The organism is Microcystis sp. 0824 (assembly GCF_003112475.1).
Classification (GTDB): domain Bacteria; phylum Cyanobacteriota; class Cyanobacteriia; order Cyanobacteriales; family Microcystaceae; genus Microcystis; species Microcystis aeruginosa_C.
The window spans coordinates 57,672-115,342 of the sequence record NZ_BDSM01000023.1 but is presented as its reverse complement, the minus strand read 5'-3'; the positions used below and the strand labels follow the sequence as shown (position 1 = coordinate 115,342).

Annotated in this window: 48 protein-coding genes, 1 tRNA gene and 2 pseudogenes (1 of these 51 only partly in view); 25 read left to right on the top strand and 26 right to left on the bottom strand. The window is 43.4% G+C overall.

What is annotated here, in order from left to right:
* The first annotated feature begins 229 nt into the window (after window positions 1–229).
* The gene (gene chrA, locus N0824_RS09160; protein ID WP_108936530.1) at window positions 230–1,378 is read left to right on the top strand and encodes a chromate efflux transporter; all 1,149 of its coding nucleotides are present in this window, start codon (window positions 230–232) and stop codon (window positions 1,376–1,378) included.
* A 44-nt stretch (window positions 1,379–1,422) separates the two neighbouring features.
* Here the strand turns inward: chrA and hisG are convergent, their stop codons facing one another.
* From hisG to deoC, 3 genes are all read right to left on the bottom strand, one after another.
* Window positions 1,423–2,073 (bottom strand): ATP phosphoribosyltransferase, encoded by a 651-nt coding sequence (hisG, locus tag N0824_RS09155; protein ID WP_108936529.1) that lies wholly within the window; start codon window positions 2,071–2,073, stop codon window positions 1,423–1,425.
* A 207-nt stretch (window positions 2,074–2,280) separates the two neighbouring features.
* Window positions 2,281–3,069: an HAD family hydrolase gene (locus tag N0824_RS09150; protein WP_108936528.1), complete on the bottom strand. Its 789-nt coding sequence runs from the start codon at window positions 3,067–3,069 to the stop codon at window positions 2,281–2,283.
* Window positions 3,070–3,297: 228 nt separating this feature from the next.
* The gene (gene deoC, locus N0824_RS09140; RefSeq protein WP_108936527.1) at window positions 3,298–3,975 is read right to left on the bottom strand and encodes a deoxyribose-phosphate aldolase; all 678 of its coding nucleotides are present in this window, start codon (window positions 3,973–3,975) and stop codon (window positions 3,298–3,300) included.
* Between the two features lie 159 nt (window positions 3,976–4,134).
* Between deoC and acnB the strand changes: the two genes are divergently transcribed.
* The 5 genes from acnB (at window position 4,135) to ureC (ending at window position 10,550) form a co-directional block, all read left to right on the top strand.
* Window positions 4,135–6,744, top strand: coding sequence for a bifunctional aconitate hydratase 2/2-methylisocitrate dehydratase (acnB, locus tag N0824_RS09135; RefSeq protein ID WP_108936526.1), 2,610 nt, complete (start codon window positions 4,135–4,137; stop codon window positions 6,742–6,744).
* Window positions 6,745–6,883: 139 nt separating this feature from the next.
* Window positions 6,884–7,177 (top strand): BrnT family toxin, encoded by a 294-nt coding sequence (locus N0824_RS09130; RefSeq protein ID WP_108936525.1) that lies wholly within the window; start codon window positions 6,884–6,886, stop codon window positions 7,175–7,177.
* Window positions 7,125–7,391: a BrnA antitoxin family protein gene (locus tag N0824_RS09125; RefSeq protein ID WP_002746336.1), complete on the top strand. Its 267-nt coding sequence runs from the start codon at window positions 7,125–7,127 to the stop codon at window positions 7,389–7,391. Before N0824_RS09130 ends, N0824_RS09125 begins: the two co-directional genes overlap by 53 nt.
* A gap of 471 nt (window positions 7,392–7,862) precedes the next feature.
* The gene (locus N0824_RS09120; RefSeq protein WP_108936524.1) at window positions 7,863–8,759 is read left to right on the top strand and encodes a polyphosphate kinase 2 family protein; all 897 of its coding nucleotides are present in this window, start codon (window positions 7,863–7,865) and stop codon (window positions 8,757–8,759) included.
* A gap of 81 nt (window positions 8,760–8,840) precedes the next feature.
* Window positions 8,841–10,550: an urease subunit alpha gene (ureC, locus tag N0824_RS09115; RefSeq protein WP_002735350.1), complete on the top strand. Its 1,710-nt coding sequence runs from the start codon at window positions 8,841–8,843 to the stop codon at window positions 10,548–10,550.
* Window positions 10,551–10,702: 152 nt separating this feature from the next.
* On the opposite strand, the gene N0824_RS09110 is transcribed toward ureC, so the two are convergent.
* Window positions 10,703–10,776: transfer RNA gene (locus tag N0824_RS09110), tRNA-Arg, on the bottom strand.
* A 43-nt stretch (window positions 10,777–10,819) separates the two neighbouring features.
* Between N0824_RS09110 and moaC the strand changes: the two genes are divergently transcribed.
* Complete coding sequence (gene moaC, locus N0824_RS09105) at window positions 10,820–11,320, top strand: cyclic pyranopterin monophosphate synthase MoaC (RefSeq protein ID WP_108936523.1); 501 nt, start codon at window positions 10,820–10,822, stop codon at window positions 11,318–11,320.
* 223 nt (window positions 11,321–11,543) lie between these two features.
* Here moaC and bchH read toward each other — a convergent pair whose 3' ends face one another.
* The gene (gene bchH, locus N0824_RS09100) at window positions 11,544–15,209 is read right to left on the bottom strand and encodes a magnesium chelatase subunit H (RefSeq protein WP_108936522.1); all 3,666 of its coding nucleotides are present in this window, start codon (window positions 15,207–15,209) and stop codon (window positions 11,544–11,546) included.
* A gap of 376 nt (window positions 15,210–15,585) precedes the next feature.
* Entirely contained in the window at window positions 15,586–17,316 is a 1,731-nt protein-coding gene (locus tag N0824_RS09095) for a diflavin flavoprotein (RefSeq protein ID WP_108936521.1), read from the bottom strand.
* Window positions 17,317–17,681: 365 nt separating this feature from the next.
* Here N0824_RS09095 and N0824_RS09090 point away from each other — a divergent pair, with 365 nt between their 5' ends.
* The gene (locus tag N0824_RS09090) at window positions 17,682–17,972 is read left to right on the top strand and encodes a hypothetical protein (protein WP_108936520.1); all 291 of its coding nucleotides are present in this window, start codon (window positions 17,682–17,684) and stop codon (window positions 17,970–17,972) included.
* A 120-nt stretch (window positions 17,973–18,092) separates the two neighbouring features.
* Here N0824_RS09090 and hypF read toward each other — a convergent pair whose 3' ends face one another.
* The 3 genes from hypF to N0824_RS09070 form a co-directional block, all read right to left on the bottom strand.
* A complete protein-coding gene (gene hypF, locus N0824_RS09085) occupies window positions 18,093–20,357 on the bottom strand; it encodes a carbamoyltransferase HypF (protein ID WP_108936519.1) in 2,265 nt (754 codons plus the stop codon).
* Window positions 20,358–20,406: 49 nt separating this feature from the next.
* Window positions 20,407–21,081, bottom strand: coding sequence for an ATP-dependent Zn protease (locus N0824_RS09080; RefSeq protein WP_108936518.1), 675 nt, complete (start codon window positions 21,079–21,081; stop codon window positions 20,407–20,409).
* A 448-nt stretch (window positions 21,082–21,529) separates the two neighbouring features.
* Complete coding sequence (locus N0824_RS09070; protein ID WP_108936517.1) at window positions 21,530–21,982, bottom strand: hypothetical protein; 453 nt, start codon at window positions 21,980–21,982, stop codon at window positions 21,530–21,532.
* 366 nt (window positions 21,983–22,348) lie between these two features.
* On the opposite strand from N0824_RS09070, the gene hisN reads away from it, so the two are divergent.
* The gene (hisN, locus tag N0824_RS09065; protein WP_108936516.1) at window positions 22,349–23,155 is read left to right on the top strand and encodes a histidinol-phosphatase; all 807 of its coding nucleotides are present in this window, start codon (window positions 22,349–22,351) and stop codon (window positions 23,153–23,155) included.
* 48 nt (window positions 23,156–23,203) lie between these two features.
* Here the strand turns inward: hisN and rpe are convergent, their stop codons facing one another.
* Entirely contained in the window at window positions 23,204–23,911 is a 708-nt protein-coding gene (rpe, locus tag N0824_RS09060) for a ribulose-phosphate 3-epimerase (protein ID WP_104397903.1), read from the bottom strand.
* 526 nt (window positions 23,912–24,437) lie between these two features.
* Between rpe and N0824_RS09055 the strand changes: the two genes are divergently transcribed.
* On the top strand, window positions 24,438–24,803 hold the full coding sequence (locus tag N0824_RS09055) for a DUF1815 family protein (protein ID WP_046661499.1): 366 nt from the start codon (window positions 24,438–24,440) through the stop codon (window positions 24,801–24,803).
* Between the two features lie 44 nt (window positions 24,804–24,847).
* On the opposite strand, the gene N0824_RS09050 is transcribed toward N0824_RS09055, so the two are convergent.
* Window positions 24,848–25,813 (bottom strand): glycosyltransferase family 2 protein, encoded by a 966-nt coding sequence (locus N0824_RS09050; RefSeq protein ID WP_108936515.1) that lies wholly within the window; start codon window positions 25,811–25,813, stop codon window positions 24,848–24,850.
* Complete coding sequence (locus N0824_RS09045) at window positions 25,810–27,468, bottom strand: glycosyltransferase family 39 protein (protein WP_108936514.1); 1,659 nt, start codon at window positions 27,466–27,468, stop codon at window positions 25,810–25,812. Before N0824_RS09045 ends, N0824_RS09050 begins: the two co-directional genes overlap by 4 nt.
* Window positions 27,469–27,708: 240 nt before the next feature.
* On the opposite strand from N0824_RS09045, the gene N0824_RS09040 reads away from it, so the two are divergent.
* Window positions 27,709–29,313, top strand: a complete 1,605-nt coding sequence (locus N0824_RS09040) for a glycosyltransferase 87 family protein (RefSeq protein ID WP_108936513.1) — start codon at window positions 27,709–27,711, stop codon at window positions 29,311–29,313.
* Between the two features lie 64 nt (window positions 29,314–29,377).
* Window positions 29,378–30,235 (top strand): glycosyltransferase, encoded by an 858-nt coding sequence (locus N0824_RS09035; protein WP_108936512.1) that lies wholly within the window; start codon window positions 29,378–29,380, stop codon window positions 30,233–30,235.
* A gap of 84 nt (window positions 30,236–30,319) precedes the next feature.
* Here the strand turns inward: N0824_RS09035 and N0824_RS09030 are convergent, their stop codons facing one another.
* From N0824_RS09030 to N0824_RS09015, 4 genes are all read right to left on the bottom strand, one after another.
* Window positions 30,320–31,129, bottom strand: coding sequence for a DNA adenine methylase (locus tag N0824_RS09030; RefSeq protein WP_108936511.1), 810 nt, complete (start codon window positions 31,127–31,129; stop codon window positions 30,320–30,322).
* Window positions 31,130–31,201: 72 nt separating this feature from the next.
* A complete protein-coding gene (locus N0824_RS09025) occupies window positions 31,202–31,777 on the bottom strand; it encodes a Uma2 family endonuclease (protein ID WP_108936535.1) in 576 nt (191 codons plus the stop codon).
* 177 nt (window positions 31,778–31,954) lie between these two features.
* Window positions 31,955–33,886 (bottom strand): transglycosylase domain-containing protein, encoded by a 1,932-nt coding sequence (locus tag N0824_RS09020; protein WP_108936510.1) that lies wholly within the window; start codon window positions 33,884–33,886, stop codon window positions 31,955–31,957.
* Between the two features lie 174 nt (window positions 33,887–34,060).
* Window positions 34,061–34,546 (bottom strand): pentapeptide repeat-containing protein, encoded by a 486-nt coding sequence (locus tag N0824_RS09015; protein ID WP_108936509.1) that lies wholly within the window; start codon window positions 34,544–34,546, stop codon window positions 34,061–34,063.
* 404 nt (window positions 34,547–34,950) lie between these two features.
* Here N0824_RS09015 and N0824_RS09010 point away from each other — a divergent pair, with 404 nt between their 5' ends.
* The gene (locus N0824_RS09010) at window positions 34,951–35,715 is read left to right on the top strand and encodes a YebC/PmpR family DNA-binding transcriptional regulator (RefSeq protein ID WP_108936508.1); all 765 of its coding nucleotides are present in this window, start codon (window positions 34,951–34,953) and stop codon (window positions 35,713–35,715) included.
* A gap of 120 nt (window positions 35,716–35,835) precedes the next feature.
* Here the strand turns inward: N0824_RS09010 and N0824_RS09005 are convergent, their stop codons facing one another.
* Together N0824_RS09005 and N0824_RS09000 are read right to left on the bottom strand one after the other, a co-directional pair.
* On the bottom strand, window positions 35,836–36,447 hold the full coding sequence (locus N0824_RS09005; protein ID WP_108936507.1) for a 4Fe-4S single cluster domain-containing protein: 612 nt from the start codon (window positions 36,445–36,447) through the stop codon (window positions 35,836–35,838).
* Window positions 36,448–36,527: 80 nt separating this feature from the next.
* Window positions 36,528–37,709 carry an RtcB family protein gene (locus N0824_RS09000; RefSeq protein ID WP_108936506.1) on the bottom strand — a complete coding sequence of 394 codons (1,182 nt, stop codon included), beginning with the start codon at window positions 37,707–37,709 and terminating at the stop codon, window positions 36,528–36,530.
* Window positions 37,710–38,282: 573 nt separating this feature from the next.
* Between N0824_RS09000 and dnaK the strand changes: the two genes are divergently transcribed.
* Entirely contained in the window at window positions 38,283–40,187 is a 1,905-nt protein-coding gene (dnaK, locus tag N0824_RS08995; RefSeq protein WP_108936505.1) for a molecular chaperone DnaK, read from the top strand.
* 69 nt (window positions 40,188–40,256) lie between these two features.
* Here the strand turns inward: dnaK and N0824_RS08990 are convergent, their stop codons facing one another.
* The 3 genes and pseudogenes from N0824_RS08990 to N0824_RS08980 all read right to left on the bottom strand — a co-directional run bounded on the left by N0824_RS08990 (window position 40,257) and on the right by N0824_RS08980 (window position 43,656).
* Window positions 40,257–41,219 carry a protochlorophyllide reductase gene (locus N0824_RS08990; RefSeq protein WP_108936504.1) on the bottom strand — a complete coding sequence of 321 codons (963 nt, stop codon included), beginning with the start codon at window positions 41,217–41,219 and terminating at the stop codon, window positions 40,257–40,259.
* 377 nt (window positions 41,220–41,596) lie between these two features.
* Window positions 41,597–42,599 (bottom strand): annotated as a pseudogene (locus tag N0824_RS08985) (CsgG/HfaB family protein).
* Window positions 42,600–42,672: 73 nt separating this feature from the next.
* Window positions 42,673–43,656 carry a succinate dehydrogenase/fumarate reductase iron-sulfur subunit gene (locus N0824_RS08980; RefSeq protein WP_108936503.1) on the bottom strand — a complete coding sequence of 328 codons (984 nt, stop codon included), beginning with the start codon at window positions 43,654–43,656 and terminating at the stop codon, window positions 42,673–42,675.
* 532 nt (window positions 43,657–44,188) lie between these two features.
* Between N0824_RS08980 and N0824_RS08975 the strand changes: the two genes are divergently transcribed.
* The gene (locus N0824_RS08975; RefSeq protein WP_002765913.1) at window positions 44,189–44,575 is read left to right on the top strand and encodes an AbrB family transcriptional regulator; all 387 of its coding nucleotides are present in this window, start codon (window positions 44,189–44,191) and stop codon (window positions 44,573–44,575) included.
* 471 nt (window positions 44,576–45,046) lie between these two features.
* Window positions 45,047–45,841, top strand: a complete 795-nt coding sequence (locus N0824_RS08970; protein ID WP_108936502.1) for a CPBP family intramembrane glutamic endopeptidase — start codon at window positions 45,047–45,049, stop codon at window positions 45,839–45,841.
* On the opposite strand, the gene N0824_RS08965 is transcribed toward N0824_RS08970, so the two are convergent.
* Complete coding sequence (locus N0824_RS08965) at window positions 45,824–46,621, bottom strand: Tab2/Atab2 family RNA-binding protein (RefSeq protein WP_108936501.1); 798 nt, start codon at window positions 46,619–46,621, stop codon at window positions 45,824–45,826. The two genes, N0824_RS08970 and N0824_RS08965, sit on opposite strands and share 18 nt — an antisense overlap.
* A gap of 467 nt (window positions 46,622–47,088) precedes the next feature.
* On the opposite strand from N0824_RS08965, the gene rimM reads away from it, so the two are divergent.
* The 4 genes from rimM to N0824_RS08945 all read left to right on the top strand — a co-directional run bounded on the left by rimM (window position 47,089) and on the right by N0824_RS08945 (window position 49,785).
* Window positions 47,089–47,667 carry a ribosome maturation factor RimM gene (gene rimM, locus N0824_RS08960; RefSeq protein ID WP_108936500.1) on the top strand — a complete coding sequence of 193 codons (579 nt, stop codon included), beginning with the start codon at window positions 47,089–47,091 and terminating at the stop codon, window positions 47,665–47,667.
* A gap of 261 nt (window positions 47,668–47,928) precedes the next feature.
* The gene (locus N0824_RS08955) at window positions 47,929–48,708 is read left to right on the top strand and encodes an ABC transporter permease (protein WP_108936499.1); all 780 of its coding nucleotides are present in this window, start codon (window positions 47,929–47,931) and stop codon (window positions 48,706–48,708) included.
* 52 nt (window positions 48,709–48,760) lie between these two features.
* A complete protein-coding gene (locus N0824_RS08950) occupies window positions 48,761–49,225 on the top strand; it encodes a hypothetical protein (RefSeq protein WP_108936498.1) in 465 nt (154 codons plus the stop codon).
* Between the two features lie 65 nt (window positions 49,226–49,290).
* Window positions 49,291–49,785 (top strand): hypothetical protein, encoded by a 495-nt coding sequence (locus tag N0824_RS08945; RefSeq protein WP_108936497.1) that lies wholly within the window; start codon window positions 49,291–49,293, stop codon window positions 49,783–49,785.
* A gap of 119 nt (window positions 49,786–49,904) precedes the next feature.
* Here N0824_RS08945 and cimA read toward each other — a convergent pair whose 3' ends face one another.
* Window positions 49,905–51,545 (bottom strand): citramalate synthase, encoded by a 1,641-nt coding sequence (cimA, locus tag N0824_RS08940; RefSeq protein WP_108936496.1) that lies wholly within the window; start codon window positions 51,543–51,545, stop codon window positions 49,905–49,907.
* A gap of 62 nt (window positions 51,546–51,607) precedes the next feature.
* On the opposite strand from cimA, the gene N0824_RS08935 reads away from it, so the two are divergent.
* Complete coding sequence (locus tag N0824_RS08935; RefSeq protein ID WP_108936495.1) at window positions 51,608–51,946, top strand: 2Fe-2S iron-sulfur cluster-binding protein; 339 nt, start codon at window positions 51,608–51,610, stop codon at window positions 51,944–51,946.
* Between the two features lie 144 nt (window positions 51,947–52,090).
* Complete coding sequence (locus tag N0824_RS08930; RefSeq protein ID WP_108936494.1) at window positions 52,091–52,636, top strand: hypothetical protein; 546 nt, start codon at window positions 52,091–52,093, stop codon at window positions 52,634–52,636.
* On the opposite strand, the gene sds is transcribed toward N0824_RS08930, so the two are convergent.
* Window positions 52,633–53,604, bottom strand: coding sequence for a solanesyl diphosphate synthase (gene sds, locus N0824_RS08925; RefSeq protein WP_108936493.1), 972 nt, complete (start codon window positions 53,602–53,604; stop codon window positions 52,633–52,635). The genes N0824_RS08930 and sds overlap by 4 nt on opposite strands.
* Before the next feature lie 322 nt (window positions 53,605–53,926).
* Between sds and N0824_RS08920 the strand changes: the two genes are divergently transcribed.
* Window positions 53,927–54,622, top strand: coding sequence for an HAD family hydrolase (locus N0824_RS08920; protein WP_108936492.1), 696 nt, complete (start codon window positions 53,927–53,929; stop codon window positions 54,620–54,622).
* Here the strand turns inward: N0824_RS08920 and N0824_RS08915 are convergent.
* Complete coding sequence (locus N0824_RS08915; RefSeq protein ID WP_108936491.1) at window positions 54,619–55,239, bottom strand: CPP1-like family protein; 621 nt, start codon at window positions 55,237–55,239, stop codon at window positions 54,619–54,621. The two genes, N0824_RS08920 and N0824_RS08915, sit on opposite strands and share 4 nt — an antisense overlap.
* A gap of 86 nt (window positions 55,240–55,325) precedes the next feature.
* A complete protein-coding gene (locus N0824_RS08910) occupies window positions 55,326–56,387 on the bottom strand; it encodes a CIA30 family protein (RefSeq protein WP_108936490.1) in 1,062 nt (353 codons plus the stop codon).
* A gap of 435 nt (window positions 56,388–56,822) precedes the next feature.
* On the opposite strand from N0824_RS08910, the pseudogene N0824_RS08905 reads away from it, so the two are divergent.
* Window positions 56,823–56,942: pseudogene (locus N0824_RS08905) on the top strand (IS30 family transposase); the annotation flags it as partial.
* A gap of 26 nt (window positions 56,943–56,968) precedes the next feature.
* A protein-coding gene (locus N0824_RS08900) for a tetratricopeptide repeat protein (protein ID WP_108936534.1) crosses the window boundary here: on the top strand, window positions 56,969–57,671 show its 5' portion. 1,625 nt of this gene lie beyond the right edge of the window; 703 of the gene's 2,328 nt are visible here — the first part of the coding sequence; its start codon is at window positions 56,969–56,971; the stop codon falls past the right edge of the window.

The window sequence follows — 57,671 nt, the reverse complement described above, 5'->3', positions numbered from 1 at the left end:
TTGGCATTAATGGGGTTCATTATAGACAAATTAATCAATATTATTTATAAACTTTTCTTAACTTTTTTTGTATCAAATTTACTTGAACGGGAGCATTAAATACTTATGATTGAGTTTGTATAAAACACTTTTGCAATTATGGAATTGACAAAATTTAGCTAAGAATTTAGCTTAAGCCTATTCTTTTGGATATAAACTTAATTCTAGAAAAACTATTGGTAATCAGAAAATGCTGACTTCATCGCCTCCCAATCTCTCGCAACTTGCCCTTTTATTTCTCAAAATCGGCATTATCGGTTTTGGTGGTCCGGCTGCCCATATCGCTTTAATGGAGGAAGAAGTGGTTAAGCGTCGCGGTTGGATGACTAAGGAGCGATTTCTCGATTTGGTGGGGGCCACTAATCTGATTCCCGGTCCTAATTCCACGGAAATGGCCATTCATATCGGTTATATTTTTGGTGGTTTAGCGGGTTTAATAATCACGGGGGTTTGTTTTATTACTCCTGCGGTGTTAATTACGGGTTTTCTAGCTTGGATTTATACTACCTACGGGACTTTACCGGATGTGGCTCCGATTTTTGCGGGGATTAAACCGGTGGTAATTGCGGTGATTTTTCAGGCACTCTGGCGCTTAGGTAAAAAGGCACTGAAAACCCGTCAATTATTCTTCATCGGATTGGGAGTTATCGGATTATTAATCTTAGGTTTAAATGAAGTTATCGCTTTACTGTTAGGGGGAATTATCGGGATGTTTATCCTAAAAAAATTCGCTACTTTTCCCCTGATTGTGGCAGGAATAGGCGGTGCGACGGCGGTTGCTACTCCTAGCAATATCCCACCAACATTAACAGGATTAGGGCTATTTTTCCTCAAGGTGGGTAGTGTTTTATTTGGTAGTGGTTATGTGTTAGTTGCCTTTTTAGAAGCGGATTTAGTGCAGGGGAGAGGATGGTTAACCCAGCAACAATTATTAGATGCTATTGCTGTGGGTCAATTTACCCCCGGTCCAGTGTTATCCACAGCCACTTTTATCGGTTATCAAATATTAGGAGTATCGGGGGCAATTGTGGCGACTCTAGCGATTTTTTTTCCTTCTTTTATCTTTGTTTTATTACTTAATCCTCTTATTCCTAAGCTGAGAAAATCGGCTTGGGCGGGTGCTTTTTTAGATGCAATTAATGCTAGTGCTGTGGCTTTAATGGTAGCAGTTATTTTTAATTTAGCTCTAGCTACTTGGTTACAACCCTACGGGAATTTACCTTTTAATTTATTGGCTATCATTTTATCTCTTGTCTCCGCTATTCTTTTACTACGTTTTCAGGTTAATTCTACTTGGTTAATTCTTGCTGGTGCGCTTATTGGTTTGCTCTTAAAATAATTAGGTTAGCGGGAAATACTGCCCCAAACTAACCTATATTTTACTTAAACTTTTGCCATTGATGTAGTTGGTTCTCTGAGCTTTTCTACCCAGTTATAAATCTGATCACGATTTAGTCGATAGCTGAGGGGATGGGCGATTAATCGAGCGCTACTAGCAAATAATTCGGCAATTTCTACTAAACCATTTTCGCGTAAAGTTCGACCGGTGGAAACTAGGTCAACTATCGCTTCTGACATCCCCGTAATCGGGCCTAATTCTACGGAACCATAGAGAGGTATAATCTCGACGGGAATATCTAAACGACGAAAATAATCCTTAGCACAATTGACAAATTTTGAGGCGACTTTACCGTGATGGGGAATGTCTAGAGGACTTTGATAGGGACTATCAGCAGGGACAGCTACCGACATCCGACAGTAACCAAATTTTAGGTCAATTAAATTAGCCACATCGGGAGATTTTTCTAATAAAACATCATAACCGGCGATGCCTAATTGTGCCTGACCGTATTCTACATAAACTGGTACATCTGTGGCTCTGACTAATAACGCTTTCGCTTGGTTAGTGGGGTCGGTAATCTGTAGTTGGCGATTTTTTGAGTCAAGAAAGGCACTAAAATCTAAGCCAATCTTTTGAAATATTTGGATACTTTCGTTTAGTAAAGCACCCTTCGGTAAGGCAATTGTTAGCATAGAGGGAATTAGGAATTGGGGAGAGAGTAGTGGGGTAGTGGGGGGAAGTGGAAATTATGAATTATAAATTATGAATTATGAAGTGGGGAGTGGGGAGTGGGGAGAAGGGAGCAGGGAAAACAAATAAAAATAGTCTCCTGACTCCTATCTCCTATCTCCTGAATCCTGAATCCTGAATCCTGATTCCTGAATCCTGACTCCTGTTTCCTAACAGCTAAAATCATAACTGATAACCGAGATGGCAGTAAGTTCTCTAATGACCACATCAGCTAATTGTAAATCTTGATGGTTTTCTGGTTGCCAACTAATTGCGATCGCAGCTGCTGATTTTGCCTGTTTAGCCATTTCCCAATCGGCCCTAGTGTCCCCCACCATCAGGGTTTTGTCCACTGCGGTCCCCAAAGCTTGACAGGTTTCTTGCAATAATAGGGGATCGGGTTTACTTAAACCTCGATCGCAGCCCTGGGCAATTTTAATATAATTTAATAGGCCATTTTCCTTGACAAATTGCTCCACTCGTGCTGTGGTATCGGAGGAAAGAATCGCCAATTGTAAACCGGCCGCGTGCAGATAACGAATTACTTCTAAACATTGGGGATAGAGGGGATTTAAGCGGGGGGGAACCTTTTCATCGGCCGCTTGAAAGGATGCTTTTGCGATCGCAATAGCCGTTAACCAATCCCGGCCGGTGGAAGCAATACAACCGGCAGCGGCGATATGATTATCTCTGCGGCTGCCCACTGCCATTAAACCGGCAGGATTGAGACTATTTGCCCCAATACCGAAAGTTTTAGTTAATAAAGACTCTAAACCAGGGATTTGCGATTCAATGGCTTGTATCCGGGCTATAGCTCGATCGTACCAGAAAGCCCGCGAATCCTCTAGCGTACCGTCCTTATCAAAAACAATCCCTTGAATATCTCTAAATTCTCGATTACCACAGCGAATTATCGGCAAATAAACCTCCTTATTTTTATCTATATTGTCAGTCATCATTTTAGCTGTCAGGAGACAGGATTCAGGATTAAGGAGTCAGGATTCAGGATTAAGGAGTCAGGATTCAGGAGATTATTTTTTATTTATTCTCCCCACTTCCCCACACCCCACACCCCAATTCATAATTCATAATTCATAATTTATAATTTCCACCTCCCCCCACACCCCACACCTCACACCTCACACCCCACACCCCACTTTCCTATACCTTTTAAACAGGATTTAGTATTACTCCTCAAAAGCAGCTTTTTGCTGACGGACTAAATCGACACCGCGAGAAGTCCCCAGACGAGTGGCCCCGGCCCGGATAAGAGCGATCGCTTGTTCTAGGGTGCGAATTCCGCCGGATGCTTTAATTCCTACCCGGCCTTTGCTAATTTCCTTGAGAAACTTGACATCGCTAACCGTTGCACCTCCAAACCAGCCGGTACTGGTTTTTAGATAACTCACTCCTGCATCCATGCAAATCTCCGCCGCTAAACGTTTCTCGGTGTCCGTTAGTTGCGAGGTTTCCAGAATCGCTTTTACCGTCTGGCCGGTTTCCTGACAAATACTAGCAATTTCTTGGAATAATTCCTCGGATTTCCCATCTTTTAGCCAACCGAGATTAATAACCACATCTAACTCCTTAGCACCATTATCTACGGCTTCTAAAGCCTCATAACGTTTAACTGCGGAGGTAGTGGCCCCTGCGGGAAAACCAATCACGGTAGAAACTAAAGTTTTTTTGCCGTGGAGTAACTGCACCGCTTGCTTAACGGCAGCGGGATAAACGCAGACGGTGGGAAAATGATATTGATCAGCCTGTTGACAGTAAGCCTCTAATTGTTCCCTGGTGGCGGTGGGGATGAGGAGAGAATGGTCGATATATTGTGCTAAATCTAGATCAGAATCGGTGATAGCCATTATCTAAGCCTCAATATAGTCAATCGATCGCTATTTTCTCATTTTATGGAAGTCACACAATAAAGTCATCTCTCGCTAACCTAGAAATTCCGAGACTAGCAAAAATCCAGTAACCTAGGAAGAAACCGTCACAAGTGAAGACTAGGAGACAATAGACCTATGTTAGAAGCGTATCACCAACACGTTGCCGACCGAGCGAAATTAGGTATCCCTCCCCTTCCCCTCAATGCTCAACAAACGGCGGAATTATGCGAAATACTCAAAAATCCGTCCGAAGAACTCAAGGGAGAATTGCTGACCCTGCTGCGTGACCGTGTTCCCCCCGGAGTTGATGAAGCGGCCTACGTTAAAGCAGGATTTTTAACAGGAATTGCTAAAGGTGAAATAAAATCTAACGTTATCTCCCCCCAGGGTGCGGTTAGCTTACTGGGAACCATGGTCGGTGGTTATAACGTTCATTCTCTGATTGAACTGCTGAAATCCAGAGATATTAATATCGCCGCCGCCGCTGCCAGTGCTTTAAGTAAAACTCTGCTGGTATTCGACGCATTTAACGAGGTTTTGGAATTATCCGACACCAATCCCTACGCTAAACAGGTTATCGATGCTTGGGCCAATGGCGCTTGGTTTATCGCTAAACCGAAACTTGCTAAAGAAATTACCGTCACCGTTTTCAAAGTACCAGGGGAAACCAATACAGATGACCTATCTCCCGCTCCCCATGCCACCACCCGGCCCGATATTCCCCTCCATGCCTTGGTAATGTTAGAAACCCGTCAACCGGGGTCTTTAGAAACCATTGCCGAATTGAAAAAATTAGGTCATCCGGTCGCCTATGTGGGGGATGTGGTCGGGACTGGTTCCAGCCGAAAATCGGCGATTAACTCGGTTCTCTGGCATATTGGCGATGATATTCCCTTTGTGCCTAATAAACGTGCTGGTGGCTATATTTTAGGCAGTAAAATCGCCCCTATCTTCTTTAATACTGCTGAAGATTCCGGCGCTTTACCGATTGAATGCGATGTTAGCCAAATGAACACGGGGGATGTGATTAAAATCTATCCCTACGAAGGCAAAATCACCAACGAAGCGGGCGCAACTATTAGCACTTTTAGCCTCAAACCTGAGACAATTCTGGATGAAGTGCGGGCCGGCGGTCGTATTCCCCTATTAATCGGTCGCAGTCTCACCGATAAAACCCGTCACGCCTTGGGACTTGAGGCTAGTACCCTATTTACCCGTCCCACTATGCCTAATGACACCGGTAAAGGTTACACCCTAGCGCAAAAAATGGTCGGCAAAGCTTGCGGTTTACCCGGGGTGCGGCCGGGTACTTCCTGTGACCCGATTATGACTACGGTAGGGTCTCAGGATACCACCGGCCCGATGACCAGAGACGAGTTAAAAGAGTTAGCCTGTTTAGGTTTTAGCGCCGATTTAGTCATGCAGAGTTTCTGTCACACGGCAGCCTATCCGAAACCGGTTGATATTCAAACTCATCACCAATTACCGGACTTTTTCTCTACCCGGGGTGGGGTGGCTTTACGTCCGGGAGATGGCATTATTCACTCCTGGTTAAATCGGATGTTATTGCCGGATACGGTGGGGACTGGAGGCGATTCTCATACTCGTTTTCCCTTGGGAATTTCCTTTCCTGCGGGGTCGGGTTTAGTGGCATTTGCCGCCGCTTTGGGAGTAATGCCTTTGGATATGCCGGAATCGGTTTTAGTGCGTTTTACGGGGGAATTACAACCAGGTGTAACTCTGCGCGATATTGTTAATGCTATTCCCTACGTTGCCATCCAAGAAGGCAAATTAACCGTGGAAAAACAGAACAAAAAAAATGTTTTTAACGGTCGCATTATGGAGATGGAAGGGCTGCCGGATTTGAAATTAGAACAGGCTTTTGAGTTAACCGATGCCACGGCGGAACGTTCCTGTGCCGGTTGTACGATTAAGTTAAGTACCGAGACAGTGGCGGAATATTTACGCTCTAATGTGGCCCTGTTAAAGAATATGGCGGCCCGGGGTTATAGTGATGCCAAAACTATCCTACGTCGGGTAGCAAAAATGGAACAATGGTTAGCTAATCCTGTCCTGATGGAGGCTGATAAGGATGCCGAATATGCGGATATTATCACCGTCAACTTAAACGAGATTAAAGAACCAATTGTTGCTGCACCCAATGACCCCGATAATATCAAGTTAATGTCGGAATGCGCCGGGGATAAAATTGATGAGGTGTTCATCGGTTCTTGTATGACTAATATCGGCCATTATCGCGCCGCCGCTAAGATATTAGAAGGAGCAGGAGTTGCTAAGGCTAAACTGTGGATTTGTCCCCCCACCCGCATGGATGAAAAACAATTGCGCGATGAGGGAATGTATGGCATTTTTGCCGCTTCTGGGGCCCGTACCGAGATGCCTGGATGTTCCCTTTGTATGGGTAATCAAGCGCGGGTTGAAGACAGAGCGACGGTATTTTCTACCTCGACTCGTAACTTCAATAATCGCATGGGAAAAGATGCGCGAGTCTATCTCGGTTCCGCCGAATTAGCGGCGGTTTGTGCGCTGCTGGGACGCATTCCCACCGTCGAGGAATACCTGGCAATTGTCACCGAGAAAATTAATCCTTTTGCTGGCGATTTATACCGCTATTTGAACTTTAATGAAATCGCTGGTTTTGAGGATGAAGGCCGGGTAATTCCCCTAGAAGATTTACCTAAAATTGAGGATATCTTAGGGATTCCTTCTGGTGTTTTGAGTTAGTTGACCGGTTATGGGTCATTTCGATCGAGGCGAAAGATTTCTTTTGATTTCGATCAAGATGACCCCTCTAACGATCGAATTTTCGACAATTATAGGATTTTTTTCGATATACGGAATGACAACTCGATAAAATAAAAATATGAAATTCGAGTGGGATCGACAAAAGAACCGAGCGAATATCATCAAGCACTATCTAGACTTCGCGGACGCGCAGCGGATATTTGAACATCCCATTCGAGTTTCCCTTGACGAACGAGAAAATTATGGCGAAGATCGATTGATAGGAATCGGTACGCTCGATGGCCGAGTGGTAGTTGTCGTTTTTACAGAACCGAGTAGAGATACAATTCGTATTATTTCACTTCGTAAAGCTTTACCCTATGAACGAAAACGATATGAACAATACCTCCGAGACGAATTGGGAGAAAGTTGACGCTCTTACGGAAGAGGAAATCGACACATCCGATATTCCGCCCTTAACCGAGGAGTTTTTTAGTAAATCGCGGTGGTGGAAACCTGTAGAGAAAGTAAATGTTCTTGTTCAAGTAGATCCCGAAACCCTAGCTTGGTTTCAATCACAGGGCGAGGATTGTGAACAAAAAATGTCCGCCGCTTTACGGATTTATGCGGAGGCTCACAAAGTATAGTCAAGTTTAGTTCGGGTACAAGCCACACAATAAAAAAGTTCGCTATCATTTTGAGCGGGATGAAAAGCCACACAATCTCATTTACCAATAAATCGCCTTAAATGAAATGATAAAAGTGAGTACGAAAAATTATGATTATAGATGTACCGACTGGAGATGATTTTAAATCCTCTGGCATTGATTTTTTAAATCTGGCTTGGGATACGCTGATAAGTAGGTGGGTGGAATTAAATATAAAATGAACGTAGGTTGGGTTGAAGCATGAAACCCAACGCCCGCATGGGTTACGCTACCGCTAACCCATCCTACAAATAATTGTGCCTACCTACTTAAAATCGAGTATTTAAATATACTTGTTTCTAGGTCATTTCTGCCACTTCATCTTTGACTCGCCAGTTTAAGAGTTAGATATTTTCCGAGCAAAAGTGCTACAATGTAATCTTAGGGGTCAAAACAATCAAGGAGAAGAGCATGGTCAGCAAAATTGATCGCCACGCATTTTTACAATCCTTAATAGTGCCACCGGGTAAAGAAATTTCTCTGCACAAAGACTACGATCCTGGGTTTAAGCCCGACTATATCACCAAAGAAGATGCCACGCTGCTGCTGCAACAGGGAATCGAAAAAATGGCCGAGTTTCAAGATAAACTCTATGCCCAGGATACCTATGCCCTGTTAATTAATCTACAAGCCATGGATGCGGCGGGTAAAGATGGTACGATTAGACACGTTATGTCGGGCTTAAATCCCCAAGGCTGTCAGGTATTTAGCTTTAAAGTACCCTCGGCCGAAGAACTAGATCACGATTATCTCTGGCGATATTATAAAGCTTTACCGGAGCGGGGTCGTATCGGTATTTTTAATCGTTCCTACTACGAAGAATTATTAGTCGTGCGCGTCCATCAAAATTTATTGGAACGGCAAAAACTCCCCCCGGAAGACAGAACCAAGAAAGTTTGGCAGCGACGTTTTGAGGAGATTAATAATTTTGAAAAATATCTGGTTAACAATGGGGTTATTGTCCTAAAATTCTTTCTCAATGTTTCTAAAGGAGAACAGAAAAAACGATTTTTAGAAAGAATTGATCGCCCCGAAAAAAACTGGAAGTTTTCTGAAAATGATGTCAAAGAAAGAGCTTTTTGGGGTGATTACATGAAAGCCTACGAGGAGGTATTCAATCATACCAGTACCGAATGGGCCCCCTGGTATATTATCCCGGCTGATCGCAAATGGTTTACTCGTTTAGCTGTGGGGGCGGTTATTTATCACACCCTCGAATCCCTTGGTTTAAAATATCCCACCGTTACCGAAGAACATCACCAAGCTTTACTGAAAGCCAAAGAAATCCTGGAAAATGAGCCAGATTAAAAATGGAAGAAAATCCCGAAAAAGCGATAATTGCCGGAAAATCGATCGTATAATCGATCTCGATTTTCAAGAATTCCCCCTATGAATTATCGCATTGATCGCCGCACCTATGCAGAAACCTACGGCCCCACCGTCGGAGATAAAGTTCGCCTCGCAGACACGGAATTATTTATCGAAGTCGAAAAAGATTTCACCACCTACGGCGATGAGGTAAAATTCGGCGGCGGTAAAGTAATTCGCGATGGTATGGGCCAATCCCCCATTTCTAGGGAAGATGGGGCGGTAGATTTAGTGATTACTAATGCCTTAATTCTCGACTGGTGGGGCATCGTTAAGGCCGATGTGGGCATTAAAGACGGCAAAATTTATAAAATCGGTAAAGCGGGCAATCCCCACATTCAAGATAATGTCGATATTATTATCGGTCCTGCTACCGAGGCATTAGCCGGGGAAGGGATGATTTTGACAGCAGGGGGGATTGATGCCCATATTCATTTTATCTGTCCCCAACAAATTGAGACAGCGATTGCGTCGGGGATTACCACAATGATTGGTGGTGGGACCGGACCTGCAACGGGAACTAATGCCACCACCTGCACCCCGGGAGAATGGAACATCTATCGAATGCTAGAGGCGGCCGAAGCTTTCCCGATGAATTTGGGTTTTTTGGGTAAAGGCAATAGCAGTCAGCCGGAAGGACTAGCGGAACAGGTAAAAGCGGGGGTAATTGGCTTAAAACTCCATGAAGATTGGGGAACCACTCCGGCAGCCATTGATACCTGTTTAAGCGTGGCCGATAAGTACGATGTGCAGGTGGCGATTCATACCGATACTCTCAATGAGGCCGGTTTTGTCGAGGCCACTATCGCCGCTTTTAAAAATCGCGTCATTCACACCTACCACACGGAAGGGGCCGGCGGTGGTCATGCTCCCGATATTATCAGGGTTTGCGGGGAAATGAACGTTTTACCCTCCTCTACTAATCCCACCCGTCCCTATACGACGAATACCTTAGAGGAACACCTCGATATGTTGATGGTTTGTCATCATCTAGACCGGAGTATTCCCGAAGATGTGGCCTTTGCCGAATCTCGCATCCGCCGAGAGACTATTGCCGCCGAGGATATTCTCCACGATTTAGGGGCTTTTAGCATCATTTCCTCCGATTCTCAAGCTATGGGACGGGTGGGGGAAGTAATTATCCGCACTTGGCAAACTGCCCACAAAATGCGGGTACAACGGGGCAGACTGACCGGGGAAACGGGAGAGAATGATAATCTGCGGGCAAGACGATATATTGCTAAATATACGATTAATCCTGCTATTACCCATGGTGTCTCCGATTATGTCGGTTCCATCGAGGTGGGCAAATTAGCCGATTTGGTTCTCTGGAAACCGGCATTTTTTGGCGTAAAACCGGAAATTGTCCTGAAAGGCGGTTTAATCGCCTGGGCGCAAATGGGCGATGCTAATGCCAGTATTCCCACACCCCAACCGGTTTATATGCGTCCCATGTTTGCCTCTTTTGGTGGTGCGATCGCCAAAACTTCCTTGACATTTGTTTCTAAATATGCTATGAAAGCGGGCATTCCTGAGAAGTTAAAGCTGAAAAAAACCGCCGTGGCAGTGTCGAATACGCGCAATATCAGTAAGGCTAGTATGAAGCTTAATGACGCTTTACCGCGCATGGAAGTTAATCCCGAAACCTACGAAGTGCGTGCTGACGGCGAATTATTAATCTGTGAACCGGCTACGGTTTTACCCATGGCTCAACGCTATTTCTTATTTTGAATTCTGGTTTACTTCAATTTAACCTCAGTCCCCTTGCAGAAAAAATAAATACACTTGTGCTATATTAGGGACTTGGGGGAGATGGGGTAAAAAACCAAAGGAATTAGGAACCATAGGCTCCTAATTCCTGTAGTATATGCCATTGTATCTAACGGGCTTGGAGAGACTCGAACTCCCGACCTTGTGGTCCGTAGCCACACGCTCTAATCCACTAAGCTACAAGCCCTTGTTTTTCTCAACAGTAAACTACTATAGCACAGGTTCATTCAATGACGCAAGAGGGTAAAGAAAAATTATCTCATCTCGACAGCCAAGGCGAGGCCCGGATGGTGGATGTATCGGAGAAAATGCCCACTAAACGCACTGCTATCGCCCTAGGACAAGTGAGAATGCTAAAAACGACTTTTGAAGCCATAGAACAGGGAAATGCGCCTAAAGGTGACGTTTTAGGGACGGCCAGACTAGCGGGAATTATGGCGGCCAAACAAACTTCCTCCTTAATTCCCCTTTGCCATCCCTTACCCCTGCAAAAAATCAATGTTCAGATTATCCCGAAAGCAGAGTTACCCGGCTACGAAATTCGGGCAGAAGTGGTGACAAAATCGGAAACTGGGGTAGAAATGGAGGCTTTAACGGCGGTATCTGTGGCAGCCTTGACTTTATACGATATGGCTAAAGCGTTAGAAAAATCAATCCTGATTGAAAATATCCGTCTGCTGAGTAAAACAGGAGGGAAATCAGATTATCATCAGGATTCCCTGTTGCGATGAAAACCCTAAGTAGGGTTTGCGGCAAAAAGTTTTTCCTGGTGGCAGGGTGTGGGGTGTGGGGTGTGGGGTGTGGGGTGTAGGGTGTGGGGTTTTACCAATTTTCAGGGAGTCAATTACCTAATTTTCGGGGAAAAAGTACCTGACTCCAATCGCTGGCACTTGTTGATTTCAAAAAAGCCTAAAGATATTATCCAAGAAGGTTTTTAGATTTATTCAGCAAACCCTAAGTAACCCCTTCTAATTTTTCATCGGTCAATTGATATAATTCCTGTAATTTCTCTAATTTGTCGGGGTCTGCTTGCCAAAAACCGCGACCCTGTGCTTCTAACATTCTACCGACAATATTACGGAAAGCTTCAGGATTAGCTTGACGCAATTTTTCCGCCATTTCTGCATCAAAAGCGTAGGTATCGGCTGCCTGATCATACACCCAATCGTCACTAAAATTAGCCGTACCACCCCAACCAATTAAAGCGGTCATTCTTTGGGAGATTTCGTAGGCCCCACCGGAACCTTGATTAACCATGGCATTTGCCCATTTAGGATTGAGTAATTTACTGCGGTATTCTAAGCGCAAAACCTCCTCTAATTTGCGGGGAGTTGTATCATTGGAAAAACTCTCAACAAAACTTGTCATCACCCGTTGACCACTTTGTTTTTCTGCGGCTAATTTTAATCCTCCCGTGTTGCCGTAGTATTCCTGAATATCGGTTAAACCGTATTCTACCGAGTCAATTTCTTGGATAATACTTTCACTGGTTTTTAATAACTGTTGTAGCACTTCTGGTCGCGCTTGTCCCTTATCTTGACGACCATAACTAAAAACATTACGCTTTTCCCAAGTTTTCGCTAATTCGTTGTCATTGTCCCAATTTCCTTCCACTACTTGGTCATTAACTAAAGAGCCAAAATCCCCAGCAGGATTGGAAAATAAACGAGCGCTGGCATTGTCAATACCCTGACTTTTTAAGGCTAAATAGTGCTTACGGATATAATTATCATTTTCCGATTCTTCTATCTCGGCTGCCCGCTGCATTAAATCATCCAATAACTCGATAATATTGATAAAAGTATCCCGAAAAATTCCCGATAAATTAGCCAAAATATCGATGCGCGGGTGTCCAATTTCCCCTAGAGGTTTTAATTCATATCTGACAATTCTTCCTGTCCCCTCTTTCACCGGTTCCGCACCGACTAATTCTAAGAGAATACCCAAGGATTCACCCTTAGTTTTAATCACATCTAATCCCCAGAGTAAAACCGCTACAGTTTCGGGATATTTTCCTTTTTCGGTTAGGTTTTGTTCTAGCAGTTTTTTGGCGATTTCTCGTCCGCGGGTGTAGGCTGCCGGGGAAGGCATCCGGTAGGGGTCTAAAGCGTGTATATTGCGTCCTGTGGGTAAAACTCCCGCACCATCTCGGAGTAAATCACCCCCCGGCGCTGGGGGTATATATTCCCCATTTAATCCCCGCAAAAGATTAGTTAATTCTTCGCTATTTTGTCCTAATAAATTTTTAATAGCAATGCCTTCTTTAAGCTTTTCATTGGTTGCTTCGTCAGCGATAATTTGCTGAAATTCTCGCTCAGATAAATCGGTAAAATAAGCATCAAGATAACCTTTTAATTCTTCCTGATTGGGAGCAGTTCCTAGGGTGTGTAACCCGGAAGAAAATAGTCTTTGTTCGACGATTTGTAGGTAATTATACACCTTGACAAAATAATCGGTTAGTGCATAGCGACTAAATAATTTGGCATTTTCTAAAGTGAATTCTATTCCCTGTTTTTCTGCTTCCAGAAAAGGACAATCTTTAGAGATACCTGTATCAATAATCTTTTGCAGGATACTATCTCTTAAAGCGTAATTTTTCTCAGGATTTTCTCGAAACTCGGCAATCAAATCTCGTAAAATCATCAATTCTTTATATAATCCCGCTCGTCCGTAGGGAGGCACATTATGGGAAATTAACACCCCATAACCGCGACGTTTAGCTAGGATAGATTCCGAGGGATTATTAGCGGCATAAATATATAAATTCGGTAAATCTCCTAATAAAATATCTGACCAAGAATAACCGGTATTTCCTAGGGGTGAACCGGGCAGCCATTCGACAGTTCCGTGCATACCAAAATGAACGAGCGCATCGGTCTTAAAATCTTTCTGTAACCACTGATAAAAGGCTGCATACTGAGGGTGAGGAGTTAAATCTTTTTCAAACATTAACCGCATCGGATCCCCAGCAATTCCTAAAGGTGGTTGCACTCCAATCCAGATATTACCTAACTCAATTCCCCCTAAATGATACTGGTCGCCAATAGTTTTTATACCCGCATCTTTTAGGGATTTCCAGTTTTTTTCGATGCGAGAAGTTAATAGATAACCTAGCCAATTTTCTAAAGTTTCTATCGATAAACGATTTTGTTTAGAGAGATTTTCATCATCGGCAAATTTAACTTTTTGAATAATTTCTTCCCCGTCTTCGGGAATCGTTCCCAGATTATAACCCTGCGCTTGTAAAGCTTGTAAAAACTTAACTAAACTCCGGGGAACATTTAATAAAGCAGCCGTACCAACTGCCCCATAACCCGGGGGAAATCCATAGAGAATGATGGCTATTTTGCGTTCTTGGGGAGGGGTTTTATGTAACTTAATCCAACTGTTTAAACGTCCAGTTAAACGCTGTAATCTTTCGGGGATTAAATAGATAGTTTCCCCCACTAATCCCCCCAGAGGAATTGTATCAATTGCCCCATCTAACTCTGGTAAAGCGTATAAAACCACACTCTGTAAACCACCGATTCCCTGTCTTGTCCAAGAATAAATATCTTGAATCAATAAAGGGGCAGCGATAATGTAAGGAATATTTTTAGCAGACAGAATTCGTTTAGCCACTTCTACCTGTCTTCCTGCTTCCATAGAACCGGCGGGACCTCCCACCAAAGGAAAGCCAATCGTCGAGACAATTGCATCTACTGTCACCGCATCTTCACTTAAAGAAGGAGTTTCAATGATTCCTTTTTTTCTTTGCTGAATTTCGTAGTCTGTGGTTAACCAATCCCGAACAATTGTATGGCCTTCCACTCCGTTAATAAACACGGGTAGGGGAATTAAATTAGCCGTTTCAAAATGACGGATTAATTGATTAATATAGGGTAGTTTACTGATAACGTGCTTCCGATAAAGCAGCAGTGCCACCACTGGTTTATCAAGGGATTTATTTTTTTTATACCAAGTCAAATATTCTTGGGGAGTGAGAAAATAACCCTGATAATCGGGGTGTAATAGTCCCTTATTGGGAGTTTCGATGACTTCGGGTATTTCCTGTACTTTTAATCCTAGATATTTTTGGGCAATTACCCAACACATAGCGGCAACATTTTCGGTTCCTCCCGCATTCCAATAACCGTAAATAATTAACCAATTACGCAAATCTTGAACTTTTTTAGCGGGAATAAATTTCAGTAGTTTCGGACCAGTTTTAAGGAAACTGAGATAACCAGCTAACTTATCTTCTTCCTTGCCACTGGAAAATTTACTCAAGATAAATTGAATTGGTTTTGGCATTCCTTTTGGTTTATCCCCGATGGCAAATTCTCCCAAACGGGTTAAACTCATTAACTCTAAAGCAGACTCAAAAACTAAGCGAATCGGAATCTGTGCCGCTCGTTGCCGCAGCCAAGTAACTTGATCGTAATCGAAGATCAAACTAGCAAAAAAAACGTCGGCAGTGGCTAAAGCTTGCTCGACTATTTCCGGTTCGCTAGTCAAGGATTTATCGCTAAATACTTTTACTTCTAAATCAGGACATTTAGAACTAGCTAACTGGGCCGATTGCCGATATAAATTGGTGTTAAAGGTTTCAAAGCCAACAATTAAAACAATGCTTTTCATAAGAATATATTTTTATACTAAATCTGGTTATTAAAAACTGATTATTTATTCCCCCTTTTGCATGAGTGCCTCTCCTGATATGTAGCTTATACTCAACGGATGGCCGTATTACTTGCGATTTTATCACTCAATCCAAGCCTTTGGGGGGTTCTACCCCCCAAACCCCCCGTTGGGGGCGTGGCGCCGCCCCCAAACCCCCCGCGCATTAGTTTTTCGGTGAGATGCTTACAGGCAGCTGCTGATACATCTGTAATAATTTAAGAGTCACTACACTTGCAGGAGTGCCTATCCTGATATGTAGCCTGATTTAGTATTAGACCAATCAGGGTGGGTTATCCTGCCTGAAAACACCCCCTGAAATGATCATAACGACAAATCAATAATAACTGCCGGATTTGCGATGATGGATAGCGGTTAAACCCTGGTGTAAAACCTTGCCTTTTTCTGCGATCGCATAAATCAGCCAATGATCACCGCACTCCATTCGTTGTTCTACCCGACATTCCAGATAAGCGAGCGCTTCGGCCAGAATCGGCCCACCGTTCTCAGCTTTAGTGGTTTCGATATTAGCGAAACGATCTTCCCCTGGAGTAAAAGGTTTAAGAAAATGTTTCATTAAAGCCAAATGTTGACCTTCTTGGAGGATATTAAGGACAAAAGGCGTACCGCTATAGAGCAGAGACTCGATCGCTCGTTCTTTCGCCACGGCAATAGTCAATCCGGGGGGTGTGAACGTCGCTTGCGACACCCAAGAGGCTAACATGGCGCCGCGCAATTCCCCCAATTCGCAGGTGACGATACAGAGAGAACCCACCAAACGGCCCAGGGCCTGCGATCGCCGATCGCTTTGGGATTGGTTAACATTAGTTTTCGGTTGTCTGCTTTTGCGAGCTTTTTTGACTGCTTGAGCGAAATCGGTTCCCGCTTCCTCACAGGTCTTTAAAATTGCCTCCGTGGGCTTAAATTTAACCCGAATTGGCTCAAAACCGAAGCGATAACCGCCATCCCGGAATTTACTTTCCAAAAGATCGATCGCTTCCCCACTCCAACCGTAGGAGCCAAAAACACCCACCAGCTTGCTTTTATCGCCATTGGACAGGGTAATCCCCAAGGCGGTTTGGATGGGAGTCGGTGCGTGTCCTCCCAAAGTGGGGGAACCAAAGATAAAACCGACACTTTTTTCGATCGCCGTTTTGATCTCGTCTGGTTCAGCGAACTCGGCATTAATCGCCGTCACTGCTACTCCCGCTTTCGTGATCCCCATGGCGATCGCTTGAGCGAGGGTGGCAGTGTTGCCGTAGGCACTAGCATAAATCAGAGCGATTGTCAACTCTTGGGACTTTTGTACTGCTAACCATTGTTGATAGGAAAGGGTCAATTCGTGCATCCCGTAACGCACCAGAGGACCGTGACCAACGGCATAAAATAAGGGCGATTTAGCGGCTAATTTCTCCAAAGCGTTGCTAATTTGGCTGGCATAGGGAGCCATGAGACAATCGAAATAATAACGCCGATCTTCGTTATAAACGCTCCAACCCTCATCAAAAATTTGGTCGCCACAAACGTGCGCCCCGAATAATTTATCGGTGTAGAGAATATCAGTTTTACTGTCGTAGGTACAGAGTTGATCGGGAAATCGGGGGTTAGGAGTGGGGATAAATTCTAATTGATGATTTGCTCCTAAATTTAATATTTCTTCCCCCTTGACAACGAACAGATTTAATGCTTCGGTTTCGAGAATTTTTTTCAGGGAAATTGCCCCCGGATTAGAACAAACAAAAGTGACTTGAGGAGCGATTTCTAAAAGTGCCTTGAGGGTGACGGCACGATTGGGGTTAACGTGACCGAGGATAATATAATCAATAGTTTTCGGGTCGATTCTTTTAGTTAAAGCCTCTAAAAATATATCCGAGAATGATTCTCCTGGTGGATCAAAAAGAGCGACCTTTTCACCTTTAATCAGATAACTATTGGCGGTGGTTCCCTTTTGTAATCCGTATTCGATCTCGAATTTTAACCGGTCCCAAGTGCGGGAACGAAAAACAAAAGTATCGGCGGCTATCGGTGCTACTTGTACATCTCTCGGTTTGACAATTGCATTATTCATAATTTTAGTTACCAGTTATCAGTTAAGTAGTCAAGTAGTTAAGCGGCAACTTGAGGCTGTCATCATTTTTTACTTGGCAAGTTTTGCATCAAAGTCAACACTTGATTTTTGACTAAATACAGCCTTTTATCCCTAGGGACGAGTGGGGAAATTTGCGGGTTATCTTGCCAGCCGGAAGGACATCAATATCTAAAGTACACCATCTCCGGGAAGAAACCTAGCTTCTAGCAATTTGTTCGCGGGTAAGGATACCCCTCTGGGGGGATTTGCCAGTCTATTGAGAAATTCTAAAGGGAAGGTGATCCCCAGAAGGGAAGTGCTAGTCTGAGGGAAACCCTGCTCTTTCCCTATCAGGCAAAGTTTTTATGAGCTATCAGCACTCGTCTTTTGACTGCACTAGCGCCAATTTTGAGAAAGCCGCTTTGACTCATTTTCGCACTCTTGTGGCTTTTTTACCCGATAATTGCCGTGTTTACCGACAAACCTGGGAATTTTCTACGGTTCTCTGTCTCGATTTTCTAGCCTGTTTGCAGGGACTAGCGATTACTCGTCAAAATTTTGCCCATCTAGTTAATGTGACACAAGAACTGGGTTTAGGTCAAGCAATTATTTTGAAAGTAGGCAATAAAATCGTCGAGTGGCATCGTTTAAGCTAAAATCTCAATTTTCGACAATCCCAACAGTCTAGAAAAAAATCGGCTCTCTGTGTTCTTTGTGTCTCTGTGGTTTATAACTACCTCTTGCCTGTCCTAACCAAGAAGTTAATTTTATCCTATCTAGAACCGTTTAAGTTCAGAAAAAGCCCCGATAATTTGACCAAGGCTAATACCACCATCATTAGTGGGAACAGTTTGCTGCCAGTAGGGTTGAAATCCCGAAGCTTGTAGGCGATTAATTGTTCTTTCCGTCAGATAACGATTTTGAAAACAGCCTCCCGTCAAGAGAATTTTTTCTCTACCTATTTGGTGAGCAATTTCTACAATAATCTCACTTAAACTATTATGAAATTTAGCGGCAATTATGCCGATTTGTACTGGTTTTTCTAAATCTTCAATAACTCCTAAAATTATCTGATTCCAATCAATAACTATGGGGGAGTCGGAGGATAAAGAAAAATGATAATACTCTTCCGTTTTAATGCCATCAAGGGCAAATTCTAACTGCATTGCTGCCTGTCCCTCAAAACTTAATTGATAACATAAACCTAGAATCGCCGCCACACCATCAAACAAACGCCCGACACTAGAAGTTAAAGGACAATTAATTTTTTTGGTTAACATTTGCCTAAAAATAGACCATTCCTGTTCACTAAAAGCTGATTTTATCCTATCAGTATTTTCCATAACTTCTAGTAATCCTAAAGCCACTCGTCTGGGTTCTTTAATCGCTTTTTCTCCTCCGGGTAATGGCCAGGGTTTAAAATGGGCGACTCGCTGCCAAGAATCGGCAGCAATATGGATAAATTCTCCCCCCCAAATTGTGCCATCTAAACCGTATCCTGTTCCATCCCAAGCAACCCCTAAAACCGGAGGTTGTAGCTGATGTTCTGCCATGCAGGATAAAACGTGAGCGTAATGGTGTTGAATGGGAATAACGGGTAAATTTAAGCTATAAGCGTACTTGGTTGCTAGATATTCAGGATGAGCATCACAGGCAATAACTTCGGGTGCAAACTCGTATAATTTTTTTAAACTATCGAGAATATTTTCAAAATGATTGACGGCATTAACTGTATCTAAATCGCCTATATGTTGACTAATAAAAACTTGATTTTTTTGGTAGATAGCCACGGTATTTTTAAAATAACTTCCCACGGCCAGAATCGGGGGAAAATCTCCCTCATTAACTTTAACTGGAAAGGGAGCATATCCCCGCGCACGGCGCAAAATCATCGCTTTTCCCGCCATTTCCCTGATAATAGAGTCATCCACTGGTCGAACTATGGGACGATTATGAACTAGAAATAAATCGGCGATTTTTCCTAATTTTTCTAAAGCTTCTTTTTCCTCAATACAGATAGGTTCATCGGCTAGATTACCACTGGTTGCTACAATAGGAAAGCCTAATTCTGCTAATAAAAGATGGTGTAGGGGAGTATAGGGTAACATGACTCCTAGATAGGGATTACCCGGAGAAACGGCAGCAGAAAGATAATTTTTTCGCTGTTTAATCAGGACAATTGCCGCTGCAGGAGACTGCAATAATTGCGATTCTAAAGAAGATACATAACCGTGGTTTTTCACTAACTCAAGATTAGGATACATCACGGCAAAAGGCTTATCCGGTCGCTGTTTACGTTGTCGCAATTTTTGCACTGCTTCCGTATTTCTTGCATCGACAACCAGGTGAAATCCTCCTAATCCTTTGATCGCCATAATTTTTCCCTGTTCAATTGCTCTAGCAGTAGCAATTAAAGCTTGATCTTTTTCCGCTAATACACATCCTTGACTATCTAAAAGACTAATTTGGGGTCCGCAACGAGGACAGGCATTCGGTTGGGCATGAAAACGGCGATCTAGAGGGTTTTCGTATTCCCTTTGACATTCGGGACACTGATTAAAACCCCTCATAGTTGTGGCACTGCGATCATAGGGCAAACTCTCGATAATACTGTAGCGAGGACCGCAGTTAGTGCAGTTAGTAAAAGGATAGCGATAACGACGATTATTCGGGTCAAAAATATCGGCTAAACAATCGGGACAAGTGGCTAAATCGGGCAGAACAATTGTATTTTTTTCACCGCCGCTACTGTGACGTATGCTAAAGTTTTGATAACCGATGGGATTTAACCATTGAGTCTCAATATTTTCAATTAGCGATTGAGGTGGTTTTTCTAAAGATAATCGATTCAAAAAAGTTTCTAGTTTGTCTCGATTGCCCTCGACTTCAATAAAAACTCCCGCTGCTGTATTATTCACCCAACCAGTTAGGTTTAATTCCGTTGCTAATCGATAAACAAAAGGACGAAAACCGACCCCTTGTACTGCTCCGCGCACAATTAAAGCTAATCGCTGATCGGATTGAATGCTCTGATTATTCATAAAGATTTAACGGAGAAATTATCAAATCTATCCCTGATTACTTTTCCCGTTATACTAAACTTTCACTAATCACCCGACAGCATTCTTCCACACTTGCCCTTTTTTCCATAGCTATCACTAAAGCTTGATAGGCAGTCTGTTGTTTTTCTAAAAGAGTTTTTGCCTGCAATAAACTCCAGCGCTCTTTTTGGGCATAATTATTCTCAGGAACCCCCGCTAATTTTAAGGCCGATTGCAGATAAAATCGATCGCTTTCTCCCCCCTCCGCTTTACCATAAACTAAGGTTTCGGCAGCAATTCCCGCCATCCACACCGTAGAAATTCTCTCTAAAAAAGCAGGAAAATCGGTAAAGTTCTTGACTTTTTGCTCTAAATCTGCTAGGTCAAATTGAACACCGCCGACTCCCTCCTGGCCTTGACGAAAGGCTTCCCAAGCGGTCAAACTATAACTGGCGATCGGAATGCCCAAAATATAAGCGGTGAGAAAATGTCCGGCTTCGTGGTGAATAACTCTTTGACGGTGTTTACTAGGAGAAAGAGCATCCAGTAGCAAAGTCACGCCCCGGTTATTAAAGGTGAGAGTATCAACGGTAACTAATCCCAAGAGGCTAAGAGTAGCTAAAGCGGGGACAAAAGGCGAAATAGACAGCAAAGGAGTGACAAATACGGAAAGAGTGATCGAAAAAACGGTAATCGCGATCAGATTTAAAGCTGTCTGTTCCATAAAAATTAATAAAAATATACAAATGCTTAATACTATGTTACCGAAAAATTGGGATTAAAGCCTCGCCCTTTTAGGGCGACTTTATATGATCTATGATATTAAGAATAGCGGGCAGGGTAAGCAACCGCTTAAAAAACCCAGTCATCGCCGGATGAACGCACCTTGAAAACTAGAGTTATGGGGTTCTATAGGGGAATGCTCCTATAGGTAAAAATTCTCAGCACCAAGTACCAGAGAAACCAAGCATTTTAGAGGTTTTGAACTGTATCGTGGGGCACACGAAAACAGGCTTCTGTAAGGGAGCGAAAGTCTGAGGAGAGAACCACCTCTGGGTGGGATTTCGCCAGGAATCTAATTCAAGTGGACTCGTTGAGCCAGAAATTCACAGCAGTGATGCTAGAAGAATCCACGTCCGTTTACGGCGTGGGGTATGTCAAATTCCTTAGTTTTATTTTCCCCGAATCAACCAACCAATTACCCCACCCACAAAAGCAGTCACAATCGATATACCGATCTGTTTCCAGTTTTTTACTTCCCCAATTTTTTCAGCTAAATCGGGAATTTTTCCCACGGATGCCTCGATGAGTTGCACTCTTGCATTTAAACCCGTGATTTTTGCGTCTAAAGTCCTGATTTCTCCCTTAATTTCCGTCTGTCCTATCTCTAGGACTTGAATTTCTCTTTTGATCTCTCCGACGCTATTCTCGATCGCTTTTTGTCCATTCTCCAAAGAGGTTAAACGAGTTTCGATCGCTTTTTGTCCATTCTCCAAAGAGGTTAAACGAGTTTCGATCGCTTTTTGTCCACTCTCCAAAGAGGTTAAACGAGTTTCGATCGCTTTTTGTCCATTGATAATCAGATTTTCTAACCTTTTTAGGTCATTTTCCGTAAAAGCCGTCATCAGCTAAACTCCTAATAGATTAATTTTTTCTCGTCTTGAGATTGAGTCGATCGTTGACTAATTTAATTATGGAGTCAAAATCAAACTGTTACCCACTGATAGTTCTAGCTTCGACGCGGCAATAGGGATTTAGGGTGATAGGCAAATTTCCCCCACTTCCCCACTTCCCCACTTCCCCTTTCCCATAAATAAACATTATTGTTTTCCTGTATGGATAACTTTTATTGATGAATATTGATCGCACTATCCAAGAGGCAATAGGGATTTAGGGTGATAGGGAAATTTCCGCTAAATCCTCCACCTCTCCCCACTTCCCCTTTCCCATAAATAAACATTATTGTTTTCCTGTATGGATAACTTTTATTGATGAATATTGATCGCACTATCCAACTAGCTCATCAATTAGCGGACGCGTCTGGAGAGATTATCCGGCGCTATTTTCGGCAGCCCCATCTAGAAACCGAGACCAAACTCGAGCAAGTTTCCTCAATAGTAACAATCGCCGATCAAGAAGCTGAGGAGGCGATGGTGGCGATTATTCGGCGAGAATTACCCGAAGATGGGGTTATTCGGGAAGAAGGAGCCAATATTCCCTCCCAAAGTGGTCGTTATTGGGTATTGGATCCGATCGATGGCACATCCTCTTTTGTCAAAGGATTGCCGATTTTTGGAACTTTAATCGGCCTAGTGGCAGAAAATCAACCGATTTTAGGAATTGTCTATCAACCGATTTTAGGCGATCGCTGGTTAGGAGTGAAGGGAAAAGCCAGTCTTTATAATAACCGGATGATTGTTAATCCCTATCGTCAGGATCGGGAACTTGTCTTAAAAAATGCCTGTTTAGCCTCCACCACTCCCTTAATGTTTATCACAGAACGACAACAAGCGATCGCTCGTCAGCTGCAAAGCGTCTGCAAACGTACCGCTTTTGGGGGTGATTGTTATAACTATATGATGTTAGCCACTGGCTGCACTGCCATGCCGATGGTAATCCTAGAATCAGACCTGAAATACTACGATTTTTGTGCTTTAATCCCGATTATTGAAGGTGCGGGCGGAATAATTAGCGATTGGTCTGGTAATCCCCTAAAAGCTGATTCTAGCGAAGTTTTAGCCGTCTCTAATTCTGGTTTATGGCGGCAGGTTTTAGAACAAATCAGTAGAGTGGGTTAGTGCCAATACTAAGATAATTAATCAACAGCTAACCCACCCCTGCGGCAATTAAACCGTGGCTAATTGAGGTTGGGGACGTTTGCTGTTACGGATACCTTCGATCGCCGTCGCGTAATCGGGGGCATTAAATACCGCCGAACCTGCTACAATCGCATTAGCGCCCGCTTCGAGAACTTGCCAAGTATTAGCCGGTTTCAAGCCGCCATCCACTTCAATCCAAGGATCCAAGCCTTTTTCATCGCACATTTGGCGTAATTGACGGATTTTGGGGACAACTTCCGGGATAAAACTCTGGCCACCAAAACCGGGGTTAACGCTCATAATTAGGACTAAATCGCACAAATGCAGCACATATTCGATTAAATCTAAGGGAGTGGAGGGATTTAATACCACACCCGCTTGTTTACCGAGTTCGCGGATCTGACAAAGAGTACGATGAAGGTGGGGAGAAGCATTATGTTCAGCGTGAACAGAAATAATGTCAGCACCCGCTTTCGCAAAGTCAGCCACATATTTTTCTGGTTCCACGATCATTAAATGCACATCTAAAGGTTTTTTCGTATAGGGACGAATAGCGGAGACAATCAGGGGTCCAATGGTGATATTCGGGACAAAACGACCATCCATCACATCAACGTGAATCCAATCGGCTCCTGCCTTATCCACAGCCTCGATATCGGCTCCTAATTTACTAAAATCCGCCGATAGGATCGAGGGAGAGACAACGATCGACTTCGAGCTTCCGTTTTGGGTCATGGCTAACTATAGAATTTCGTGTTTATATTTTCGTAACAATCTTATCAGCAATCAGTGATCAGTGATCAGTGATCAGGAGTCAGGAGACAGGAGATTATTTTTATTTATTCTCCCCACACCCGACACCCCACACCCCACACCCTACACCCCACACCCGACACCCCACAACCCACACCCCACACCCTACACCCCACACCCCTCCGCATCCGGCATAGAAGCATAGGTTTATGTAATTGTCAATATAGATTTACGAACTTTTTTGTCGAAACCGGATCATAAACTTTAAAAATGGGCATGATGGGAATGGTTGGGATCGAGGAGGTGGAAAGATGGATAAACTGGTGGCTTTGTAGTTATATATACTTGGCGAACTCAGGAATTCACGCTACCCTAGGCCTCGGGTTCTTTACATTTTGTTGCTTAACATCCGTAAAAAAACTTGGTTCACATACCTTATTTTCTCAAGCAAGAATCTTAAAAAAGTATTAAGGTTTTATAATTGAGGAGTGTTGTCAGGAGGAACATTGTGTTTAAACGACTTGCAGAACAGCATCGCCAACTGGTCAAAGACTTAGTCATGGATTTACAGGCCTTAGCGATCGCACTAGAAAATCAAGGTTATCTAGCATCTTGCTACACCTGTGGCGGTCAAATGAACAGCGCATCTTTTATGGTGGGATTGGGGGAAACCCATCTAATTCGGTTTCTCGTGTCCGATTACGGCATCACCTGGACAGAAATGCGCGACGATCGAGAGTTAATGAAACTCGAAGGTGCGGAAGCCATCAGCCAACTAGAGGAATTAGCCAATCTGATTAAATATCAAATTTCGCCAGCGGAATTTATTGGCAAAAAACCCTCCTCCGTGCTGCAACAGTTACAGACGATTTAACCAGAGATTTGATCTAGACTTGTATGTTTAGTGAACTTTTTTCCCTAACCTTTTGGCCAACTGTTAGCTAGATAAGCCATTCGTTTCATCTCTTTGCGTCCCCGGGAGACGGAATCGAGGATCATGCCACAGGTCAAACTTAAAAAGGCTAAAAGCATGATCGAGGCCGATAAAATGGCGGTGGGAAAACGTGGTACTAAGCCGGTTTCGAGGTATTCAAATAGGACGGGAATCGCTAAGAGAAGGGAAATAACCGCCAAAATCAGCGAGACAAGGCTAAAAAAGAGAAAAGGACGAATTTCTTTAAATAGTAGGATAGCGGTTCCCAATACCCGCCAGCCATCTTGAAAGGTTTTTAACTTACTTTGGGAACCCTCGGGACGTTCCCCGTAGAGGGTTGGTTCTTCAGCGAAGGGAATTTTTAATTCTAAAGCGTGGATAGTTAACTCGGTTTCAATCTCGAAACCATTGGACAAAGCGGGAAAAGATTTGACGAAACGACGGGAAAAGACGCGATAACCGGAGAGCATATCGATTAAACGCGCTCCAAACAGAAATTTCACGAATCCCGTTAAAAATAGATTACCAGCGCGATGACCCCGGCGATAAGCCTGGGAGGATTTTGCCGCTTCCCGACGCGCACCGACCACCATATCTAACTGTTCCCCCAGCATTCGTTCAATTAAGCGACGTACTGCCGCAATTTCGTAGGTATCATCACCATCGATGAGAATATAGATATCCGCTTCGATATCGGCAAACATCCGCCGGACAACATTGCCTTTTCCCGGTTGGATTTCCTGACGCCCGATCGCCCCGGCTTTGAGGGCCTCGGTCACGGTATCATCGCTAGAGCGGTTGTTATAAACATAAATTGCTGCTTCTGGCAGAAAAGTTTGGAATTGGGAGACAACTTTAGCGATCGTTAGTTCTTCGTTGTGACAGGGAATGATGGCGGCGATACGGTAGTTTTGTAAGGAAATCGGCGGAATAGAGGTCATTTCGATCATGGCTGACGACAATGTTTAATGATAGTTAGGGGGGTTTCTTGGCGTTGGACGGCATGAACAGTGGGACAATGGGGGAAAGCTTGGAAATAATCGTATCGGGATAAACCCATGTAATAATCGGGGTCGGGGGCCTTTCCCGAAGCAAAGTCATCTCGATAGATCATCGTAAAGTTTCGCTGGTGATCCTCTACCATTTCTGCCGCAAACATCGGACCGGCAACGACTATGGTAGAGTTAGCGGCGGCATTTTGATTAAGCCATTCCATCCCCTCTTTGAGACTTAATCCCCAGTAATCGGTTTCCTGTTGACCCTGGGCTGCTTTTAAGCCTCCGTAGGCGCGGTTATAGTAGGTGTATTCGTAGGGATGTAGGCTAATCATGTCATAGACAATGAGGCTAAAGTTGAGGATTAGCAGGGTCGTTAGAAAGATTTTTATTGACTTTTGTTTGAGTTTATGGTATGTCCAAATAATGGCCGTAGTTGCGATCGCTACTAGGGCGGGAATGACAAATAAAAAGTGACGGATGCCGTCGTAGAGAGTAGATTGACGCAGTATAGCAACGGTGGGCAGTAAAAACGCTTGGAGTACGGTGATTATGGCGCAAGCACGCTGGGTTGGCGTTAATTTGGTCATTTTTGTCAAAATCACCATTACACCCACCAATACGGCGATTTGCAGGAGGACGGGGGTGGTGAGGGAAAATAGCCGGGGTAGATAGTACCAAGGTAGGGAACGACCGGGGATATTTTGACCGTCAAAGAGAACCGTATTATCCCAGATGTTATACTTTGACATGAGGGTTATCGCTTCGATAAACCAAGTAATCGGGTTTCTCCAAGCGGCGGGATGGACAATATAGGTGGTTATTGCCCAAAAAAATATAATAACTGCGTATAGGGGCAGAAAACGCCAGACGGTTTTGGGAAGGGTTTTGATATCCCAACGGGCCATCAGATGAGCGAAGATGAGATAAAAGAGGATAAAAAAGCCACCGATGCGAATTCCGGTGATTAAACCAGCGAGAATCCCGTAGAGGCAAGAATAAACGGTTAAACGGTTAAATCCTAGTTTAATGGCCTGATTTTCGGACTGAAAATATTTATCTAGTAATAGGGAACCAGCGAAGGTTCCGAGGGTGAACATGGCTGCAAAGGGTATATCTTTGGGATTAAAGAAGCTATGACCCCAAAAAGCGGGAAATAGGGCTAAAATTAGCGCACCTAACCAAGCAGATTCGATTCCTGCTAGGATAGCGACGATTCCCACCACCGATAGATAGGTAATCAGGGAAAAAAGAAAGGTGACGACGTGCTTAACCCGGGTTATTTGCCAGATCCTCGATAGCCATTTATCCTTATCAGTGGGATTGGGGGGAAGATTGGGGGTAGCAGGGAAAAAATTTTCTTTGGTTTTGTAGATAAGTTGGGAGATATAGTTAAAATAAAAGCCGTAATGACGGGACATTTCTGATATGGGCTTGTTTTCTCGGATATATTCGAGATTATGATTGACCATATCCACTTCGATCGGTTCGTCCCAAGTGATACCATAGTTTCCGACTACCGATAAACCGATTATCGCCACAACTAGGATGACCGATAGAATTTTTAGATAAGCTTGCTTGACCGAGATTAACCCTTTTTCGGACTTCATGGGCGATCGAGTCAGTATGGTGGGCAATTTTATCACCTTAGTATATCAAAATTTGGTCAACTTGCCCAAAGACGTTTTTTGGAGTCAAAAGTTTCTGTTTGTATTTGTTAGTCAAACATGGTATATCAAGTAAAAAGCTATCAGCTAAAAGGCCGACTCGTCCCAGAGCTAGTAATTAGTTTAATGGCACAAAAACGGGTTAGTTTTTCCGTGGAAGTCACCAAAATTATTGATTAAGTTATGACATTATTAAAACGGTTCTCCCTGACTCATCCCCTCTTCTGGGCAGTAGTTTATTTTATCGCACTAGGAATTATCTCGGTTATTTTAGGTCAAGATGTTAGCTGGGATTTACGCAATTATCATTTTTATAATCCCTATATGTTATTAACGGGACGTTTTAAGTATGATGTCCTCCCAGCACAGATACAAACTTTCTTTAATCCTTTGATGGATGTTCCTTTTTTTGTTGCTATCTATTACCTAAAACTACCTCCGGTGGTGGTTGGGTTTTTCTTGGGAGGATTTCACGGTTTAAATCAGTGGTTAGTTCATTTAATCACTTATCACTCCTTCGATAAGGTTTGCGAAAGATATAAGATAACCTTAAGCGTAGCAGCAGCAATTACCAGTATTTTTGGGGCAGCTTTTCTATCAGAGTTGGGAACCAGTATCGGTGATAGTACCAGCAGTGTTTTTGTTTTGACAGGATTATTTTTAATAATTGCTTGTCTTGGTTGTAATCAACCAGTGAAGCTGAAAACTATAATTTTCGCAGGATTGCTTTTAGGACTAGCAACAGGACTAAAATTGACCACGGCAATGTATAGTATCAGTTTAATCGTGGCCATTAGTTTTTTAACCAATACTATCAAGGAAAAGCTGCGTAATCTTCTGACTTTAATTCTCTCTATGGCTGTGGGTTTTTCCCTGACGATGGGTTATTGGATAATCCTGATGTGGACTAATTTTGCTAATCCCCTTTTTCCCTTTTTCAACAAAATTTTTCAATCTCCCTACATCGAAACAGATTTTAACCTGCAAGATACCCGGTTTTTACCGAAAGATGTTTGGCAATTTTTATTTTATCCCTTTTATTTTGTGCAGGAACAAACCCTAGTGGCTGAGGTAAAATTCAAAGAGACTCGTTTTGCTATTGCCTATCTTTTAATTGTTATTCTTCTGGGAGTGATTATTTATCAGTACACCTCTCGCCGTTCTCTAGAGCAACAAAATAATTTAGTCCATTTACCTATTCTCAGATTTTTACTACCTTTTTATTGTAGTGCCTATCTGATTTGGTTAAAGGGTTTTTCTATCTATCGTTACTTGATGGTTCTAGAGTTAATCACACCAGTTTTAATTATCCTGATCATTGCCTATCTTTATCCTCATAAAAGGACAGTTTTTATAATATCTATCGCTATTTTTTCCTTAATTGCCCCTACAGTCAAACCCTTAGACTGGTGGAGAATGGGATGGTCAGATAATTATTTTGGTATCGATAGTCAAGCATTAAAAACCTACGAAAATTCCACGATTGTTATGTGGGGAGATGAAGGAACAGGTTATCTAGTTCCCCATTTTCCTGCCTCGACTCGTTTTGTGCGATTGCGGGGAAATATGGGAGTCAGTGAGGGAACTTTAATGCGAAAAAATGCTGAGACATTCATTGCTAATACTCCCCCAGAATCTCTCTACATTCTCCAGACAGACTTTAATAAAAAATCCCCTGATATAGTGGAGGATTTGGCCAAAGAAAATCTCGTTATTGATTTCCAAAATTGTCAACCCTTTCCCACCAAAATCGAAAACTTTAATCTCTGTCGTCTCCAAAAAAAGTAATTAGCACGGAAAAGCCATTCTCTAACCATTGTTAATTGCCAGTGACTCCTAACTTTTATCTGTAATGATTTATCTATTGACGGTTAACTACAATTGCGCGGAATTAATTAAGCGTTTAATCGCTTCCCTCAACGATGACTTATCTGCTACTCTCATCATTGTTAACAATTCCACTGAAGATAAAAATATCCAATTTTTAGCAGCGGAAAGAGTCAAGATTATTGAAGCGGGGGAAAATTTAGGATTTGGGAAAGGATGTAATCTAGGACTTGATTGGATTTATCAACAAGACAGAGAAGCTATCGTTTGGTTAGTTAATCCCGACGCTTACTTATTACCAGACTCTCTGGAGAAAGCAAGCAAATTTTTTCAGCAATATCCGGAAGTTGCCATCGCTGGTACAGAAATTTACGAACCGGATGGTAAAATCTGGTTTGGTTGGGGAAATTTTAATGCCAAAATCGGCACAATTAACGTGGTAGAGGAATCCTTAGACTATGGAGATAAACCCTATCTTATTCCCGACTGGGTGACGGGATGCAGTTTATTAATTAACTTCTCTAATTTTTCCACTTGTCCCCATTTTGATACCGATTACTTTCTCTACTACGAAGACTTTGATTTTTCCCGAAGATACGCAAATCAAGGCTATTTAGTCGTTGTTACCAATCAGATTAAAATCATTCATGAACCATCTTCTATCACCCGACGCTATGGTTATCTAAGACTAACTCATAATATCTATGGTTATCTTCTCAGTCTCGAAAAACATACGACTTTAACTATCCTTATTTATCGCTTGCTGCGGATGAGTTTTATGTCTTTACTCATCCTTCCCATTAAACCCAAATTCTCCCTAGCTAAGTTAGAAGGAATTCAACTTTATTGTCAAAGAATTATCAGTAAACTGCGTCTAGGTTGAAACCCTGATTTTTGCCGCTTCAGGAAGTAGGCAGCCTTCAGCTTTTTTGCTGTGATCAATAGCATAGAGTATATCGGCATGGCACTAATAATTTTTGATCATTAATTCTCTACCGGATGCCGCCGCTCCTTGTTTATAATTATTCATACCATACTGAAGATTCCACTCGATAATATGGGCAAAATCAAAGAGTTTTCGTATCTCTGGACAATCATCGTAGGTAATTAACCATTTAGCCTGACATTGACGCATATTATCGGCAAAACGTTGATGATCGAAGCTGGTATGTAAATTCCCTCTTACGCCGTACAAACGGGATTTTGTGGCACTATAGTAGGGGGGATCGAGAAAGATAAAAACGTCTTTTCCCTCAGCAAATAATAATTCTTCGTAGTCTTGGTTAGTAATTTTTACCGATGCTAATAGGGGCGCAATTTGAGTTAATCTGGCAATTGATGAATCAGTAAATCTACTGGTAAAAGCTGCTTGAGAATACCCCCCCGAATCCACTGTTCCCGAAAAAGTAATCCGATTTAAGATAAAAAAACGCACCGCTTTCTCAAAGTCGGTTAACTTTAAATCTTCCCTTGTCAAATCTTGAAATAATTCTCGTCCGCTATCATATTTCTGTTTAATTTCTGTTATCTTTGCTACTAAAAACTCAATATTTTCTTGAGCGCATTGCCAGAAACAATATAAATCATAATTTAAGTCATTAATCCAATAGGTTTTTATTTGTTGTCCAAAGAGTTGCTTAACAGCAAAAAATACAGAACCCCCACCAAAAAAAGGTTCTCGATATTCCCTAATATTCACAGGAATTTGCGGCAGAATTTGCTTAATTGCCCGGGATTTCCCCCCCGGATAACGCAAGGGACTTTTGATTTTTGACATTTTATACTAAATCCGTTTATTATTGAATTTCGTCTAACGACCAAGTTAGTCCTCGTGATTCTCCCCAGACTTCTACTTACTTTGTCTAGCTTGACCAACTTTTAGCCAGGCAAAGATTTGTTGTGGAGTCAGTGTCAACTCAACCCCTGCAATTACCTTAAGTTGGTGATCTCCTCTGCAAACTTCCGGCTCTTGTTGGGGAGTAAACATTAAAACAGAATAATCATCTGGATCAAGCATCCATCCTAATTTACTGCCGTGTTTTAAACAATGTAAAATGTTGTCAATTACACGGTTTACCTTTTGATCCGGTGAAAGAATTTCGATAGTCCAATCAGGTGCTTCCCTAAAGTCGTCCTCTGGTTCACCTGCTTGATTGAGGTTAATTCGATTCCATGCAATTACGGCAACATCAGGAACGATCGAACGCCCGCCGAAGGTACATCGCAACTCAGGTAAAGCTGTATAATCAACAGTGTGGCTGTCAACCTCAGCTAAAAGACGTTTTTGCAGGATAGAGTGTCGAGTCTTAGGTATGGGTTTCTGAATTGCGACTCCATGCAAGTATTCCCATGCTGGAGAATCCTCCAAATATGGCAATTTGAGGAAATCTTCAAGGGTGAGACTCTCAGTCAAGGAAGTCGTCATCGGTTCAAGCAAAGATTTTTTTGTGACTTCATTATAAATGAACTTTATCTGGGTTTCTTACCGACGATTCAGGTATATTTAAGGAGAATTTGACCTCTCAATCAAATGGGTCGATTTCTTAACTATTCATACTATTTAACGAAAATGTTCGCAGGCATAACCAATTAGATTAACCATCTACTTAACCGTTGGTTTGCGGAATTTGGAAGGAGAAGGAAAATATTCTACCCGTTCATTTTTCAGAGCTTGTGCCATGAAATCGCGCCAAATGGGAGCGGCAAAACCGCCACCGGTGATACCTTTACCTAAAGTGCGATTTTGGTCATCTCCAATCCATACTGCCGTGGCTAATTGGGGAACATAACCGACAAACCAAACATTTTTCTCGTTATCGGTAGTACCGGTTTTTCCCGCTGCCGGACGACCTATTTGGGCCGAAGTGGCGGTTCCCCCTCGAATAACTCCCTGTAGGACAGAATTGAGGGAAGCGGTGGCCCAGGGGTCTAAAACTAGCTTCGGTTTGGGTGTATTATCGAGCATGACGTTACCCCGACTATCAGTAACACGCATGATAAAGGTAGGCTCGGAATGCCAGCCATTACTGGCAAAAGTAGCGTAAGCTCCCGCCATTTCCAGAGGAGTCACATCCACGGAACCCAAAGGTAAAGAAGTGACGGCAATTAAAGGACTCTCGAAACCCAGCAGACGACAGACTTCAATGACTTTATTTATCCCGACGCGACGACCGAGAACAACTGCGGGAATATTCAGAGACTGCACCAGAGCGCTACGCAGGGAAACCGGACCAGAAAAGCCGCCACCGTAGTTTTTTGGGCTATAGAAGCCGCCGGCCTCGCGAAAACGAATGGGAGCATCATTAACCACCGTTTCGGGGGTAAAACGACCACTAGCGAAGGCAGTATAATAGACAAAAGGTTTAAAAGCTGACCCCGGTTGACGACGGGATTGAATAGCTCGGTTTAATTGACTTTTATTGTAATCAACGCCACCGACGAGCGCCTTAACAAAATGGGTGCGGGGATCCACCGCAACTAGAGAAATTTGTAGGTCTTTGGTGCGAATACCGCGACCACGCAAGCTATTATAGGCCCGTTGAATGGTGGACTCGGCCATGTTTTGAAAGTCGAGATCTATCGTGGTTTGAATCCGCATTCCCCCTTTAGTTAGGGTTTCTTTGCCAAATTTTTGCCGCAATTCTGCCACCACTGCATCGGTAACGTAGGGTAATTTACTTTCTTGCCAAGCGGTGGGTTTACCCAGTTTCAGCGGTTCCTTTAAAGCGGTCTCTTCCTGTGCGGGGGTAATCCAACCTAAGCTACGCATCCGACTGAGAACCAGTGCCTGTCTTTCCTTGGCGGTTTTATAATTATTAAAAGGACTATAAACTTCCGGCGCTTGGATTAATCCGGCCATCATCGCCGATTCTGCTAAATTTAACTCGGAGGCGGGTTTATTAAAATAACTTTTAGCGGCGGTTTGGACTCCATAATTATTATGACCCCAATAGATATTATTGAGGTACATTTCCAGAATGTCATTTTTGCTAAAAACCTGTTCTACTCGTACTGCTAGGACTGCTTCAGCTAATTTACGGCTAACGGTGCGAGCATGGGAAAGAAAGATATTTTTGACTAACTGCATAGTGATGGTAGATGCACCTTCTACCACACCGCCACTTTTCCAGTTAGCCACTACTGCCCGACCGATACTATTAGGATTAATACCACGATGGTGATAAAAATGGCTATCTTCGATCGCCATCACTGCGCGTTTTAGATTGGGAGAAATTTGATCGAGTTCCACCACTTCCCGATTCGCTTCCCCGTGTAAGCTGGTCAGGGGTCTGCCTTTAACATCGTAGATATAACTGGTTTCTGTGGGAACGTAACCGCGTAAAATCCTCACATCGGGTAGATTGCGGTAACTAATCGCTAATCCTACCACAGCCCCCGTCACCACGGCCGTGGATACCATCAACAGGCCGAGAACAGTTCCCCCTGCGACTCTAGAGACTCCTTGGAAAAAGCTATCCGAGTCACTACTAGGTTTCTGCTCTTTGTCTTGATTGCCGAGGGTACTGGTGGACACGATGGTTACAATTTCCTTTTTCCAAGAGGGGACTGATCGATCGAACTGACTTACTTGAAAGTCTATTCTAAAGGTTTTGTTAAAAAATCGAATACTAGCTTACAGCAATTATGGCCGATCTGGCTCTAATTCGATCGGTCATGGCAGGGGGATTAGGAGCAGCATAGTTACATATCAGGGACAAAACAGGGTATCGCGGGTATTTCTGCCAGTTATGGGGTTAGTTCCTGTGGCTATCTCACAAAGATATTTTTCCACATCGGAGCGAATAATTGCATCGGTAAAATCGGCACCGTCGATAATTGCACCTTTGATTAAAATGTTAGTGGCAAAAGCTCCTTCGAGAACGGCATTGGTAAAGTTGGCTTTGGTTAAACGGGCCGATTCTAGATCCACATTTCTCATATTGGCATCGCTAAAGTCGGCACCCTCCAAGTTGGCAGAAAAAAAGCGCACTCCTTCTAGATTGGCATGACTGAAGTTGCTACCGCGCAGATTAGAGTGATCGAAGGTGGAATCGCGCAAATCCTGCCCCGCAAAGTCGTTATTGGTCAAATTGCGGTTATTATAACTTAGGGCTTGGGCCGGAGCCAAGGAAAATATTAATACTAATATACTAGCAAACAAGGTTAGTAGAGTTTTGCGAGAAAATTGCGCCATATTGCCACCTGATCAATCAACCTTTTCTATAATAAGCTGTACTGGATTTAAACCGCATATCGGGAATTTTAGGACAAATGCTCGCACTACCCGCTCCCCTATAGTTTCTCAACACGATTTATTATCATTAGACCTCTTGCATAATTAATTTTTGATGGTTCAAAAACGGCAAAAATAAGAATTAAACTGCCTAAAATCTGTAAATAGACCATTTATTTAATTATTATTCATTCTTAATTCTCCTGACGACCGGCTCCTGGCTACTGGCTACTGACTCCTAACCCTAACAACAATTTTTAGTTTTCACAAGAGGTCTATTACCCCGCACTCGTTGACAATTATCCCCGGATTTACCAAGGACGATCGATCTGCTAGATTTTTGATGTTGGATATCTTAGATAGATATGGCTGGTCATAGTAAATGGGCAAATATTAAACGACAAAAAGCCCGGGTTGACGCCAAAAAAGGGCAAACTTTCACCCAGTTATCCCGGGCCATTATCGTGGCTACGCGTAACGGTGTTCCCGATCCGGCGGGCAATTTTCAGCTACGCACGGCGATCGAAAAAGCCAAGGCGGCCGGTATTCCTAATGACAATATCGAAAGAGCGATCGCTAAAGGGGCGGGAACTTGGGAAAATGACTCAGCTTTTGAGGAAATTCGCTACGAGGGTTATGGTCCCGGGGGTGTGGCGATCCTGATCGAAGCACTGACCGATAATCGCAATCGCACGGCTGCGGATCTGCGGGTGGCTTTTAGCAAAAATGGCGGTAATTTAGGTGAAACGGGCTGTGTGGGCTGGATGTTTGACCATAAGGGGGTAATTCGCCTTGAGGGAACTATTGATGAGGATAAGCTTTTAGAAGCTTCCCTAGAGGGCCAGGCCCAATCCTACGAGTTTTTTGACAGTAAGGAGGAAGGTCAAGGAGCAGAAGTTTTTACTGAGGTGTCTAACCTGGAGAGATTGAATAAGGTTCTGCAAGAAGCGGGATTTAAGGTCAAAGAAGCAGAATTACGCTGGATTCCCACTAATACCCTAGAAGTGAGCGATCGAGACCAGGCCCGTTTTTTATTCAAGTTAATCGACACCCTAGAATCCCTCGATGATGTGCAATCGGTGACGGCTAATTTTGATTTAGTCGAGGAATTGATGTTAGGGGATCTGTGATCCTAAATTACTAGGCAGTGATCACTGATCAGATTTGAGTTTTCAGTGAGCGGTATGAAGTGAGAGTAAGTAGTTGGACAATCTTGATTACTGATCACTGATTACTGATTCTGGGCCCAATCAAGAAATAATCTGTCCCCAAAATCCCGTAAAAATTCGGGTTCCGTCTTTGAGAATATGAATTTCCACTTGATCCGATGCCCAATTAATCTGATCTTCCAGAGCGGGATTGAGGACGTGAATCCGTTGATTGCTAGAAGAAACGGGAGAATCGGGGGAATGAATAGCCAGGGATTCCACATAGGCCCCATCCACCAAAATATCTAACTGGGCCAATAATTCTTGAGAGTGGGGCGGTGCTTCGGTTGAGCGCAATTGTTCGATCGTAAATCCCGTGAAGGACATCACATTTAAGCCTTTTTCCTTAACATATTTAGCCAATTCTGTCAAGGCTTTTGCTTGCCAAAAAGGTTCACCTCCGGAGAAAGTTAGGCCGCTATTGCGGGGATTAGCCAAAATTTTGGCAGCTAGAGACTCAACAGTAATTAATTGATTGATCTTAAAGGACCAGGAAGCTGGATTAAAACAACCCCGACACTCGCGAGAACAACCCTGTACCCAGACCACGGCCCGACAACCGGGACCGTTAACGGCGGATTCATCCACATAGCCCATGATATTGAGATGATGGGCGGGAATTGGCGCTAATTCGGCAGCAATAGTCAGACTCATCGCTTACAATCCTCGATCGATTCCTATCTTTTTCATGCTAGGGAAAAAACGACAAAAATCGATCGCTCTTGCCATGATTTTTAACCTTTGACACACATAACCTGCTTGAGAGTGGCGACAATTTCCACTAGATCAGCCTGTTGATTCATCACCTGTTGGATCGGTTTATAAGCTCCCGGAATCTCATCAATAACGCCCTCATCCTTGCGGCATTCAACCCCTTGGGTTTGGGCGATTAAATCATCAAGAGTAAAGGTTTTTTTAGCCAGATTTCTCGACATCAAGCGCCCGGCCCCGTGGGAACAGGAACAGAAGCTATTATGTTCCCCTTTGCCCTTAACAATATAAGATTGCGCTCCCATGGAACCGGGGATAATGCCATAATCGGTTTCTCTGGCGCGGACGGCTCCTTTGCGGGTGACATAAACCTCCTCCCCAAAATGAATTTCTTTTTCGGCATAATTGTGATGACAATTAACCACTAAGAGGGGTTTAGTTGGTTTGCCTCCCGCTAGATGTTTTTCAACAATCCGTTTAAATCTAGCCATCATAATTTCCCGATTATAACGGGCATATTCCTGGGCCCATTGTAGGTCATGCCAGTAGGCGGCAAATTCTTCTGTACCGGCGACAAAGTAGGCCAAATCGAGGTCGGGTAATTTACCTTCTGCTAGTTTTGCTAACTCTTTGGCCGTATCAATATGACATTGGGCCAGTTGATTACCAATACCTCTAGAACCGGAATGGAGCATTAACCAAACTTGATTGTCTGTATCTAAACAAATTTCGATAAAGTGATTGCCGCCTCCCAGGGACCCCATTTGTTTAAGGGCTTTTTTCTCTAGGTTTTGTACGCCTCGATGAATCTGTTTAAATTCCGCCCATTTTGGCCATTTAGTTACTTCCCGATCCACTTCTTTATTTTCCGCAAAACCGACGGGAATATTCGCCTCCACATCGAGGCGAATTTTTTTAAGTTTTCCCTGCAATTGTTCACCAGTAAAAGGCATTTTTAGGGCAGCCATGCCGCAACCGATATCGACTCCGACGGCGGCGGGAATTACGGCATCTTTGGTGGCAATCACCGAACCGACTAAAGCACCTTTACCCAAGTGAACATCGGGCATTAAAGAAATGTGTTTATAAACAAAAGGGAGGGAAGCGACATTTTTGGCCATTTGGGTCTCTTGGGGTCCCAATTCATGGCCTGCCCAAGATAAAATCGGTGTCGGTGTGGAAAGTTGCAGAGTTTCGTAAGTCATATTTTTTATGAAATAATCAGATAAAAAGCGGGTACAACCAAGGCAATAAGGCAATGGAGATTCTGCGATAAATTTAGATAAATTGTTATCGGCGATCGTATTTTAGCGCAGAGGATAAGCTATTGACTATCTAGGGCTTGCTGAAAAAATCTAAAAACCTTGTTGGATAAGGCTTTTAGACTTTTTTTACCTCAAAAAGTGCCGACCATTGGAGGATCGGGGGTAAAATTCCTGGACTTTTTCCCTGAAAATTAGGTAACTGACTACCTCAAAATCGGTAAAACCCTACACCCCACACCCCACACCCTGCCCCCACGAAAAACTTTTTCAGCAGCCCCTATCTAAATTACCCGTTCAGACTGCACCCCTGGAGAATTTTTCACTTTCACCGGAGGCTTACCGACTACTACAATACTACCAAAAAGGTTCGGATACCTACACTATCGAGAAAGCGGGGTTATTTTGCACTATAGAGATAACAAAGGAACTGATAGGGGTGGGTATCGCCTAAAAACCGAGTACAGTTCCGATTCTAGAAGTCACTATAAGTTGTATCGGAGCAGCACAAAGATTATGGGAAAAGTAGTTGGAATTGACTTAGGGACGACTAACTCCTGCGTCGCGGTTATGGAAGGGGGTAAACCCACCGTTATCGCCAACGCCGAAGGATTTAGAACCACGCCCTCAGTCGTCGCCTACGCCAAAAATGGCGATCGCCTAGTAGGACAAATCGCCAAACGTCAAGCGGTAATGAACCCGCAAAATACCTTTTATTCCGTCAAACGCTTTATCGGCCGGAAATTCAACGAAGTTACCAACGAAGCCACAGAAGTATCCTACAAAACTCTCCAAGACGGCAACGGCAACGTTAAATTAGACAGTCCCGCCCAGGGCAAACAATTCGCCCCCGAAGAAATTTCCGCCCAGGTACTGCGGAAACTGGTGGAAGATGCCAGTAAATACCTAGGCGAAACCGTTACCCAAGCAGTCATCACCGTACCCGCTTATTTTAATGACTCCCAACGTCAAGCCACCAAAGATGCCGGTAAAATTGCCGGGATTGAAGTTCTCCGCATTATCAACGAACCCACTGCCGCCTCTCTTGCCTACGGATTAGACAAAAAAGCTAACGAAACCATTCTCGTTTTTGACTTGGGTGGGGGAACCTTTGACGTATCGGTTCTAGAAGTGGGTGATGGTGTCTTTGAAGTTCTCGCTACCTCTGGAGATACTCATCTCGGGGGTGATGACTTCGATAAAAAAATCGTCGATTATCTAGCCGAAGAATTCAAAAAAGTTGAGGGAATAGATCTCCGTCAAGATAAACAGGCCCTGCAACGTCTCACAGAAGCGGCAGAAAAAGCCAAAATTGAGCTTTCTAGCGTTACCCAAGCGGAAATTAACCTGCCCTTCATCACCGCTACCGCCGAAGGACCCAAACACCTAGATACCACTTTAACCAGAGCTAAATTTGAAGAAATTTGCGCCGATTTAATTGATCGCTGTCGGATTCCCGTCGAAAATGCCGTCCGCGATGCCAAAATCAATAAATCTGCCCTCGATGAAGTGGTTCTCGTCGGTGGTTCAACCCGGATTCCCGCCGTTCAAGAATTAGTTAAAAAAGTTCTGGGCAAAGATCCCAACCAAAGCGTTAACCCCGATGAAGTGGTAGCCGTGGGCGCTGCTATTCAAGGTGGTGTTCTCGCCGGTGAAGTCAAAGATATTCTTCTGCTTGATGTTTCGCCCCTGTCTTTGGGTGTAGAAACCCTCGGCGGTGTGATGACGCGGATTATTACCCGCAACACCACTATTCCCACCAAAAAATCGGAAGTTTTCTCCACGGCAGTGGATGGACAAACTAACGTAGAAATCCACGTCCTGCAAGGGGAACGGGAAATGGCCAAAGATAACAAGAGTTTGGGAACTTTCCGACTAGATGGCATCCCTCCCGCTCCTCGTGGTGTGCCTCAAATCGAAGTGGTTTTCGACATCGATGCTAACGGTATTTTAAATGTCACCGCTAAGGATAAAGGTACAGGAAAAGAACAATCGATCAGCATCACCGGCGCTTCTACCTTGCCCCAAAATGAAGTGGAACGCATGGTAAATGAGGCAGAATCGAACGCCTCGGCCGATAAGGAACGTCGCGAACGCATTGAACGCAAAAATCAAGCTGATTCCCTGGTTTATCAAGCTGAGAAGCAGTTAGCCGAGTTGGGCGATAAGGTTCCCCCATCCGAGAAAAATAAAGCCCAAGGGTTGATTAAAGATCTGAAAGAAGCGATCGCTCAAGACGATGATGGTAAGATCAAAACCATCCTACCGGAATTACAACAAGCCCTCTATGCGATCGGTAGCAGTATGTATCAGCAAGGGGCCCCTAGCAATCCCCCCGGTGGCAATGATGACAATGGCCCCTCTGGTGGTGCTGGTGGCGGCGATGATGTCATCGATGCCGAATTCTCCGACGCTAAATAAAAATTAAGTTCCTAGCTTCGACAAGGACACAAGGTAACTTGTGTCCTTTTTCAGGCTCAAAATCGGAAATTAGGCTAATCCGACTAATTTAGCGCTGTATTCCCACATTTTTGCGCCTCTTTCATCGTCGCGAGCTTGAGGAGAAACCCTTTGAACAAAGGATTTACCCTCTTTTTTCTGACGGTTGCCCCAACTCCAGTAAGCACCGGATTGACGGTATTCGGGGTCAGCCACCACCATAGCGACTCTTTCCCCGGCTAATTCTTGGGAAACATAGCCACCGGTGATATTTTTCTGGAACCAGGGGAAAAACTGCTGGAAAAAGGGGTAATGATTGCGGAAAAGCGGTGTGTCGGCCACACAACCCGGATAGAGGGAAGTAAAAGTGATTCCAGTGGATTCGTGATAACGTTTGTGCAGTTCCCGCATGGTGAGAACATTACACACCTTACTATCTTTGTAGGCTTTGACCGATTCAAATTTTTTGCCGTCGGCCATAGTAATCGGTTCTTTGAAACCCTTGGCAAACCCTTCCAAATCGCCCAAATCGGGACGAGGAGGAATTTTACCGCCTAATTCATCGGGATTATGGGTGACAGTGCCGAGAATGACTAAACGGCGGTCGGGAGAAGGGGAATTTTTTAGATCTTCCAAGAGCAAATTCGAGAGCAGGAAATGACCTAAATGATTGGTGGCCATGCTCAATTCATAACCGTCGGGACTTCTTAAGGGTTCTTTGAGCAAAGGCAGATAGATAGCGGCATTACAGACTAAAGCGGTTAGAGATCTGCCCAAGGCCCGGAAATTTTTAACGAAGCGCCGGACGCTATCGAGGGAACCGAGGTCGATAAATTCAATACAGTAGTTATCCCGGGGAATGTTTAATTCCTTGGCCGACTGTTCCATTTTCGGGATATCCCGACAGGCCATAACCACAAACCAACCTCTTTGAGCAAGGGATTTAGCGGCGTAGAGACCGACTCCAGAAGTTGTCCCAGTAATGATCACCGTGGGTTTTTGATCTTGTACCATTTTTTGATAGTTTTTGTTAATCGCTCTGGTCTAGGGAATATGCAAGGGATTCCGATTATAAATTCTATCGGTTGTCTTACCTGACCCCCAGGTTCGCTTTACATAACTTCAAATTTTCGTGAGTGTTCACTTATCAGTTATCAGTGATCAGTGATCAGACTTGAGTTTTAAGTTTACCGATCTTCCCACTTCCCCACCTCCCCACTTCATATAGCAATTCCCATAGTTGTGAGGTACAGAGTCTTAGGTTTTGAGGAGTCAGGAGTCAGGAGTCAGGATTCGGGATTCAGGATTCGGGATTCAGGAGTTAAGATTTTGGTGTACCTCATGAGATTGGGAAACGCTATAATTCATAATTCATAATTCATAATTCCAGGTTAACGAATCGGTTTAGCTAAATCACCGATTTTAAACCCATTACCGGTAATGATGCGGCCGACGCTAGATTGACCATCAGCTTCGACAATTTCGAGAGTGCCAATCGGTTGAGTAATCTGACGAATAACCTTACCCGTTTGCGGATCCTTGACCGTTTGAGTCGTCCGTTCGATGGAAATGCGTAAACCGACACGATAGCCTTCTCCCGTACCTTTATTGAGAATTACCTGATTTCCCGCCACGGCAGCCACTAAAGCGGTGACAGTCGGGAGCGAGCGAGGTGTAGCGGCGATTTGGTCGGCTTTATTATTGAGATTATCCACCACCTGCGCCACTGCCTTATCGGTGGCAATACTGAGTAATTTCCCTTCGTTGGAGGTTTGGGAACCACCCCCAACTCCTAAAACCACGGTTGAACCATCGGATTGATTGGCAGTACCATCTCCCTGAGCGGTGGTAATAATTTCGGCCGTGGTGGTATTAATTGCCCGGACATTTAACTTGACAAAAGCATCGGTTTCTGTCTTGGCGGTGCTAAAAATAATAAACGAGCCACCGGATTGTTTTTTTTGTAAATCGAATTGGGTAATCGAACCGATAATGACCACGTCCACCCCCAAAATTTGCCCGATTTGAGCGGCGGTAGCGGCATCTACACGTCCCGAAGCACCCAAATTCTGTTCTCTGAGGACGGCATCAATGCGACTGCGCTCAATGACTGTATAGCGACCACTTTCCACTAATTTGTTGACGAGAATATCACTGACACCACTGGCTCCACCATTGAGAAATGTTAACCACTGGGGATTACTGAGACCGCTATAATCGAAGTCTAAAACCGCTACTCGCACCTTTTCGCTTTTTTGGGCTAATAGTAAAGGTAAATCGTTAGAGATAGCTTGGGAAAAAGCCGGTGGGTTGAAGCTAAAACCCAAAACTAGAAGCGACTCCCACAAGGGTGATTAGGGCAGAAAAACCACGGATGCTATCTCGAGCGAACATGATCAGGAGTTCTCCAGTCATATAGAATATAGCTCATAATACATCTGAAAATTGCTCTAACTATCGACAGTGATCAAGAGCGAGAATTTTGAATGGCAGTAATTAAACCTCTCACCTCCTCGGTTCCCTCGGAAGCTTCAAAGGAAGTGGGAAATTTACCCTTAGCAATCATCCGCAATCCCAAGGGGGCAATACTTAATAAACCCTGTAAATCGCGCCAATAATTGCCCAGCACATAGAGGCCGAATTGGCGTTCATCCACCCATCCCCCTGCTTTGACTAATTCCACTAAAACTTTCCGGTGACGAATGGGACGACTACTATCGGCCGACTTGCGAGCGAGTATCTCCTGTTTAATTTTACCGATCTGATCCATGGGGTCCACTTCCATGGGACAAACCGCATTACAGAAATAGCAACGGGTACACCCCCAAACCCCTGCGGTGCCTTGGTTATAAAGTTCTAGACGACCTTCTTGATTACCATCGCGGGAATCTGCTAGGGTGCGCTGCGCTTTTGCCAAAGCGTGGGGCCCGACAAAATCGGGATTGACTTGCTTGGCGTTACATTCCGAATAACAGGCCCCGCACATAATGCAGTTACCCATCTGATTGAGATTGGCTCTTTCTTCTGGAGTTTGCAGAAATTCTCGTTCGGGAATGGTGCGTGCTTGACTACTAATATAAGGTTCAACCCTTTCTAAATCGTCCCAAAACGGTTGCATATTGACGATTAAATCCCGGATAATTGGTAAATTACCCAGGGGTGCGATCGTGATTTCGGGAATTTCTCCGGTATCTTTTTGGCTACAATGGTTTAATTCACTGGCGATATTTTGTTGACAAGCCAAGGCCGAACGACCGTTAATTTTCATCGCACAGCTGCCACAAATTGTATTGCGGCAATTTTTACGAAAGGCCAAAGTTCCATCAAGTTCCCATTTGATGCGATTAAGGCAGTCGAGAATTGTATTTCCCGCCTCCACCTCTAGGGTAAAATTTTCTAGGTAGGGGGTGTCGTTGGGTCGTTGACGCAGAATTTTAAAAGAAACTTTCATACTCGGCACGGGGATGAGGGACTCCTAATACTCAGGATAATCGATGTTAACGGGCCAAAGGGGAGCTAGTAATGGTAATTAATCCTTAAGATTTTCCCTAGTCGGTTTAGTCAAGGGGTGGGTATCTAGGCCTAATGATAGATGGGCAAGTCGCTCGAAAACAGTTTAATCACCCCGGATTTACTGCTCTGGGTCATTAGTTTTTTGCCAACTCCAACCACAAGTAAATTTTCTCAATTCCTTACTGGGTATAGCTTAAACGGTTTTACGTCCTCACTTTCTCCCCCCGGTTTTCCTCGCACCCGACCAAAAATTGCCAGAGTCTTGACCAAAAATTTCCTCTCCCCCACAAGCTTTACACTTACTACCTAGTCCGGAGTCTTCTTAGCACGATTGTCATCACCGAACCATCAGTTTTAAAAAATTTATTATTCCCCTCTAGACATTTTTGGCAAGATTTTTGGTATGATTAATTTGTCAGTGTAAACTTAATTGACAGTCAGTCAAAAATCAAGGAACATTAAAAAGTACCATGAGTGACATCTCTCCTACTCCCCTAACCGGGAAAGCTCTACTACAAAAAGTCAAAGAGTTATCCCACTTACCCCGTCGCGAAACGGCAAAACGTTGTGGTTACTACTCTCAAAGTAAAGATGGCCAAGTTCGGGTCAATTTAACCGACTTTTACGATGCTGTTTTGGGTGCAAAAGGGGTTCCTCTCGATCCCGAAGGCACTAAAGATGGCCGTGGCCGCGAACCCACTTTCCGGGTTAGTGTCCACAAAAATGGTCAAATCGTCATCGGTTCCACCTATACCGAACAAATGAACTTGCAGCCCGGCGATGAGTTTGAAATCAAACTTGGCTACAAGCACATCCACCTCAAACAAACGGAATCAGAAGAATCGGTAGAAGCTTAAATAGGTTACGGAGTAGGGATAAGGAAAAAAAATCGGCAGTCAAAAGGGCTAGTTTTGACAAGACCGACCGAAAAGACAATATAGATTCTTACCCCTAATTCTAACCCCTGACCGCCTCTTTTATCAACTTGAGGGGTTTTCCTTAAGCACTTTTTCTTCTTTTTCGCAACCCCCTAGAGATAGATATGTGTTGGAGCTAGGCTTTACCAGAGCAAAGTTCCACAGTTATCCTATGCCTAGGGGTTTGTTGTTTTAGCTATCAGGAGTCAGGAGACTCCGAGACAGGAGACAGGCTTCGGCCGTGAGCTCAGCCGAACGGAGACAGGAGTCAGGAGACAGGCTTCGGCCGTGAGCTCAGCCGAACGGAGACAGGAGACAGGAGACAGCTTTGTTCTCCCCACACCCCACACCCCACTTCATAATTCATAATTCATAATTTATAATTCCCACTTCCATAACACCTAATTGACAATGGACATTGCCGCCTTAACAAAAATTATTATTTTCCTGTTAGCCTGGTTAATTCTCTGGCTGCCGATTGCCATTGGTTTAGGGAGTCGTTTGGGATGGCAACCGCTGCAAGGGACAAAACCTGACCAGAAATTGCCACTGGTGGCCTCTCTTTACGCCTTGGCTCCCTTAGTTATCTGGGGATTATTAAAGATAGAGGGGAGCAGCCTCGATAATTACGGATTAATTTGGTCATTTTCCCTATTTATCTCCCTAACTAAAGGATTAATCCTAGCAGTGGTGGGATTAGGGATAATTTTTTTCCTAGAGGGGATTTTGACATGGGTACATTGGCAGCCCAAAAATCTAACTCGCGCTTTTTCCTTGAGTTTACCCCTGTTGATAGTGGCCTTCTGGGTGGGTATTACCGAGGAATTAATCTTTCGGGGCATCTTTTTGAGCCAATTAAGCCAAGAATACGGTTTTTGGGTGGCTGGAGCCATTTCTAGCCTAATTTTTGCCCTGCTGCACTTGCTTTGGGAACGTCAGCAAACGCTGCCGCAACTACCCGGTTTATTTCTGATGGGGATGGTTCTGGTCTGGGCGCGGGCGATCGATCATGATAGTTTAGGATTAGCTTGGGGACTTCATAGCGGTTGGGTATGGGGATTGGCCTTGCTAGACAGTGCCGAATTGATGTCTTACAGCGATTCTGGGTTAGTTTGGATTAAAGGTATCTATAACCAACCTTTAGCGGGTTTAGCGGGTATTCTTTGCCTCTTGGGGACAGCTTGGGGGTTAAACTTGTTTCAGTAGCCAAAAGCCGGTAAAAGTGCGGCCAGAATCATCCGGTTGTATCAGGAGAAAGTGCAAACCTTGGCTTTCCTGTTTGGTTGCCTGATAAATATTGGCTGCCCGGGCCACTTCTTCATCTTCGTAGGTCAGAAAAATCCAACGTTCATTTAGTCCCGATTCCAAGACTAAACCGCCCGATCGCCCCCTTTCTGTGGGAATATGATCGATAAATACTGGGTTAATTTCCTCTAACCAACGAGCGATGGCAAGAGATTTTTTACCACCGGTAATAACCACACCGGGGATCATGAGAGTGGAGGCTAAACCCAATTTTAAGGGAGAAAAGGCCTCTGGCAGGGAAAGAATCGGTATTCTGCGATCACCAAAAAAGTTAACTAAATCAACGGCGGGAAAACGAGCAAAACGCCACTCTTGACCTAAAAATTGGTCTGGTAGGGGTTGTGGTGGAGGAGAGTCGATATTTATGGGGATTTGCCGTAATTCTAGCTGTTTTTTCAGAGCCTTAACGTGACGGGTTAACTCAATTTTGATCTGTAAATTTTGACCAGCGAGGAGAAATAAATTGGCGCATTGGGGGCGAAAAACTTGGATAATTTCTGGGGAGGAGACTTGACAAGCTTGCTGTAACTGTTGGGTTAACCAGTCGCTATTAGCTTGGGATTGGGGACAGGAATTTTCATAGATAAGATGACCAAGAGAATCGAAAATTAACAATTGCCAGACTGTCTCAGGAGGAGGAGAAGATGAAGATTTATAAAAATCCGCTTGCCAAATAGTCATAATTCAGTAAAAAGCCACCAGTAAAAAGTCAAAAAATGGTCAGGAGTAGAGGTCAACTAAAGATTTTACCTTACCAAGACTTTTAAAATAAACCTCTTGCATAATTAATTTTTGAAGGTTCAAAAACGGCAAAAATAAGGATTAAATTGCCTAAAATTTGTAAATAAACCATTTAATTGATTATTATTTATACTAAATCCGTTGAGTAACGCACAGAAAACGGGTTTCTCGGAGAAACCCGTTTTCTGCTCATGCACTCATGCAAAAAGGGGAATAAATAATCAGTCTTTAATAACCAGATTTAGTATTATTCTTAATTCTCCTGACTACTGACGACCGGCTACTGAAGACCGGCTACTGACTCCTAACCCTAACAACAATTTTTGATTTTTACAAGAGGTCTAATCTAGGAGCGAGACAAAAAAGGCTATATACTAGGGAAAGCTATAGCAAAAAATGTCAAGACAATGGAAGAAAATTGGCTAGAAATTGGGACAATAGTAGCACCCCAGGGACTGGAGGGAGAATTGCGAGTTTTATCGGTATCAGATTTTCCCGAACGTTTTCAGAAGCGAGGTATTAGGGGAATACAAGGGATCCAAGGGGGAGAAATCCGAGAAATTACTCTGCTCAGGGGACGTGAGCTACCGGGCAAAAATGTTTATGTTATCAAGTTAGAGGGGGTTGAAAATCGGGAACAAGCTGAAGCTTTGCGCGGATATAAATTATGGGCGAATAAACTAGAAAAACCTCGCCTAAAAGCGGATGAATATCATGTTAGCGAGCTAGTAAACTTAGAGGTTTATCATCACCTGACAGGAGAAAAAATCGGGGTTGTGGTGGATATTTTGTGGGCGGGTAATGACATTTTAGCAGTGCAACTAGAAGCAAATCTCGCCCCCCTCAAGAAAAAAAGTTCATCCTCCGACTCAGGGGCCCGGGCCCTGGTCCCCTTCGTCAAAGAAATTGTGCCACTGGTGGATCTGAAAGCGGCACGCATCGAGATTACGCCACCACCGGGGTTATTAGAGATCAATTTATCCTAGGCTTATTCTTGATGGCGGATTGGGACGGTGAGGAAGTTTCAGGACAACTACAACAAAACCAAGGAGTCAGCTGCCTGCAAAGATAAGGTAACACTGGAACAGTAAGGATTAGCTGCTTTTTTAGCTAACTTAACAATACCTAGTTATCCCTAGGGACTGCTAACCAACCGTGACAATTTTTGATTTTTAGAGGAGGTCCACTTTTGTCACGGAAATGGGTAATCTCAAAAGGAAAGACAGATATTATTTTGATGAAAGGCTATGGGTATCAGCATCCTGAGAATCTGGGCGATCGCAGCTAATAGTTTTCGCGAGGTTATTCGCGATCGCATTCTTTACTTTATCGGGTTTTTTGCCTTGTTGATGGCCTTCGCTTGGCGTTTATTACCAGAAATTGCGGTGGGAACCCATGAGAAAATCTTTCTTGACTTGGGATTAGCGGCTATTGGACTATTAGGGATAATTGTCGCAGTTTTTGTGGGTACAGGGCTAATTAATAAGGAAATTGACAAGAGAACTATTTTAGTTTTGATTCCCAAACCCCTGAGTCGGGCCGAATTTATCCTCGGTAAACACTTGGGTTTGTCCGGGGTTTTAGCGGTGATGTTGGGGGTAATGTTGGTGATTTACCTGCTGATGTTGCTGGGGATGAAAGTATCTTTTCAAGCTTTACCCCTGATTGTCTCGGTTTTCTATCTCGGTTTGGAATTAATTCTCATTGCGGCCGTGGCGATCGCTTTTGGGGTATTCACCAGTTCGATTATAGCCACGTTAATGACTTTTGGGGTCTATCTAATGGGTCACATCAGCAAAGATCTGATCCAATTGGGTATAATCAGCAAAAATCCCAATATTCTCGCTATCACCAAAAATATTTATCTAATTCTCCCAGATTTGGAGAGATTGAATTTTAGAAATGAGGCCGTTTATGGTTTGCTGCCTAGTGCTGATGTGTTAATCGGTAATGCCCTCTACAGTCTCGTTTATACTGGTCTATTATTGGGTATCTCCATCCTCATCTTTTCACGACGACAATTTTAAATGACCTTGCCGAATGTCATCGCCATCGATTAGTTTATAGACATGATTAGCCATGAAATTAAAGGCACAACTGCATATTTTAAGTCGAGAAGCGGTCAATTACGGACTGGCAACCGTGGTCATGGACGAAGCGGTTAATCCCGTCCTTGCAGCTTTTGCTAGACAGTTAAAACATTTACAATACTATGTGGTGCAGAATAGCCAGGGTGATTGGTTACTAACCACCTTAGCTCATCGGCAGCAGCCGCAACAGGAAAAAAGGGTGATCTATGCCTTTGCTACGGAAAAAATGGCCCTATCTGCCCAAAATACTGCTAATTCCCCCCTATCAACGCTCCTGATTCCCGTAACCCATCTTTTATTCCAATTATTTGCCGTAGAAAAAGTAGATAGTATTATTTTTCTGGAAAATGCACACACCGCTCAAACAGGAAAAGAAATCTCCCGGATCCAATTAAAGGCTAATATTGAAAAACAACTACAAAAACTGGGGACAATTGCTGCCAATCTTGCTTAATTAGTTATCAATAGGGAAAAGTTAATTATCTGCAATGGCCTTTTTTACTCTTACTCACATTAACCATGACTGAGCCAACCCGATTAAACTATCACGATACCTATTCTTGTCCCGTCTGTCGCCATGGTAAAATTGCCGCTTTACCACTAATGGAAGCCTATGCTTGTAACTTTTGTCAACACATTTTTACTGCTAATTTAGAAAGACAGCTTTTAAAAATGGCCGATAGTCAATTACCCTTAACTTGGTATTGGAATGGTAAGTATTGGCAGGGTTTACCGAGAGAAGGAATGGAGATGGCAGGTTTTTACTTAATTATCGGTTTAGGATTTGTGATTTTTCCCACAGCAATTGTGGCTACGGGAGCCTATCTTTTTCCTCCGGTCGAGGGGAGTCCTTTGTCATGGGTGCCTCTATTTTGGTCGATTTTAACCTTTATTTGCCATGCTATTTGTTTACTCTGGTTAATTATCGAATATTATCAGTTTCCCGTTAATATGTATCTACGGGCTTTGGCCCGTCGTTGGCAAAATTCTTTTGTTACTAGATTATTATCCTAGGAAACATTCAATCCCAGAAAGGGGAGATGGGAATTATGAATTATGAATTATCAATTATGAATTAGGGGAGTGAGGATAAAAAATCTGATAACTGATAACTGATAACTGATAACTGTTCTCTAAATTATCCCCAAAGGACAAAATTGACCCAATAATTCTAGTTTATTGTTTTGCAGCAGATATAAACCGTATTCAATTCCTTCTACTACTGCTTGATAGGAAGCTTCTAAAATATTACTAGACACTCCCACAGTAGTCCATCTTTGTTGACCGTTACTGGACTCGATTAAAACCCTAGTTTTCGCTGCCGTCCCCGAACCACTATCGAGGATTCTCACTTTATAATCGGTCAGGTGAAAGTTAGCAATTTCGGGATAGAATTTGACTAAAGCCTTTCTTAAAGCCCGATCTAAAGCAGCCACGGGACCGTTACCTTCGGCCACTTCTAATAAATCTTCCTCTTTTACCTGTACTTTAATTGTCGCAATCGCATTACCACTATCCCGGAGCATATCACAATAAACTTGGAATCCTTTTAATTCAAAAAGGTGACTTCTCTGTCCCAAAGCTTCCCGCATTAATAACTCAAAACTAGCTTCGGCTGCCTCAAATTGATAACCCTGACTTTCCAAGATTTTTAAACGTTCCAAAATTTGCCGACAGGTGGGATCATCTTTATTTAAATCGATGCCAAAACTACGCGCTTTCGCTAACACATTACTTAACCCCGATTGGTCAGAAATGACGATGCGGCGCTGATTCCCGATCGCTTCCGGGTTAATATGTTCGTAGGTGAGGGGATTTTTCGCCACCGCAGAAACGTGAATACCGCCTTTATGGGCAAAAGCGGAACGTCCGACGAAGGGAGCATGATCATCTGGGGCTAAATTGACCATTTCGCTGATTTTTCGGCTAGTTCCCGCCAATCGGCTTAATTGATTTTCTTCTAGGCAAGAAAAGCCCATTTTTAACTGAAGATTGGGAATTAAAGTACATAAATTGGCATTGCCGCAGCGTTCCCCATAACCGTTAATTGTGCCTTGAATCATGCGTGCGCCCTCGTTAACTGCCGCTAAAGAGTTAGCTACGGCGGTTCCTGCGTCATTATGAGCATGAATGCCTAATTTAGTCCCATTTTCGTTATCAGGATCGATATCCAATTGCTCCCGCACTTTCTCCACAATCGGGGCGATTTCTTGGGGTAAAGTGCCGCCGTTGGTATCACAGAAAACTAACCATTCGGCCCCGGCATCCCTGGCGGTTTTCAGGGTTAAAAGGGCGTATTCGGGGTTATTTTTGTAACCATCAAACCAATGTTCGGCATCATAAATGACTCGTTTTCCCTGACAGCGTAGATACTCGATCGTATCTCCTATCATGGCTAAATTCTCCTCCAGACTGGTTTTTAAGCCCTCTGTGACGTGCAGATCCCAAGATTTGCCGAAAATTGTCACCCAACGGGTTCTAGCGGCGAGAATGGCGGTTAACATCCGATCTTCCCGGGCCTCGATATGGGGGCGACGAGTGGAACAAAAAGCGACTAATTCTGCTTGTTTTAGGGGTTCTTCGTGCAGTTTCCAGAAAAATTGACCGTCTCTTGGGTTTGCGCCCGGCCAACCGCCTTCGATAAAAGGAATACCCATCCGATCTAATTCCCTGGCGATTTTAATTTTATCTTCTAGGGAGAGGGAAATACCTTCTCGCTGGGCCCCATCCCGGAGAGTAGTGTCATAGACCCAAATGCGCTTACCATTGTTCATAGAAATAGTCAATAGGTGTTAATATTAATTAATAACTGTAGCGACTTAAAATCACGCCCCTAATGCCTAGAATAACAGTTTACGGTCAAACAATCACCTGCGATCGAGGTGCAAATCTTCGTCGTATATTATTAAAACATGACATTTCTTTGTATAATGGCGGTTCCAAGTTAATCAATTGTCGCGGCATCGGCAGCTGTGGAACCTGTGCGGTGGCAATTGTGGGCGAAGTTTCTGCTATCAATTGGCAGGAAAAAGCGCGTCTTTCTTTACCTCCCCATAACCCCAATAATAACCGTCGTCTTGCTTGTCAAGTCAAAGTTTTTGGTGATATTGAAGTGACTAAATACGATGGTTTTTGGGGACAAGGAGACGCGGTGATCAATGAGCAGTTATTTTAGCTATCGGTCGTCAGTATTCAGGAATCAGTATTCAGGAGATTATTTTTATTTGGTTCTTCCCGCTTCCCAATTCATAATTCATAATTCATAATTCCCACTCCCCCACTTCCCACTTCCCCATACCAACAAGATAAAGGTTATCAAATGAACGAGACAATAATTTTTCGGATATCACCAATAATTCGGGTAACTTTATTAAGTTTATATGTGGCGTTAACCATCCCTTTACCCTTTTTAGCAAAGGTCACTAATTCCCCTGTTAATCCCAATTTTCTTTGGTTAGGAATCAGCTTAGGATTAATCGCTTTATACGGAGCTTTAAGTGAAAGAGTGATTTTATCAGAGACAGGGATACAAGTTACCTATCCCCAATGGTTTCCTGCTTTTCTTCGCTCTGGTTGGTGGTTAAATTGGACAGATATAAAAGAACTTAAATGTCGCAGTACAGGACAGGGTGGTTTAGTTTATTATTTCCTTGATCGCTCCGCGGAAAAAGCCTATTTATTACCGATGCGAGTGGTGGGATTTAATCGCATGGTCAAAATAATCGAGGAAAAAACTAACTTGGATATGACCGATATTCGCCCCCTTTCTCAGCCTTGGATGTATGGAATTCTTTTTACTCTCACCCTATTTTTATTATTAGTCGATGCGTGGACTATTGCTACGGCGAGGACTATTATTCCCTAATAAATTCGGCTCAAAACGTAATCCACTAGCTCGATTAGCACCTCTTTTGAGGGAGAAGAAGCTAAACAGTCAAGGTGTTTTAAGGCACTTTGACCGTATTGATTGGCTAATTCTTTTGAGCGAGGAATACCTTGGCTAGAGTGAATAAAATCAAGAGCTTTTTCGATGTCTCCTTCCTGACTAAATTCCCGTTCGATTAACACTTCTATATAGGGATTTTCCTCCATAGCAAAGAGAGCGGGAGCAGTGATATTACCACTGATCAAATCGGAGCCAGAGGGTTTTCCTAATACTTCCGTGGGGGAGGTAAAATCGAGAATATCATCGACGATTTGAAAAGCTAATCCTAAATCACGACCATAATTATATAAATGATGATTAACTTCAGCCGATTGCTCGCTTAATACCCCAGCTGCTTTGGCACTGTTGGCAATTAAAGAAGCAGTTTTGTAGTAACTTTTTTCTAGATAAGCTTCTAAGGAGATACTGGTATCAAAGCGATTAATTCCCTGTTGAATTTCCCCTTCAGCAAAATCGCGAATCACTTCCGAGAGCAATTTTACCACTTCTAAATTATCTAAATTAGCTAGATACCAAGAGGATTGAGCGAAAAGAAAATCCCCCGCTAAAACCGCCACACGATTGTCAAACAAACTGTTAACGGTGGGAACACCGCGGCGCAATTCCGCCTCATCTACCACATCATCATGGACGAGACTGGCAGTGTGGATCATTTCCGTGATTTCCGCTAATCGACGATGACGGGGAGTGATATCCCGCTCTAACATGGTAGCGCGAGATACCAGCAACACGATCGCCGGTCGAACGCGTTTACCACCGGCCTCGAACAAATGTTCTGCTGCCGCCGCTAAAATGGGATGACGAGCGCCGACGAGATTTTTTAAGTTATCGGTCAAAAGACGGAGATCATCGTCAACGGGTGCGAATAAAGAAGTTGTTGGGATCATTGGTTAGCCAATTGGCGAGATAGTTACGAAAGTTTACATATCCTTACATTTATTTTAAGCTAACCGTCCAGACTAGGGAAGGGGAAGCATCAGTAATCAGTAATCAGTGAGGGGTTAGAGGTTGGGGTTTTAGGGTATTGGGGTTTTAGGGGAAATTTCCCCACTTCCCCACACCCCACACCCCACACCCCACACCCCACACCCCACACCCCACACCCCACTTCCCTAGTCCCTAATCTTTTTCCCGACAAAACCCTTGTCATTGTCAAGACTCTAGGGTAACTTGTATATAAAAATTAATAAAGCGAGAAGTATTAGAACGATGTTGAGACTAATTAGCGACTTTGACGGCCCGATAATGGACGTATCGGAGCGATATTACCAAGTTTATCAATACTGTTTACAGAAAACCGCCTATAAAGGTCAAATTATCGGGGAATTATCGAAAGCGGAATTCTGGCAGTTAAAACGGGATCAGGTTTCTGAGAAGCGTATCGGGGAAATGTCAGGATTAGATGAAGATCAGGCGCGTAAATTTGCTCATCTTCGTCGTCAAACTGTTCATACTTTACCCTATCTTGTCCACGATCGCCCGGTGGTTGGTTCTTTGGAAACTCTCCAGAAAATCCAAGATTTAAAGATCGATTTAGTCGTGATGACGATGCGGCGGGTATCCGAGCTAGATCATGCCTTTAATCGCCACGATATCGGTCGTTTTTTCGCCGCTAATCGTCGTTATTGTCTAAATAACAATTACACCAAAACCAACGACGTGCGCGACAAAACCCTGCTTATGGCTAAGGCCGCTAAGGAACTGCCGGCGGCTGCCGACACTTGGATGGTGGGGGATACGGAAGCGGATATTGCCGCAGCTAAGAGCCAAAATATTAAGGTTATTGGCGTATTATCGGGGATTCGCAGCCGTTCCCGTTTGGAGAGCTACGAGCCTGATTATATCGTCAATAACCTTGGCGAAGCATTGGACGTGATCTTAGGCTCCCTGCGAGCGATTGGTTAACGGAAAAAACTACTAATCACCCAAAAGATTAGAAAAGTGATGAGCGCATAAATTTGGCGATCACCGAGAATATTCAAATCAGCCTTGGCCGCTAAACTGGCTAATCCCGCTCCCAGAGCGACTCCTAGCACTAAACCAGCGAGAGTGAATAGTAAGGCGCGGCCAAAACGTTTTTCTTTGCGGTTGAAAAAATAGATATTAACGAAAACGCCAAAAGCTAAGAGCAGCGGTAAGAGGGAGCCGCTAGGATCGGGAACTAACAGGGTTATTGCTCCTAAACAAGCGTAAATTACTGCTGGTACGCCGATATCCTGTGCAGAAGGTGTGTCGATTAAGCTTTGCCACCAGTTAGGAGATTTGCTGCTAGTAACCGGTTTACTTTCCACCGGAATTGCCAGACGTTCAGGAAAACGAATGCGATCGGGTACTTTAATCCTACCTTCCTGTCGCATCCGCAGTCGATCCATGAGGACGGAATCGTAGGCCGCCTCGATCAATTCGACAATTTTGCTATCATTCTGATACTGTTGCACCAGTCTTTGTTTGGCCTCTTGAATTTCTTCAAAAGAGGATTCTTCAGTAACCCCAAGTTGTTCGTAGGGATTCTGTTCACTCATGAACATACCTCCTTAATTATGCTCCCGATAGTCATGATCTTAACCCTATGTTCTGTAGTTTAACTTGAGATCCAAGCTTATTTAAATTAATTAAGTTTAGCGAAAATCTGGGCAGAATCGATCACTTCGTAGGGATAACCACTGGCATCTAAGAGGCTTTTTTCGGCGATTTCTCCTTCTTTAACGATAATTAAGCGGTTTTTGCCACCGTAGGCTTTAATTGTGACAATTTCTAAAGCAAATAATCCCGGGGAGAAACGGGGATTTAAGGCCCCATCGTACTCGAATTTACTCTGCATTAACTGCAAAGCATAGACGCTACTGCTATCAAAGGGTACTACATCTCTCATCGTTTTGGCCCGCACCACCGGGATTAAATCGCCAAAAGGAATAGAAATCGTTTGCAGGGTGCGATCAAATGTATCAAAAGAATAACAGTAACCGATACCATCCCAACGTCCTTCACAGCGCAGAATTAATTTATAGCGTTTTCCGTCCCCTTGTACCTGTAATTCTATTCCCTCGTAGTTAGATAAATTTAAGGGAGGATTCAGGTTTCTGGTACGAACTGAGGCAAAACCGCCGTTATTTTCAGTTCTAACGATACCAGAAAAGAGAGCGCGTCCTCCAGTTAGGGTTATCTGACTCTCGCTCACTCCTCCCATTACCACATCATCCACCGCACCCCAGATTTCTTTTATATCACTGCTGGGATTGCTAAAGTCAAAGAGGGTTTTTTCGGCGGTTATACCAGCATTTTTCAGTAAATCGAGTAAATTAGCTAAACTATGGCGGTTATTCTCCCCTTGACAGTAGATAATCTCATCAATCCCCGTGAATAATTGCGGGGTTTCCAGAGCGAATAAATCGACATTTTCGCCGAATAATTGACGAGCATCATCAATATTATCGACTAAAGCGCGAATTTGATAGTTTTGCTGCTGTAGTTGAGCGATTACCTTTCTACCGATCGCGTTTTCACCACCAATGACTAAAATAGTCTTCATGCCTTGCTCATTTGTTAGCTGAATTTTTTTATCTTCCCCGAAACCGAGCAGCTTTTGCAGACAACTCCAGAGGGGAATACTATCAAAATAGTCGAGAGTTTGCCAAAATCTCTGAAAATCCCAGTTTTTTGACTCAGCCATAACTTTTCTCTCCTTACTGCCATTAATTTTTATTTTATCGAGTTAGTTTGGCTGTTTGTGACCAAAGAGTCTCAAAACTAACCAGATCAAAGGGGGTTTTAATGGTAATTACTGACAATTGCCGAAAATATAGCAGTTATCTTCGTCGCTGGTCTTTGATCGTCAACATCAAGTTATATTATACTTCATGTTTGTGAGAAACGCCATATATTTACTGTCAATTTTTTATGATCATGCCACAAAAATCTGGCTCTTCTAGAGCGATGATATATTGGGACAAAATAATCGCCTCAAGCTTTGCCAAGTAAAACTTATCAGATTTTAAAAAGCAATTTTAATAAAAAATATTTTTGCTTTGTCCGATTCTATACTATCTAAGTTTTTAAGATCATTAAAACTACTAATTTGCTATAACCAGTCTAGGATAGCCAACGGCAGGAAGTCGAAAAAGTCGTGGAGTCAATTAACAATCGTCCCCGAAAATGTCTTGACTATGCAAGCCCCTTTGAGGTATTTTATCAAATACGATCGGATAGTGATGCAATTCAGATTTGAGTTTACTGCAAATTTTTTTAATCATCATGTCACAACAATCCTTAATCCCTAAAACCCCGACAGATCAAGCCATCCCCAATCCCCTAGCACAAAATAGTTTAAATGTCAAGCTTTTTAGAAAAATATGTTTATTGTCTCCCCTGTTGTTTTGGGGATTATTTGGTTTAGAAGTTAATTCGGTTAAAGCAGTAGAAAACCTACAATGTCCCGTCATTTCTAGGGAAGAAGTTGATACTAATGCTCTCCAAAGAGAAATTGCTAATTATTCGGACACTCTGCGAGTCTATCCTAGCGATCCTAGTACGATTAAACTTTATTTTCAACGGGGAATGGCGCGAGAAAAAATCAACGATCGAAACGGTGCGATCGATGATTTCAGTCAATACATTTGGTATAGTAATTATAATGCACCCGCCTTCAAAGATCGACAGTTACTAGCCCAAGCCTATTATCAAAGAGGTGTGTTAAAGTTAGCCATGGCAAAGGAGCAGCGTCAGCTAAAATTATTAGAAGCTGCTCGCTCAGATTTTCAGCAAGCCTTTAAATATAATCCCAATAAAAGTGAAGTTTACTTTAACCTAGCAATTATTGCCTCTTTGCTAGATCATCAATCCTTAGCTTTAGATTATTACCAGCGTTTCATCGGTTATGAAACTGAGAATTATCGCGGCTATTATCATCGAGGAAACCTTTACTCTCACTTAGGCAATTATGCGGCGGCTATCAAAG

Excerpts from the sequence above, each read along its gene's own strand:
- chrA (WP_108936530.1), top strand. The coding sequence starts at position 230 with ATGCTGACTTCATCGCCTCCCAATCTCTCGCAACTTGCCCTTTTATTT.
- hisG (WP_108936529.1), bottom strand. The coding sequence starts at position 2,073 with ATGCTAACAATTGCCTTACCGAAGGGTGCTTTACTAAACGAAAGTATC.
- N0824_RS09150 (WP_108936528.1), bottom strand. The coding sequence starts at position 3,069 with ATGATGACTGACAATATAGATAAAAATAAGGAGGTTTATTTGCCGATA.
- deoC (WP_108936527.1), bottom strand. The coding sequence starts at position 3,975 with ATGGCTATCACCGATTCTGATCTAGATTTAGCACAATATATCGACCAT.
- acnB (WP_108936526.1), top strand. The coding sequence starts at position 4,135 with ATGTTAGAAGCGTATCACCAACACGTTGCCGACCGAGCGAAATTAGGT.
- N0824_RS09130 (WP_108936525.1), top strand. The coding sequence starts at position 6,884 with ATGAAATTCGAGTGGGATCGACAAAAGAACCGAGCGAATATCATCAAG.
- N0824_RS09125 (WP_002746336.1), top strand. The coding sequence starts at position 7,125 with ATGAACGAAAACGATATGAACAATACCTCCGAGACGAATTGGGAGAAA.
- N0824_RS09120 (WP_108936524.1), top strand. The coding sequence starts at position 7,863 with ATGGTCAGCAAAATTGATCGCCACGCATTTTTACAATCCTTAATAGTG.
- ureC (WP_002735350.1), top strand. The coding sequence starts at position 8,841 with ATGAATTATCGCATTGATCGCCGCACCTATGCAGAAACCTACGGCCCC.
- moaC (WP_108936523.1), top strand. The coding sequence starts at position 10,820 with ATGACGCAAGAGGGTAAAGAAAAATTATCTCATCTCGACAGCCAAGGC.
- bchH (WP_108936522.1), bottom strand. The coding sequence starts at position 15,209 with ATGAAAAGCATTGTTTTAATTGTTGGCTTTGAAACCTTTAACACCAAT.
- N0824_RS09095 (WP_108936521.1), bottom strand. The coding sequence starts at position 17,316 with ATGAATAATGCAATTGTCAAACCGAGAGATGTACAAGTAGCACCGATA.
- N0824_RS09090 (WP_108936520.1), top strand. The coding sequence starts at position 17,682 with ATGAGCTATCAGCACTCGTCTTTTGACTGCACTAGCGCCAATTTTGAG.
- hypF (WP_108936519.1), bottom strand. The coding sequence starts at position 20,357 with ATGAATAATCAGAGCATTCAATCCGATCAGCGATTAGCTTTAATTGTG.
- N0824_RS09080 (WP_108936518.1), bottom strand. The coding sequence starts at position 21,081 with ATGGAACAGACAGCTTTAAATCTGATCGCGATTACCGTTTTTTCGATC.
- N0824_RS09070 (WP_108936517.1), bottom strand. The coding sequence starts at position 21,982 with ATGACGGCTTTTACGGAAAATGACCTAAAAAGGTTAGAAAATCTGATT.
- hisN (WP_108936516.1), top strand. The coding sequence starts at position 22,349 with ATGAATATTGATCGCACTATCCAACTAGCTCATCAATTAGCGGACGCG.
- rpe (WP_104397903.1), bottom strand. The coding sequence starts at position 23,911 with ATGACCCAAAACGGAAGCTCGAAGTCGATCGTTGTCTCTCCCTCGATC.
- N0824_RS09050 (WP_108936515.1), bottom strand. The coding sequence starts at position 25,813 with ATGATCGAAATGACCTCTATTCCGCCGATTTCCTTACAAAACTACCGT.
- N0824_RS09045 (WP_108936514.1), bottom strand. The coding sequence starts at position 27,468 with ATGAAGTCCGAAAAAGGGTTAATCTCGGTCAAGCAAGCTTATCTAAAA.
- N0824_RS09040 (WP_108936513.1), top strand. The coding sequence starts at position 27,709 with ATGACATTATTAAAACGGTTCTCCCTGACTCATCCCCTCTTCTGGGCA.
- N0824_RS09035 (WP_108936512.1), top strand. The coding sequence starts at position 29,378 with ATGATTTATCTATTGACGGTTAACTACAATTGCGCGGAATTAATTAAG.
- N0824_RS09030 (WP_108936511.1), bottom strand. The coding sequence starts at position 31,129 with ATGTCAAAAATCAAAAGTCCCTTGCGTTATCCGGGGGGGAAATCCCGG.
- N0824_RS09025 (WP_108936535.1), bottom strand. The coding sequence starts at position 31,777 with ATGACGACTTCCTTGACTGAGAGTCTCACCCTTGAAGATTTCCTCAAA.
- N0824_RS09015 (WP_108936509.1), bottom strand. The coding sequence starts at position 34,546 with ATGGCGCAATTTTCTCGCAAAACTCTACTAACCTTGTTTGCTAGTATA.
- N0824_RS09010 (WP_108936508.1), top strand. The coding sequence starts at position 34,951 with ATGGCTGGTCATAGTAAATGGGCAAATATTAAACGACAAAAAGCCCGG.
- N0824_RS09005 (WP_108936507.1), bottom strand. The coding sequence starts at position 36,447 with ATGAGTCTGACTATTGCTGCCGAATTAGCGCCAATTCCCGCCCATCAT.
- N0824_RS09000 (WP_108936506.1), bottom strand. The coding sequence starts at position 37,709 with ATGACTTACGAAACTCTGCAACTTTCCACACCGACACCGATTTTATCT.
- dnaK (WP_108936505.1), top strand. The coding sequence starts at position 38,283 with ATGGGAAAAGTAGTTGGAATTGACTTAGGGACGACTAACTCCTGCGTC.
- N0824_RS08990 (WP_108936504.1), bottom strand. The coding sequence starts at position 41,219 with ATGGTACAAGATCAAAAACCCACGGTGATCATTACTGGGACAACTTCT.
- N0824_RS08980 (WP_108936503.1), bottom strand. The coding sequence starts at position 43,656 with ATGAAAGTTTCTTTTAAAATTCTGCGTCAACGACCCAACGACACCCCC.
- N0824_RS08975 (WP_002765913.1), top strand. The coding sequence starts at position 44,189 with ATGAGTGACATCTCTCCTACTCCCCTAACCGGGAAAGCTCTACTACAA.
- N0824_RS08970 (WP_108936502.1), top strand. The coding sequence starts at position 45,047 with ATGGACATTGCCGCCTTAACAAAAATTATTATTTTCCTGTTAGCCTGG.
- N0824_RS08965 (WP_108936501.1), bottom strand. The coding sequence starts at position 46,621 with ATGACTATTTGGCAAGCGGATTTTTATAAATCTTCATCTTCTCCTCCT.
- rimM (WP_108936500.1), top strand. The coding sequence starts at position 47,089 with ATGGAAGAAAATTGGCTAGAAATTGGGACAATAGTAGCACCCCAGGGA.
- N0824_RS08955 (WP_108936499.1), top strand. The coding sequence starts at position 47,929 with ATGGGTATCAGCATCCTGAGAATCTGGGCGATCGCAGCTAATAGTTTT.
- N0824_RS08950 (WP_108936498.1), top strand. The coding sequence starts at position 48,761 with ATGAAATTAAAGGCACAACTGCATATTTTAAGTCGAGAAGCGGTCAAT.
- N0824_RS08945 (WP_108936497.1), top strand. The coding sequence starts at position 49,291 with ATGACTGAGCCAACCCGATTAAACTATCACGATACCTATTCTTGTCCC.
- cimA (WP_108936496.1), bottom strand. The coding sequence starts at position 51,545 with ATGAACAATGGTAAGCGCATTTGGGTCTATGACACTACTCTCCGGGAT.
- N0824_RS08935 (WP_108936495.1), top strand. The coding sequence starts at position 51,608 with ATGCCTAGAATAACAGTTTACGGTCAAACAATCACCTGCGATCGAGGT.
- N0824_RS08930 (WP_108936494.1), top strand. The coding sequence starts at position 52,091 with ATGAACGAGACAATAATTTTTCGGATATCACCAATAATTCGGGTAACT.
- sds (WP_108936493.1), bottom strand. The coding sequence starts at position 53,604 with ATGATCCCAACAACTTCTTTATTCGCACCCGTTGACGATGATCTCCGT.
- N0824_RS08920 (WP_108936492.1), top strand. The coding sequence starts at position 53,927 with ATGTTGAGACTAATTAGCGACTTTGACGGCCCGATAATGGACGTATCG.
- N0824_RS08915 (WP_108936491.1), bottom strand. The coding sequence starts at position 55,239 with ATGAGTGAACAGAATCCCTACGAACAACTTGGGGTTACTGAAGAATCC.
- N0824_RS08910 (WP_108936490.1), bottom strand. The coding sequence starts at position 56,387 with ATGGCTGAGTCAAAAAACTGGGATTTTCAGAGATTTTGGCAAACTCTC.